The sequence below is a fragment of the Halobacteriovorax sp. RT-2-3 genome, assembly GCF_047085075.1.
GTDB lineage: Bacteria > Bdellovibrionota > Bacteriovoracia > Bacteriovoracales > Bacteriovoracaceae > Halobacteriovorax_A.
On sequence record NZ_JBKIYF010000003.1, the window covers coordinates 839,007 to 896,677 of the forward strand.

At 35.3% G+C, this 57,671-nt stretch carries 59 protein-coding genes and 1 other RNA gene (2 of these 60 cut by a window edge); 40 read left to right on the forward strand and 20 right to left on the reverse strand.

Annotation, left to right across the window (positions count from 1 at the left end; genetic code table 11):
• From ACMAYX_RS14650 to lon (ACMAYX_RS14685), 8 genes are all read left to right on the forward strand, one after another.
• Positions 1–657 carry the 3' end of a translocation/assembly module TamB domain-containing protein gene (locus ACMAYX_RS14650; RefSeq protein ID WP_412472113.1) on the forward strand. Its footprint begins 3,288 nt before the window's first position, so 657 of the gene's 3,945 nt are visible here — the last part of the coding sequence; its start codon lies off the left edge, out of view; the stop codon is at positions 655–657.
• Positions 645–3,497 carry an outer membrane protein assembly factor gene (locus tag ACMAYX_RS14655; RefSeq protein ID WP_412472114.1) on the forward strand — a complete coding sequence of 951 codons (2,853 nt, stop codon included), beginning with the start codon at positions 645–647 and terminating at the stop codon, positions 3,495–3,497. The genes ACMAYX_RS14650 and ACMAYX_RS14655 overlap by 13 nt, the downstream gene beginning before the upstream one ends.
• A 236-nt stretch (positions 3,498–3,733) precedes the next feature.
• Positions 3,734–4,171: a 50S ribosomal protein L13 gene (gene rplM, locus ACMAYX_RS14660; protein WP_103218455.1), complete on the forward strand. Its 438-nt coding sequence runs from the start codon at positions 3,734–3,736 to the stop codon at positions 4,169–4,171.
• 15 nt (positions 4,172–4,186) lie between these two features.
• Positions 4,187–4,588: a 30S ribosomal protein S9 gene (rpsI, locus tag ACMAYX_RS14665; protein WP_103218454.1), complete on the forward strand. Its 402-nt coding sequence runs from the start codon at positions 4,187–4,189 to the stop codon at positions 4,586–4,588.
• Between the two features lie 102 nt (positions 4,589–4,690).
• The gene (locus ACMAYX_RS14670) at positions 4,691–7,240 is read left to right on the forward strand and encodes a hypothetical protein (RefSeq protein WP_412472115.1); all 2,550 of its coding nucleotides are present in this window, start codon (positions 4,691–4,693) and stop codon (positions 7,238–7,240) included.
• Between the two features lie 117 nt (positions 7,241–7,357).
• Entirely contained in the window at positions 7,358–7,960 is a 603-nt protein-coding gene (locus ACMAYX_RS14675; RefSeq protein ID WP_392993765.1) for a hypothetical protein, read from the forward strand.
• Between the two features lie 73 nt (positions 7,961–8,033).
• The gene (locus ACMAYX_RS14680) at positions 8,034–8,516 is read left to right on the forward strand and encodes a hypothetical protein (RefSeq protein WP_103218451.1); all 483 of its coding nucleotides are present in this window, start codon (positions 8,034–8,036) and stop codon (positions 8,514–8,516) included.
• A 12-nt stretch (positions 8,517–8,528) separates the two neighbouring features.
• A complete protein-coding gene (gene lon / locus ACMAYX_RS14685; protein ID WP_412463562.1) occupies positions 8,529–11,015 on the forward strand; it encodes an endopeptidase La in 2,487 nt (828 codons plus the stop codon).
• A gap of 65 nt (positions 11,016–11,080) precedes the next feature.
• Here lon (ACMAYX_RS14685) and rpoZ read toward each other — a convergent pair whose 3' ends face one another.
• The gene (gene rpoZ / locus ACMAYX_RS14690; protein ID WP_103218449.1) at positions 11,081–11,293 is read right to left on the reverse strand and encodes a DNA-directed RNA polymerase subunit omega; all 213 of its coding nucleotides are present in this window, start codon (positions 11,291–11,293) and stop codon (positions 11,081–11,083) included.
• Positions 11,294–11,472: 179 nt separating this feature from the next.
• Here rpoZ and ACMAYX_RS14695 point away from each other — a divergent pair, with 179 nt between their 5' ends.
• Both ACMAYX_RS14695 and ACMAYX_RS14700 read left to right on the forward strand, forming a co-directional pair.
• Complete coding sequence (locus ACMAYX_RS14695) at positions 11,473–11,712, forward strand: hypothetical protein (protein WP_103218448.1); 240 nt, start codon at positions 11,473–11,475, stop codon at positions 11,710–11,712.
• Entirely contained in the window at positions 11,712–11,945 is a 234-nt protein-coding gene (locus ACMAYX_RS14700) for a hypothetical protein (RefSeq protein WP_392993760.1), read from the forward strand. The genes ACMAYX_RS14695 and ACMAYX_RS14700 overlap by 1 nt, the downstream gene beginning before the upstream one ends.
• Here ACMAYX_RS14700 and ACMAYX_RS14705 read toward each other — a convergent pair.
• The 5 genes from ACMAYX_RS14705 to ACMAYX_RS14725 all read right to left on the reverse strand — a co-directional run bounded on the left by ACMAYX_RS14705 (position 11,938) and on the right by ACMAYX_RS14725 (position 16,607).
• Positions 11,938–12,336: a hypothetical protein gene (locus tag ACMAYX_RS14705; protein ID WP_103218446.1), complete on the reverse strand. Its 399-nt coding sequence runs from the start codon at positions 12,334–12,336 to the stop codon at positions 11,938–11,940. The two genes, ACMAYX_RS14700 and ACMAYX_RS14705, sit on opposite strands and share 8 nt — an antisense overlap.
• A 138-nt stretch (positions 12,337–12,474) precedes the next feature.
• On the reverse strand, positions 12,475–14,199 hold the full coding sequence (locus ACMAYX_RS14710) for an ABC transporter substrate-binding protein (RefSeq protein WP_158246905.1): 1,725 nt from the start codon (positions 14,197–14,199) through the stop codon (positions 12,475–12,477).
• Positions 14,177–14,734 carry a regulatory protein RecX gene (locus ACMAYX_RS14715; protein ID WP_103218444.1) on the reverse strand — a complete coding sequence of 186 codons (558 nt, stop codon included), beginning with the start codon at positions 14,732–14,734 and terminating at the stop codon, positions 14,177–14,179. Before ACMAYX_RS14715 ends, ACMAYX_RS14710 begins: the two co-directional genes overlap by 23 nt.
• A 69-nt stretch (positions 14,735–14,803) precedes the next feature.
• Positions 14,804–15,916: a recombinase RecA gene (gene recA, locus ACMAYX_RS14720; protein WP_103218443.1), complete on the reverse strand. Its 1,113-nt coding sequence runs from the start codon at positions 15,914–15,916 to the stop codon at positions 14,804–14,806.
• Between the two features lie 172 nt (positions 15,917–16,088).
• Positions 16,089–16,607 carry a phosphatidylglycerophosphatase A gene (locus ACMAYX_RS14725; RefSeq protein ID WP_412470424.1) on the reverse strand — a complete coding sequence of 173 codons (519 nt, stop codon included), beginning with the start codon at positions 16,605–16,607 and terminating at the stop codon, positions 16,089–16,091.
• A gap of 43 nt (positions 16,608–16,650) precedes the next feature.
• Between ACMAYX_RS14725 and ACMAYX_RS14730 the strand changes: the two genes are divergently transcribed.
• Positions 16,651–17,880: a TIGR04552 family protein gene (locus tag ACMAYX_RS14730; RefSeq protein WP_103218441.1), complete on the forward strand. Its 1,230-nt coding sequence runs from the start codon at positions 16,651–16,653 to the stop codon at positions 17,878–17,880.
• On the opposite strand, the gene ACMAYX_RS14735 is transcribed toward ACMAYX_RS14730, so the two are convergent.
• From ACMAYX_RS14735 to ACMAYX_RS14760, 6 genes are read right to left on the reverse strand one after another with little or no spacing between them, the layout of a single operon-like run.
• Positions 17,866–18,747, reverse strand: coding sequence for an alpha/beta fold hydrolase (locus ACMAYX_RS14735; protein WP_158246904.1), 882 nt, complete (start codon positions 18,745–18,747; stop codon positions 17,866–17,868). The two genes, ACMAYX_RS14730 and ACMAYX_RS14735, sit on opposite strands and share 15 nt — an antisense overlap.
• The gene (locus ACMAYX_RS14740) at positions 18,728–19,165 is read right to left on the reverse strand and encodes a hypothetical protein (RefSeq protein ID WP_392993753.1); all 438 of its coding nucleotides are present in this window, start codon (positions 19,163–19,165) and stop codon (positions 18,728–18,730) included. Before ACMAYX_RS14740 ends, ACMAYX_RS14735 begins: the two co-directional genes overlap by 20 nt.
• Before the next feature lie 37 nt (positions 19,166–19,202).
• Entirely contained in the window at positions 19,203–21,281 is a 2,079-nt protein-coding gene (locus tag ACMAYX_RS14745) for an ATP-dependent DNA helicase RecG (RefSeq protein ID WP_158246903.1), read from the reverse strand.
• Positions 21,268–21,738: a transcription elongation factor GreA gene (gene greA, locus ACMAYX_RS14750; protein WP_392993748.1), complete on the reverse strand. Its 471-nt coding sequence runs from the start codon at positions 21,736–21,738 to the stop codon at positions 21,268–21,270. Before greA ends, ACMAYX_RS14745 begins: the two co-directional genes overlap by 14 nt.
• A gap of 11 nt (positions 21,739–21,749) precedes the next feature.
• Complete coding sequence (locus ACMAYX_RS14755) at positions 21,750–22,046, reverse strand: hypothetical protein (RefSeq protein WP_412463565.1); 297 nt, start codon at positions 22,044–22,046, stop codon at positions 21,750–21,752.
• Positions 22,046–22,537, reverse strand: a complete 492-nt coding sequence (locus ACMAYX_RS14760; RefSeq protein ID WP_103218435.1) for a hypothetical protein — start codon at positions 22,535–22,537, stop codon at positions 22,046–22,048. Before ACMAYX_RS14760 ends, ACMAYX_RS14755 begins: the two co-directional genes overlap by 1 nt.
• Before the next feature lie 90 nt (positions 22,538–22,627).
• Between ACMAYX_RS14760 and ACMAYX_RS14765 the strand changes: the two genes are divergently transcribed.
• Entirely contained in the window at positions 22,628–24,343 is a 1,716-nt protein-coding gene (locus tag ACMAYX_RS14765) for an ABC1 kinase family protein (protein ID WP_103218434.1), read from the forward strand.
• Here ACMAYX_RS14765 and ACMAYX_RS14770 read toward each other — a convergent pair.
• Positions 24,340–25,341 (reverse strand): GNAT family N-acetyltransferase, encoded by a 1,002-nt coding sequence (locus ACMAYX_RS14770; RefSeq protein WP_392993744.1) that lies wholly within the window; start codon positions 25,339–25,341, stop codon positions 24,340–24,342. The two genes, ACMAYX_RS14765 and ACMAYX_RS14770, sit on opposite strands and share 4 nt — an antisense overlap.
• A 243-nt stretch (positions 25,342–25,584) precedes the next feature.
• Between ACMAYX_RS14770 and ACMAYX_RS14775 the strand changes: the two genes are divergently transcribed.
• The 3 genes from ACMAYX_RS14775 (at position 25,585) to ACMAYX_RS14785 (ending at position 28,597) form a co-directional block, all read left to right on the forward strand.
• Positions 25,585–26,433 (forward strand): flagellin, encoded by an 849-nt coding sequence (locus tag ACMAYX_RS14775; RefSeq protein WP_021267425.1) that lies wholly within the window; start codon positions 25,585–25,587, stop codon positions 26,431–26,433.
• Positions 26,434–26,690: 257 nt separating this feature from the next.
• On the forward strand, positions 26,691–27,524 hold the full coding sequence (locus ACMAYX_RS14780) for a flagellin (protein WP_103218432.1): 834 nt from the start codon (positions 26,691–26,693) through the stop codon (positions 27,522–27,524).
• A gap of 92 nt (positions 27,525–27,616) precedes the next feature.
• Positions 27,617–28,597: an SDR family oxidoreductase gene (locus ACMAYX_RS14785; protein WP_103218431.1), complete on the forward strand. Its 981-nt coding sequence runs from the start codon at positions 27,617–27,619 to the stop codon at positions 28,595–28,597.
• A gap of 6 nt (positions 28,598–28,603) precedes the next feature.
• On the opposite strand, the gene ACMAYX_RS14790 is transcribed toward ACMAYX_RS14785, so the two are convergent.
• Together ACMAYX_RS14790 and ssrS are read right to left on the reverse strand one after the other, a co-directional pair.
• Positions 28,604–29,134 (reverse strand): hypothetical protein, encoded by a 531-nt coding sequence (locus ACMAYX_RS14790; protein WP_103218430.1) that lies wholly within the window; start codon positions 29,132–29,134, stop codon positions 28,604–28,606.
• 70 nt (positions 29,135–29,204) lie between these two features.
• A non-coding RNA gene (gene ssrS / locus ACMAYX_RS14795) (6S RNA) lies at positions 29,205–29,377 on the reverse strand.
• 234 nt (positions 29,378–29,611) lie between these two features.
• On the opposite strand from ssrS, the gene ACMAYX_RS14800 reads away from it, so the two are divergent.
• The 17 genes from ACMAYX_RS14800 (at position 29,612) to ACMAYX_RS14880 (ending at position 43,419) form a co-directional block, all read left to right on the forward strand.
• Positions 29,612–29,800, forward strand: a complete 189-nt coding sequence (locus ACMAYX_RS14800; protein WP_021267549.1) for a Flp family type IVb pilin — start codon at positions 29,612–29,614, stop codon at positions 29,798–29,800.
• Between the two features lie 107 nt (positions 29,801–29,907).
• Positions 29,908–30,120 (forward strand): Flp family type IVb pilin, encoded by a 213-nt coding sequence (locus ACMAYX_RS14805; RefSeq protein WP_146037872.1) that lies wholly within the window; start codon positions 29,908–29,910, stop codon positions 30,118–30,120.
• Positions 30,121–30,126: 6 nt separating this feature from the next.
• The gene (locus ACMAYX_RS14810) at positions 30,127–30,633 is read left to right on the forward strand and encodes a prepilin peptidase (RefSeq protein WP_103218429.1); all 507 of its coding nucleotides are present in this window, start codon (positions 30,127–30,129) and stop codon (positions 30,631–30,633) included.
• A complete protein-coding gene (locus ACMAYX_RS14815) occupies positions 30,603–30,917 on the forward strand; it encodes a hypothetical protein (protein ID WP_103218428.1) in 315 nt (104 codons plus the stop codon). Before ACMAYX_RS14810 ends, ACMAYX_RS14815 begins: the two co-directional genes overlap by 31 nt.
• On the forward strand, positions 30,904–31,431 hold the full coding sequence (locus ACMAYX_RS14820; RefSeq protein WP_103218427.1) for a hypothetical protein: 528 nt from the start codon (positions 30,904–30,906) through the stop codon (positions 31,429–31,431). Before ACMAYX_RS14815 ends, ACMAYX_RS14820 begins: the two co-directional genes overlap by 14 nt.
• A 1-nt stretch (position 31,432) precedes the next feature.
• Positions 31,433–31,942, forward strand: a complete 510-nt coding sequence (locus tag ACMAYX_RS14825; protein WP_412472116.1) for a hypothetical protein — start codon at positions 31,433–31,435, stop codon at positions 31,940–31,942.
• Positions 31,943–32,025: 83 nt separating this feature from the next.
• Positions 32,026–32,841, forward strand: coding sequence for a Flp pilus assembly protein CpaB (gene cpaB / locus ACMAYX_RS14830; RefSeq protein ID WP_103218425.1), 816 nt, complete (start codon positions 32,026–32,028; stop codon positions 32,839–32,841).
• Positions 32,841–34,364 (forward strand): pilus assembly protein N-terminal domain-containing protein, encoded by a 1,524-nt coding sequence (locus ACMAYX_RS14835; RefSeq protein ID WP_103218424.1) that lies wholly within the window; start codon positions 32,841–32,843, stop codon positions 34,362–34,364. The genes cpaB and ACMAYX_RS14835 overlap by 1 nt, the downstream gene beginning before the upstream one ends.
• Positions 34,364–36,619: an ATPase, T2SS/T4P/T4SS family gene (locus ACMAYX_RS14840; RefSeq protein ID WP_412472117.1), complete on the forward strand. Its 2,256-nt coding sequence runs from the start codon at positions 34,364–34,366 to the stop codon at positions 36,617–36,619. Before ACMAYX_RS14835 ends, ACMAYX_RS14840 begins: the two co-directional genes overlap by 1 nt.
• A gap of 15 nt (positions 36,620–36,634) precedes the next feature.
• Positions 36,635–37,525, forward strand: coding sequence for a type II secretion system F family protein (locus tag ACMAYX_RS14845; protein ID WP_103218422.1), 891 nt, complete (start codon positions 36,635–36,637; stop codon positions 37,523–37,525).
• 88 nt (positions 37,526–37,613) lie between these two features.
• Entirely contained in the window at positions 37,614–39,245 is a 1,632-nt protein-coding gene (locus tag ACMAYX_RS14850) for an RHS repeat domain-containing protein (protein ID WP_103218421.1), read from the forward strand.
• A gap of 12 nt (positions 39,246–39,257) precedes the next feature.
• Entirely contained in the window at positions 39,258–39,455 is a 198-nt protein-coding gene (locus tag ACMAYX_RS14855; protein WP_103218420.1) for a hypothetical protein, read from the forward strand.
• A 189-nt stretch (positions 39,456–39,644) separates the two neighbouring features.
• On the forward strand, positions 39,645–39,830 hold the full coding sequence (locus tag ACMAYX_RS14860; RefSeq protein WP_103218419.1) for a hypothetical protein: 186 nt from the start codon (positions 39,645–39,647) through the stop codon (positions 39,828–39,830).
• 99 nt (positions 39,831–39,929) lie between these two features.
• On the forward strand, positions 39,930–41,294 hold the full coding sequence (locus tag ACMAYX_RS14865) for an aldehyde dehydrogenase family protein (RefSeq protein ID WP_412471053.1): 1,365 nt from the start codon (positions 39,930–39,932) through the stop codon (positions 41,292–41,294).
• Positions 41,295–41,361: 67 nt separating this feature from the next.
• Positions 41,362–41,979 (forward strand): hypothetical protein, encoded by a 618-nt coding sequence (locus ACMAYX_RS14870; RefSeq protein ID WP_146037870.1) that lies wholly within the window; start codon positions 41,362–41,364, stop codon positions 41,977–41,979.
• Between the two features lie 26 nt (positions 41,980–42,005).
• A complete protein-coding gene (locus ACMAYX_RS14875) occupies positions 42,006–43,070 on the forward strand; it encodes a PQQ-dependent sugar dehydrogenase (protein WP_412470420.1) in 1,065 nt (354 codons plus the stop codon).
• A 136-nt stretch (positions 43,071–43,206) separates the two neighbouring features.
• Complete coding sequence (locus ACMAYX_RS14880) at positions 43,207–43,419, forward strand: hypothetical protein (RefSeq protein WP_103218416.1); 213 nt, start codon at positions 43,207–43,209, stop codon at positions 43,417–43,419.
• A 1-nt stretch (position 43,420) separates the two neighbouring features.
• Here ACMAYX_RS14880 and ACMAYX_RS14885 read toward each other — a convergent pair whose 3' ends face one another.
• The 3 genes from ACMAYX_RS14885 to lon (ACMAYX_RS14895) form a co-directional block, all read right to left on the reverse strand.
• A complete protein-coding gene (locus tag ACMAYX_RS14885) occupies positions 43,421–43,777 on the reverse strand; it encodes a hypothetical protein (RefSeq protein ID WP_103218415.1) in 357 nt (118 codons plus the stop codon).
• Positions 43,778–43,781: 4 nt separating this feature from the next.
• A complete protein-coding gene (locus ACMAYX_RS14890; protein WP_158246902.1) occupies positions 43,782–44,177 on the reverse strand; it encodes a response regulator in 396 nt (131 codons plus the stop codon).
• A gap of 62 nt (positions 44,178–44,239) precedes the next feature.
• The gene (lon, locus tag ACMAYX_RS14895) at positions 44,240–46,663 is read right to left on the reverse strand and encodes an endopeptidase La (RefSeq protein ID WP_103218413.1); all 2,424 of its coding nucleotides are present in this window, start codon (positions 46,661–46,663) and stop codon (positions 44,240–44,242) included.
• A 206-nt stretch (positions 46,664–46,869) separates the two neighbouring features.
• Here lon (ACMAYX_RS14895) and glmU point away from each other — a divergent pair, with 206 nt between their 5' ends.
• The 7 genes from glmU (at position 46,870) to ACMAYX_RS14930 (ending at position 56,376) form a co-directional block, all read left to right on the forward strand.
• The gene (gene glmU / locus ACMAYX_RS14900; RefSeq protein ID WP_412472118.1) at positions 46,870–48,258 is read left to right on the forward strand and encodes a bifunctional UDP-N-acetylglucosamine diphosphorylase/glucosamine-1-phosphate N-acetyltransferase GlmU; all 1,389 of its coding nucleotides are present in this window, start codon (positions 46,870–46,872) and stop codon (positions 48,256–48,258) included.
• Positions 48,259–48,337: 79 nt separating this feature from the next.
• Positions 48,338–50,167, forward strand: coding sequence for a glutamine--fructose-6-phosphate transaminase (isomerizing) (glmS, locus tag ACMAYX_RS14905; RefSeq protein ID WP_412472119.1), 1,830 nt, complete (start codon positions 48,338–48,340; stop codon positions 50,165–50,167).
• A 26-nt stretch (positions 50,168–50,193) separates the two neighbouring features.
• The gene (locus ACMAYX_RS14910; protein ID WP_103218410.1) at positions 50,194–52,425 is read left to right on the forward strand and encodes an ATP-dependent helicase; all 2,232 of its coding nucleotides are present in this window, start codon (positions 50,194–50,196) and stop codon (positions 52,423–52,425) included.
• Positions 52,426–52,443: 18 nt separating this feature from the next.
• A complete protein-coding gene (locus ACMAYX_RS14915) occupies positions 52,444–54,681 on the forward strand; it encodes a hypothetical protein (RefSeq protein ID WP_412471056.1) in 2,238 nt (745 codons plus the stop codon).
• Entirely contained in the window at positions 54,674–55,582 is a 909-nt protein-coding gene (locus ACMAYX_RS14920) for a hypothetical protein (protein ID WP_412472120.1), read from the forward strand. Before ACMAYX_RS14915 ends, ACMAYX_RS14920 begins: the two co-directional genes overlap by 8 nt.
• A complete protein-coding gene (locus tag ACMAYX_RS14925; protein ID WP_158246901.1) occupies positions 55,563–56,006 on the forward strand; it encodes a cyclic nucleotide-binding domain-containing protein in 444 nt (147 codons plus the stop codon). Before ACMAYX_RS14920 ends, ACMAYX_RS14925 begins: the two co-directional genes overlap by 20 nt.
• Positions 55,999–56,376 (forward strand): hypothetical protein, encoded by a 378-nt coding sequence (locus ACMAYX_RS14930; protein ID WP_103218406.1) that lies wholly within the window; start codon positions 55,999–56,001, stop codon positions 56,374–56,376. The genes ACMAYX_RS14925 and ACMAYX_RS14930 overlap by 8 nt, the downstream gene beginning before the upstream one ends.
• Here the strand turns inward: ACMAYX_RS14930 and ACMAYX_RS14935 are convergent.
• Together ACMAYX_RS14935 and ACMAYX_RS14940 are read right to left on the reverse strand one after the other, a co-directional pair.
• Complete coding sequence (locus ACMAYX_RS14935; RefSeq protein ID WP_103218405.1) at positions 56,371–56,802, reverse strand: FliG C-terminal domain-containing protein; 432 nt, start codon at positions 56,800–56,802, stop codon at positions 56,371–56,373. The genes ACMAYX_RS14930 and ACMAYX_RS14935 overlap by 6 nt on opposite strands.
• A gap of 18 nt (positions 56,803–56,820) precedes the next feature.
• Positions 56,821–57,246 carry a hypothetical protein gene (locus ACMAYX_RS14940; RefSeq protein ID WP_103218404.1) on the reverse strand — a complete coding sequence of 142 codons (426 nt, stop codon included), beginning with the start codon at positions 57,244–57,246 and terminating at the stop codon, positions 56,821–56,823.
• A gap of 82 nt (positions 57,247–57,328) precedes the next feature.
• Here ACMAYX_RS14940 and ACMAYX_RS14945 point away from each other — a divergent pair, with 82 nt between their 5' ends.
• On the forward strand, positions 57,329–57,671 hold the 5' end (the start) of the coding sequence (locus ACMAYX_RS14945) for a thiolase family protein (RefSeq protein WP_392993708.1). The gene runs 839 nt beyond the window's last position; only the first 343 of its 1,182 coding nucleotides appear in the window; the start codon lies at positions 57,329–57,331; the stop codon falls past the right edge of the window.

The window sequence follows — 57,671 nt, forward strand, 5'->3', positions numbered from 1 at the left end:
AAGTTTAAATTTAGAGGAAATGATTTTATTCTTTCTGAAGGAGTTGTGTACTTTACTAAAGAAGAGAATATGGATCCAATTACATTAAACCTTTTAGCGAATTCAACAATTGGTCAGTATGACATTGAAATGGGAATAACTGGTTCAGTAGATGATATCTCTATTAATCTAGAATCAACCCCTTCTCTTTCAAGAGATAATATCTTCTCATTATTAACTTTAGGTGTAACTTCAGACTTCTCACAGAACTTAGAAGATAGTCAAAGAACAAACTTAACAACAATTGGGATTGGAACCTTTTTAGTTGATCAACTTAATATCAACGAAGGTTTAGATGCTGCACTCGGGTTGAAATTGAGTGTATTACCTGAATTTACTGAAAGTTCGGATAGTCCTATTGAAGAAGCTACAAAATCTGAGCAATCAGTTAAAACTGCTACTAAACTACAGATAACGAAAAAAGTGAATGACAATATTAATTTAAAGTTTTCCAATACTTTTGATAGTGAAAGTAATAAGCAATCAATTAATGTTGATTACAGCATAAGTGACAAACTTTCGATTGAAGGAATTTTTGAAAGTGAAGATGATACAAACAATAAAGAAGGGACAGATGGCTCTGTAGGAGCCGATATAAAATACAAATGGTCATTCTAAGATTGATAGCCACATTCTTTCTTCTATTCACTCCAGTTTTTGGAGCCGAATCAATTAATATCAAAAATGTTGATATTGATTGTACTGGACGTGAGGAGTGTTTATATATTATCGAAAGCTTCAAAAAGTATGAAGGCAAAGATTTAACTCGTGAGGAGTTAAATAGAGTGATTCAATTTGAACTAGCAAAGCCATACTATAAAACATTCTTTTATGAAGTTAAAAAAGGGCGACTTAATATTGTTGTAGAGACTAAGCCTCGAATTTTATCAGTATATGTTAAGGGAACAGACTCTGTTCTTAATCGTCGTATAAAAAATGATTTTAATTTGAAAGAGGGTGACTATTTTGATGAGACAACTGCACAAGAGGGACTTAAGGCAATCGGTAAGGAATACTTTAAAAAAGGTTCTAAAGTAGGCACCATTACTAAAGAGTTAAATCAAGAAGGGGTGAAGCTTACTTTAAATCTTTTGAAGAATGAAATTAGAAGATTAGAAGAAATTAGGCTTAATGGTTTATTTGGCGTGAAGCTTATAGAGTCAGAAAAGTTCTGGCATCGTATAAGAGGTACTTCTCTAGATTTTACTAATTATAAAAAAATGCTGCAGGAGTATCGTACCCAGCTTATTAGGGATGGCTTTTGGTTATCGCGTGTAAAAGAAGAACTTAAAGTTTTGAACAATGGGAATTATGAGTTAATTTTTAATATCGAACTTGGTTCTAGATTTGGTGTTAATTTTCATAATAATCACCGACTCAATCATAATGATCTACTTTCTCATGTTAAGAAGTATATACAAAATAATAAGGGAAGATTTGATGATATTTCTCTCAATCGACATATTGTAAATTTCTATCGTGAAAATGGTTACTATTATGCAAAGTCTAAACTTACGGAAGCGAAGGGATTTGATTTAAATGGAAATAATATTTTAAATCTATACTTCACGATTAATGAAGGTCGAAAGGTTACAGTTTCACAAGTAAACTTTAACGGAAATCACTATAAAGACAATAAACGACTAAGAAATATTTATTATAAAACAGACTCTGACTTACTCAAAGCAGACTATCTTCATGAAAGAGGACTAGAAAATGCTTCTGAAAAAATAAAAGAGTTATACGTTAAAGATGGATATATTTTTGTAAATATAGAAAAACCTAAAGTTGACTTTATAGATGGTGGCGATGCTGCAGTAGTATCTTTTTCAATCTCGGAAGGTGCACAGTATATTTTAAGTAAGATAAATATCGAGGGCATTGAGGATGAAGAGGCTAAATATTTTATAGAAGATGTTTTAAAAAATAAAATAGGTAAGCCATTCAACGTTGTACATATAGATGAAGATTTGAAAAATGCGCTAATCTCTCTAAAGACAAGAGGTTATTATTTTAGTTCTTATAGTGAAAAGCGACCTAAGAAAATTGTAAATGTTAACTCAGCAACTAATGAAATTGAACTTAATCTCAAGTTTGGCCTAGGTGTAAAAACTTACTTAGGGAATGTCATTGTAACAGGTAATTCAGCAACTAAGGACGTCGTAATTAGACGAGAGCTTCCTCTTGTTCGTGGTGATCTCGTTACACCAAAGGCGATGAATGATTTTATTGCACGATTAAGAGAGTTAGGCTTATTTTCGAACGTAAATATCTCTTCATTTGTTGGAGAGGAAATTTCTCCTACTGAAAAGTATTTGAACTTTGTTATCAAAGTTACTGAAAAGGATTTTGGGCTTGCTGAAATTGCCCCAGGTTTTCGTACTGATCTTGGTCTAAAGTTTTCTTCAACTATTTCGTATAACAACTTTAATGGAATGAACCGTTCTTTTATCTTCAAGGCGCAGACCAACTGGAGAACTGACTTTTCATATCTTGATGACCGTAGAAAACAGGATTCTAGAAAGCTTTTAGAAGGGCTAGTACAGTTTCAATATGTAGAGCCTTATTTATTTTACGATCTATTTAATTCGAAGGTAACTTTTAAGGCCACTGCACGATATGAAAGGAAAAGATATTCTGACTTTGACGCTGATATTATTAGTTTTTCACCTCAACTTATAAAGACATTCTCTGATGTCTTATCGATGAGTCTTACATATGAATTTGATAATATCAGGCAATTTGATGCAACGGATGCTATTGATGAAGATAAGTATATTATTGGTGCAATTAGACCTGAGCTGACTTTAGATTTTAGAGACAATAAAACACTTCCAAAGAAGGGCTCATGGTTTAACTTTTCTTGGGAATTTGCTAATCCTTATTTAGGTTCTCAAGAAAGTGAAGATTTAACGATTGATTACCATAAGGCAGTTGTTAGAAATTTTAACTATATTCCTATGGGTGATATTACTTTAGCGACTTCAATAGCACTTGGATATGAACATAACTTTTCTAGTGACATCGTTAAAGATAGTAGCGGTAATGTAATTATTGATTCAGATGGAAAACCAATGACTACAGGCTATATTCCTCCATTAAAGGTATTTCGTTTAATTGGACGTGATTATTTGCGTGGGTATAGCGATCTAGAGAGTGGAAGACTTAATGACGGTAGTTATATTAATGACACAACAGTTAGAGGTGAGGCATATTTTGTAAACTTCAGACTGGAGCCAAGATATTATATTGGTGACTATTCTGCTATTGCTGTATTTTTTGATGCAGGGCGAGTATTTGTTGATAAAATTGATAATTTTGACTTACTGAAATCTGTTGGTATGAGCTTCAAGTTTTTTACACCAATTGGCTCTCTAGATTTTGACTACGGAGTGAAATTAGATCGCATCGGGGGCGACTCTTTTGGCCGTTTTCACATCACAATTGGCCAATTCTAATAAAAAACGTATTTTCAGTGCCTTATGGCCGAAGAAAATATTACGCATGGCCAAAAAAATAACAATTTCCCATTGTTTTATTGGGACAAATTGTTTAATATCTGCCGAAACCCGTTACCCCACAAACAACGGAATTATGGGCCTTTAGGTCCTTAAGTGTTGTAAACAAATCATTTTATTCTGATGATGCGTTTACGTTTTATTGATTTTTAACATTATTAAAGTGGAAGGTTACTATGTACACTGAGAAATCATTTGTGTTGAAGCCAGCAGACGCTGACAAAAAATGGCACTTAATTGATGCTACTGATATGGTAGTTGGACGTTTAGCAACTGAAATCGCTAATGTATTAAGAGGGAAGAACTCACCAAAGTACACTCCTCATACAGATTCTGGTGATTTTGTTGTTGTTATTAACGCAGAAAAAGTTAGATTTACTGGGAATAAGTGGAACGATAAAGTTTACTACAGACACACAGGGTATGCTGGTGGACTTAAAGAAAGAACTGCTAAAGAACAATTAGAAAGAAAGCCAGAAGCGATTCTTATGAGCGCTGTTAAAGGTATGCTTCCTAAGAATTCTCTAGGTAGAAAACAATTAACAAAACTTAAGGTTTTTGCTGGATCTGAGCATGCACATGAAGCTCAAAAACCAGTAGAATACAAATTCTAGTAAGAGGTTATTATTATGGCTAAAGGAAAAACTTGGGATTCACAGGCAGTTGGTAGAAGAAAATCTTCAGTTGCTAGAGTTTACATGGCTGCAGGGACTGGTAAAGTTGTTGTTAATAATAGAGATATCAAAGAGTACTTCACAAAAGGTACAGATAGATACGTTGTTAACCAACCTCTAAACCTACTTAAGCTTGCAGACAAATATGATCTAAAAATCAACGTAACTGGTGGTGGAACTACTGGTCAAGCGGGTGCTGTTCGTCTTGGTGTTGCAAGAGCAATTCTTAAGATTGATGCTGCACTTAGAGGCGAGCTTAAATCAGCTGGATTCCTTACAAGAGATCCAAGAAAAGTTGAAAGACAAAAAGCTGGTCAGAAAGGTGCAAGAGCAAAGTACCAATTCTCGAAGCGTTAAGATTTATCTTACAATATTTTCGAATATATGCGGGGCCCACTTTTGTGGGCCTTGTTTATTCATGGGCCTACCAAAAACTTTTCTTCTATGCTATAAATCCTTATGGCAAAATCCATTCAGCTTAAAGGCGTAAGAACTAATAATTTAAAAAATATTGATGTTGAATTTCCAATTAATAAGATCACTTGTGTTTCAGGTGTATCCGGTTCAGGAAAGTCATCTTTAGTTTTTAATACATTGGCAAATGAGTCTAAGAGAAGATTTTTAAATTCACTTCCTTCTTCAATGAATTTTTTTGAAAGAGTTCCAACAAGTGCAGAAGTTGATAGTATTTCACCAGTTCTTCCTGTTTGGAGTTTGGCACAAAATAATCCAATAGTTGGTTCGCGATTAAATATGGCCGACCAGTTAGAGATTAGTTACGAATTGGCCCAATTATATTTTGAGCCTTTTTCCACGAAATGCTTGATCCATGGTGATGAGTTTGTTGATGGACTTTCACAAGTTGAGACTGAAATTAATGAATCCGTGAGTGATGACTGTAAAGTCATTCATGTTCTTATTGGCAAAGACCATTATCTTGAGAATATTAATGGTATGCCTGCTAGAAGTTTTGATTCTAAAACTTCAACTATTCGAGAATTTGATAAAGAAGACTCTCAATGGGAAATTTTTAGAATTAAACCGAAGAGTATGAATCAATTTCGTAAAAAGTGGGCTGAGCTTATAAAAAATAATGCTGTATCTCAGTTAAGTGTTTTTCTTGCAGGTCAAGATTTGTTAAAACACTTCAATTTAAACACTAGCGCTTATTGCCCTAAATGTTCGCAAGAAGAATTGAGAAGTGCACGTCAGATTAGTGACTTGCTTCCTTACAATGGTGTTGGTGCTTGCTCTGAGTGTAAGGGTTATGGATCGACACTAAGTTATGACATTAATAAAATTGTTAAATATCCAAAGAAAAAAATATCAGATGGTGCAATAACTTTCTTAGAATACTCAAAATATAATGACCATTATAAATACTTTGTAGCAGAAATTAAAAAAGTAGGCGTCTCTCCTGACAGTCGTTTTTGCGATGTTAAAGAGGAGATCGAAGATATTTTAATGAAAGGAAGTGGACGCTTTTATGGTGTTTTAAACTTTCTTTATGGCCTTGAAGAAAAAAGATACAAGCGTTCTGCTAGAATCTTTTTGAGATCACTTCAGAGTGAAAAGTGTTGTCACTTATGTGAAGGTAAAAGGGTTTCCCCAAGTGCACTTCATCACCGTGGAAATTTACAGAATATAAATTCATATGGAGAATGTTTATCTCTCACTATTGAAGAGCTATATGAAAATATATTCGTGGATAAGAATGAGACGATCGTAAAAAAAATATTGGCCAAGTTAGAAATTGCAATAGAATTAGGTCTAGGGCAATTCCCTTTGATGACAAAACTTAAATCACTAGAAACTAGTGAATATCAAAAATCACTTCTAGTACGCTATTTAAGTTTTCAAGGTAGTGGTTCATTGTTTGTACTTGATGAGCCTAGTCTTGGAATGAATTCTGAAGAGCAGAAAGTTTTATTGAAGTTTCTAAAAAAACTATCTTCAAATAATACTGTTGTAATGGTTGAACATAGTAGAGTCTTACAACAAGGAAGTGACCATAATATTGTTATTGGACCCGGAGCAGGCCATTTAGGTGGTGAAGTTGTTGCTCATAAACTTCCGAAACTAGAAACAGTTAAAAAGAAAGCTTCTAAAAAATCTCTATCTGATGAGGAGATTATCTTTAAAAATATTGAGTTTGAAGGCTTTAGATATAATGAGATCAAATTTCAAGTCGGTACAATTAATCAAGTGAAAACTCAGATGGATTCATTTGATAAGAGACTTGTTATTAATGCACTCTTTAATGAGTTAAATGAAGATATCTTTAATGAAAAATATGACTTTGAAACTTCTTATGAAATAGATGGTTTAAGTTATCCTGAGGGGATTGAAAATATCTTTATTTATGAAACAAGGATTGAAAAATCAACAAGTCGCTCTACTGTTGGAACGGCTCTCGATTTAAGTGGTCATGTCAGAAACTATTTTTCAAAGCTACCTGTCTCTAAATCACTTGGACTAGAAAAAGGTCACTTTTCTAAAAATAGTAAATTAGGACAATGTGCTGTTTGTGAAGGAAAGGGTATTCAAGAAATAGATATGCAATTTCTTGAAGATGTAACATTCGATTGTGATGAGTGTGGTGGAACAGGTTTAAAAAAATTCTACGCAACTATCACTGATGGAAAATATACAATTATTGATGCTTGTAAAACACCCATATCAACTTTGTTTGAGTCAATTCCAACGACGCCGAAAATTAAGAGAACAATTGAATATTTAAAGTTATTAAATCTCGATTACCTAACTCTTGATCGTATCATTCCGTCGCTATCTGGTGGAGAGCGCTTGCGTGTAAAACTTCTTAAGGCCATTGATAAGAAGGTAAAGAATTCTGTTATTGTTCTAACGAATATCTCTTACGGATTATCAATTAATGAACTGAATTCAATCTGTGAATTACTCGAGGGGTTAACAAGGCAGGGGAATACGCTAATTTTACTCGATAACCATGAAATTTTTAGTAATTTCAATACGATAGAGCTTGATTAAAATGCTAAAGTATTAAGAGTATTATCCGATAAGAACAGTATGTTAAAGTTCTTGTTGTGCACTATTTCTTTTCTTTTTTCTGTGAATGTTTCGGCACAAGAGTTATTCCAAATTCCGTTGAGTAAGCAACTCTCAGAATCAAATGCGATTATTATGGGAATTTATCAGGGAAGCTTCCCTAAAAAGTTAAGCAACGGCTCCGTTGTTACGAATGTCTCGTTTAAATTAGAAAAATCTGTAGGTTTAGGAAGTCGACAATTGATGAATAAGAATTCCTTCAGCTTTGTCTACGATGGTGGGACTTGGCAGGGGATTGAGTATCCTAATAAATTACGACCTCGTTTCGTTGAAGGTCGCCGTTATATCGTACTCTTGAGAAAAGGCGAATATGACTTTTATCCTCTAAATGAAAGACTTGGTGTCTATAATGTAATTGGACGAAGTGGTGAAGAAGCAGTCATCTCTCAAGCATTTCCTGATAACCCAAAGTTTGGTTCAAATTCATTCAGTACATTTAATCTGTGGATCAGCAGTATTTATGGCGAAGGATTAAAAGGGATTGGAACTGATAAGGATATTTTTCATAAGAAAAAGGGTGGAAGAAAAATAGCTTCACTCAACGACTCTTCAGAATCAAACGAATATAAAATTCACATCTATTGGTTAGCACTTCTTTTTGGATTACTTGGTGCGGCACAGTTAAGAAAATCAAAAGTCTAATTATCTAAATTTACTATTCATTTTTGACGCGCAATTTAGTAAAATTTAACTAATTATCCCATGGAAGGTAAATATGAATCTATTAAAAGTACTTTTGTTAATCACAGTTTTTTCACTGGGTCACAAGGCCTATTCACAAGATTTATTAAACGAAAGAATTCGCAAAATTCCGGATAAGAAGAGATCAATCTTTTTTAACAAAGGAATCTTTCATTCGACAAATAGTAATACCAATTCTGTCTTGAAATCAATTCGTCATGGAAATGGTAGCTCAAGAGGATTTGAAAGATTGGTATTCGACTTTGAAACAAATGAAGCTCCAAGAGTTTATGGATATAAGTCAGAAAAAGAGAATAAGATCTATGTAGATTTTTTTAAGACAAAACTTAATAAGAAAGTTGGTTCATTTGGAACTTCTAAGCTTGTGAAGAAAGTTGATTTTTATCCTGTAGGAGACGATACACTCTCTGCAGAACTTGTTATCGATGGAAAACATTCAATTGATGTTTTTACATTAAAAAATCCAGGTCGATTAGTAATCGATATTAAAAAGTAGGTGTGATTTATTATGAATGAATACGAAGAGTACAACGTGCAAATTAAAGACTCAGCAGGGGATGAAAAATTTCCTGAAGATGTTGTAATCATACCTATTATGAATAGCCCGATTTTTCCGGGAATGATTGCACCAATTATTTTAACTGAAGACAAGTTTACTGCTGAATTAGATGAGTATCTAATCAAGAGTGGTTACCTTGCACTTAACTTGGTTAAAAATGATCTTAAGAATGAAGAAGGAGAGATTGATCCTACAATTCAAGAAGATCTTGATTCAAGAGAAATAACTTCAAAAGATATCTATAAAGTAGGTGTTCTTTGTAAAGTTGTAAAAAGACTAAAGCTGCCAGATGGGTCAGTTAACGTTTTAGTTCACGGTATTAAGAGATATCGTGCATCTAATATCTATGAACAATCACCATTACTACGTGCAAAGTATGAAGTATTTGATGATATTTTAGAGGAAGATGAAGAACTAGATGCATACACTCGTTCTATCATTAATCAGGTTAAAAAGCTTAGTGAAGTAAACGCATACTTCAACGAAGAGATGAAGCTTGCAATGATTAACTCTTCTTCTCCTGGTGCACTTGCTGACTTAGTTGCCTTTGCATTATCACTTGATATTCCAGAAGCTCAAGACTTTTTAGAAACTCTTGTTGTTAAAAAACGTTTTGGAAAACTACTTGTTTATCTAAAGCGTGAAAAAGATGTTGCAGATATTCAAAAGAAAATCTCAGACGAAGTTAACGATAAAGTAAATAAGTATCAGAGAGAATACTTCTTACGTGAACAGCTTAAGGTAATTAAATCTGAGCTTGGGCTTGAAGAAGATGATAAGGCCCGTGATATTAGCAAGCTTAAAGAGAGAGTTCTTGAAGCAAAGCTTCCTGAAGAAGTTCTTCAGTCTGTAAATGAAGAGTTAGAGAGATTAGAAGTAATTCCAGACTCTTCTCCTGAGTATAACGTAACACGTACATACCTAAATTGGATTGTAGACCTTCCTTGGTCTAAGTCTACTGATGATTATGTAGATATGGATAAGGCGCAAAAGATTCTTGAAAAAGAACACTATGGCCTTGAAAAAGCAAAAGAAAGAATCATGGAGTTCTTAGCTGTTCGTAAGCTTAAGCCACAATTTGATGGAACAATTCTATGTCTTGCAGGTCCTCCAGGTGTTGGTAAGACATCTATGGGGAAATCTATTGCTGAATCTCTAGGACGTAAGTTCTATCGTTTCTCTCTTGGTGGTATGAGAGATGAAGCAGAGATTAAAGGACATAGAAGAACTTATGTTGGAGCGATGCCAGGTCGTTTAATTCAAGCAATGAAACGTGTTGAGGTTAATAACCCAGTAATCATGCTTGATGAGATTGATAAACTTGGACAATCTTTTCAGGGTGATCCAGCTTCAGCATTATTAGAAGTTTTAGATCCAGAACAAAATCATACATTCATCGATCATTATCTAGATGTTCCTTTTGATTTATCAAAAGTACTTTTTATATCTACAGCAAACTACATTGGTGATATTCCAGAACCATTATTAGATCGTATGGAAATCATTGAACTTAGTGGTTATACGATGGAAGAGAAGCTTTCAATTGCCACTAAATGGGTAATTCCAAAGCAAATTAAAAAGCATGGTTTAGAAAAGAAAGACATTAGTCTATCAAAAGCTACTCTTAAGAAGCTTATTGAAGACTACGCTCGTGAGCCTGGTGTTCGTGTTATGGAGCAAATGATTGCCAAAATGTGTCGTCGTGCTGCACTTGAAAAAGTTAAGGCAAAGAGACATAAGGTATTCAATCCTAAACCTACGGAGCTAGAAGATATTCTAGGAACTGCTCGCTACCAAAGTGAAAAGGCCCTAAAGAAGCTTTGTCCTGGTATGACTACTGGTTTAGCTTGGACTGGTTATGGTGGAGATATTCTTTATATCGAAACTCTTTCATTGAATGGTAAAGGGTTTAAGTTAACTGGTCAGCTTGGTGATGTAATGAACGAGTCAGCTAACCTTGCTTATAGTTATGTAAAACAACTTCTTCAAAATGAAATGGATGAGTATTTCAAGATGAAACCAAAGAGAAAGGTTTCTGATGAAAATGAAGAAGATGAGATGGAAGACTTCCTTTCTGAAAGAGAGGTTCACCTTCACCTTCCAGCAGGTGCAACTCCTAAAGATGGTCCTTCAGCAGGTATTACAATGGCATTGGCCCTTTATTCTCTTGCACATAATGTGACAATTAAGAGTAATCTTGCAATGACTGGTGAGTTGTCACTTACAGGTAAGGTACTTCCAGTTGGTGGTATTAAAGAAAAAGTATTAGCAGCTAAGAGAGCTGGTATTACAAATATTATTCTACCAATAGATAATGAGAAGGATTTAAAAGAAGTTCCTGAAAGACATAGAAAGGGAATGAAGTTTTATCCGGTTGCGCATTTTGATGAAGTTCTAAAAATTGCGATTCCAAAATTTAAACCAAAGTTTAAGTAATAAAAAAGGCCCTCATGGAGGGCCTTTCTTATATGAAAAAATTTAAATTCAAATTAGAATTCGACTTAGAATTCGTCTGAGTCGTACTCACTTACTGGAGCATGCTTAACTTTACCAGCTGCAATTTCTCTAAGTGCTGTAACAACATCTTTATTTTTACTTTTAACAAGTTGGTCTGCACCATCTCTTAGTTGCTTAACTCGCTTAGCTGTTAGGTGTACTAACTCATAACGGTTTTCAACTTTTTCTAAACAGTCTTCAATCGTAATTCTTGCCATTTTGTGCACTCCGAAAAATTAAATGTGACTTAAGTTATTTTTATAGGACAAAGCGCTGTTTTTGTCTAGAGATTGGGCCTAAATATTTAAAATATTTAGAAATACAGGAATATGTCTCACGTGATTTAAGTAACTTAGCTTGCAATTGTTGAGCATTTTACTTGCAAATTACATTTTATATGAAGAAGCAATTATTTATATTTATTGAACAACAGGCCGTCTCAAAATCTGTTAAACATTATCAAAGAAAGTTCAGTGGCGTCTGTGCAGGTAATATATTAAGAAAAATTGATTTAATTTTTAAAAATGGTCCATGTGATTTGGCAATTGGTTACTATATTTTTAAGATTGATATTATAAAAATTGAATCAAAAACACTTTTTGGTGAAGTGTTAAGTTATAAATATTTTGGTGAATAATGGATAATTCTACAATAGTCGAACTGGCCTTAGAAGAAAGGAAGTTTCTGCACGAAATGTCTAATAAGCTTGCAATTGCGGATGGAATGGCCGCTAAAGTTTTAAAGCTATTAGAAGAGCAAGGCGGAGATGAAGATATAATAAGAAGACAGAAGAAGGCGACAAAGGCGATTAAAGAGCAGATAGAGCTTCTAAAAGAAAGAAGATTTCTGCTCCATGAGCGTTCTAATTAAGGTTTACGTTAACCTGGTCACCAACCATAAAGGCAGGAATATCTAGAATTGGCTGTCTATCTTTGTCATTAAAGTTCTTAGTAATCGCAATAGAAGTATCTGAGTCGTGATGAATTACTTCGAGCTGGCCAACCTTCATTTTATGACGGTAGCGCTTCTCTCGGTCATATGGATCATTCAAAATAACGACTCGGTATACATCGAGTAACGTTCCATTTTTTATACCTTGTTTTTCTCCAAGGTTCACATAGTAGTTCTTTTGAATTTCTTGTACGTCATTGGTCATAGGTAATTCATGTTCCACAGAATAGATCATGTAGCCATTCGCGATAACTTGCGTTTGAAATAGGATTCCGATGATGACGAGTATGAAATGTGCAAGAGTTTTCATTCATTACTTCCTTTGTTGCAGTAGTACACTTTGCAAGCATACTGATCTACTATTCGGAAAAATGAGGTAAAAAATGATAGGGGCGTTTTTAACGGAAATTGGGGGAAATATATTCCCCCAAAATAATTAGCTTATTAACTACTTTAGTCTTAAGTATTTAACTTTATTAACAACTAGGTCGTTATATCTGAAGTTTTTTAGTCGGTTATGGTAAACAATATAATCACGAGAGTAGTACAGAAGTACCCAAGGAAGGTCCTCTAGAACAATATCCTCTACCTGTGACATAAGTAGATATTTCTCATCGCTATCGTTCATTACTTTAATACTTTCAAATTTTTTATCAAAATCTGAATTAGAGTAATTTGATACGTTTGGTCCAGGAGCTTGGTTCTTCGTTGTTAAAAGTTGTAGAACATTTTCGCTATCTGGATAATCAAGAGTCCAACCATCTAGCCATATTTGTAATTTACCTTCTTTTGATTTCTTCAAGAACGCAGGAAAAGTATTCAATTGGATTTTCATTTTAATCCCAATTTTCTCAAGATCTTGTTTAAGAAGCTCTGCTCGTTGTCTTTGAGTTGTAGAAGATGCTCTCGTATCGTAAACTAGAGTTGGAAGTCCTTTTCCATCTGGATATCCGGCCTTCCTTAGATATTCCTTGGCCTTCTCTACGTTATAAGAATATGGAAGTTTTCTTGATGGATCATATCCAGGAATTCCTGGAGGATAAATTGAGTTAGCCTTTAATCCAATATTATTTGTAAAAGTTTTAATATACTTCTCAACATTTACAGCATGTGCAATAGCAAGCCTTAGATTCTTATTTGTTCCAACGATTGGATCCTTCATATTGAATGAGAACCACCAGTATGTGAAACTTGAAAAAATATCAAGAGTGATATTCTTATCACGAAAGTCTTCTGTAAGTTCACCGCTAGGGGATACAAGTGAGTGATAATTATCTTTTGGAACTCTTAGGAAATCTAATTTCCCAGACATAAATTGTAGCCATCTTGTTTGGGCTTCTTTAATGATATGGAATTCAATTTTATCAATGAATGGAATTCTCTTACCTGCATCAGTAAGTAAGTTCTTACTATGAGCGAAGCGGTCACCTTTTCCTGGATAGAATGATTTATGATACTTATCAAAACGGCTCATAAAGAGTTTTGAACCGCGAAACCACTTATCTAGTTTATATGGGCCTGTACCAATGAGCTCATCAAGAAATGTTTCTTTCTTAATAACTTCTGCCGGCATAGGTGAAGTAAAACTCATTGCCAGAGCGTTTAACATTTGTGGATATGGTGCAATTAATTTGATTTGTAATGTTCTTTTATCAATTGCTTTAAGTCCGTCGACATCAGTAGATAGAAGCTTATCAAAATCACTTCCAACTTCTTTTCTAAACTTATTAAGACCGACAACTCTACCGTCGAAGAGCCACCAACCATTACTTCTATATGGAGTAAAGGCGAGGCGTTTAATTTGGTTGATAAAGTCTTGAGCTTCAACAAAACGTGGCTGACCATTGAAAGCAGGATGGTCATGATACTGCACACCTTCTTTGATTTTAATAGTATATGTAAGTCCATCATCTGAAACTTGTGGCATTTCTTCAGCAAGAAGAGGCACAAGCTTTAATGGTTTTCTTAAATAGTGATATTCGAATAATTGTTCATAACCTTGATAAATAACTGACATAGAAACAGAGTCATAGCCATTTACGGGGTCAATTGTTGAGATCGATTCTGTTAGTGGAAATCGAAGTGTATTCTTATCATCTTTATCAACTCTACAAGATACTAGAGGCAGTAACAGAATAATCAGAATAAAATTAAAAAGGGGAGTTTTGCTCATTACTTTCCTCATCATTTTGGACATTTTTAAGTTCAGTATTAATTTTGTCGTATGAATGTCCTTTTGACAAAAGAAAGCGTATCAACTTTTGCTTAAAATTAAAATCTTCGAGGGCCGAAACGCCTTTAGAACGCAATTTCTTATTAATTAGCTCTCTTAGTTGACCATCTTCAGTATATCGATACTCTTCGTATAATTCATCGATCAGCTCTGTACTAGGTTCGACTCGTTCGGCCCTTAATTTATTGAGAATATTTCTCTTACTTAAGCCTTTATACATAAATGTTTTAATACGTGTACGAATGTATTGTTCTTCTTGAAGATATTTAGATTCTTCTAGAAAATCTAGTAGCTGATCTATGAAAGGAGTGTATTTTTTCTCGTATAATTTTTGAGATAATTTATATCTTGAGTAGTCTCTCTTTGATAGAAGCCAGATGCAGTATTGATAAGCTCTTTTAAACGAGCGAATGTCTTCAGACTTCGTTTCTGAGTCGTCTAGAGGTAGTTTTTCAATGGTTTCTTTGAGAGTCATTAGAAAGGGTGCCCCTTAATATTAATATCTATCATTCGATAGGATAGAAACTTAAGGGGCTATATTTGTTTATTGTACTACTTTTTTAGACTTAGATTTTGCCTTCGTCTTCTTTTCTTCAATTACTGGTTCATCTTCGATAATTTCACCAGTTGTTTGATCAACTACAGTGTTACCTTCGATTAGTCCGTGAAGAGCTAGAATCTTATTTTTGATTTCTAATGCAATCTCTGGATTATCAGCTAAGTATTGTTTTGAGTTCTCACGCCCTTGACCAATTTTTGCATCATTATATGAGAACCATGCACCAGCTTTCCCAACGATATTATTTGCAACAGCAAGATCTAGTAGGTCACCTGTTTGTGAAATACCTTGTCCGTACATAATATCAAATTCTACAACTTTAAATGGAGGAGCTACTTTGTTCTTAACAACTTTAACTTTAGTTCTGTTACCGATTACTTCGTCACCATTTTTAATTGCACCAGTTCTTCTGATATCAAGTCTTACTGAAGAATAGAACTTAAGTGCGTTACCACCTGTTGTTGTCTCTGGGTTTCCAAACATAACACCAATCTTCATACGAAGTTGGTTAATGAAAATTACTGTACAGTTTGAACGATTAATTGATCCAGTAAGTTTTCTTAGTGCCTGTGACATTAGTCTTGCTTGAAGACCCATGTGTGAATCACCCATGTCTCCTTCAAGTTCAGCTCTTGGAGTAAGTGCGGCAACAGAGTCAACGATAAGAAGATCAACAGCACCTGAACGTACAAGCATATCTGTAATTTCAAGGGCCTGCTCACCACTATCTGGTTGTGAAATAAGTGTATTTGGAATATCAACACCTAGTTTTTGAGCATAAACAGTATCAAGTGCGTGCTCAGCATCAATAAATGCTACAGTACCACCTTGCTTTTGCGCTTCTGCTGCAATGTGAAGAGTTAGTGTTGTTTTACCTGATGATTCAGGTCCGTAGATTTCAATGATACGACCTTTTGGAACACCACCTACACCAAGTGCAAGATCTAGTCCTAAACAGCTTGTTGGAATCGCTGGAATTCTTTCTGGACCATTTTCAGTATCCAGTTTCATAATTGCACCTTTTCCGAATTGTTTTTCAATTGTTGAAAGTGCTAGGTCTAATGCTTTTTGCTTGTTCTCGTTAGATGTTGTGGCCATAAGCTCTCCGTGTTTTTTTATAAGTTCTATCAAATTTATCTTCTATCAGCTAATGCAAAAAGCGGTATTTTTAACTTCCCTTTAAGTGCGGGGATTTAATGAACACAACAAAACTGAATTCCAGTTTTTTACTTTTCGCTTATTAATATTTTTAGCGTAAGTTTTGCGTAAGTCAAGAGATAAATTCTAACAATTTAAAAGTAAGGATGTAGCTGATTCCGGCCATAAGACCCGCTGCGATATCGTCAAATGTCGTTCCTAGAGCGTCTTTGCGATCGTCGAAGTATTTAACTGGTCCTATTTTCCAGATATCGAAAAGTCGAAATAGGGCAAAAATAGCTACGTAACTTACGTAACTTTGGTCTTGTAAAAAAAATGACGCAATCCAAATCCCGATTACTTCATCAATTACAATCCAAGAAGGATCGACACAATCATATTCTTTTTCAATAACACCAGTGATAAATACTGCGCCTATTGTAAGTATTAAGAGAAATGGAATGAAGAAGAAGAATGGCGCATTAAGTTTTCCGATAAAATAAAGAAGGATAATTGTAACTAAACTTCCAACAGTTCCAGGAGCCTTAGGAGCTAGTCCTGCTCCAAAAAAAGTAAGAAATAGAATTCTTAAGTCAGTTAGCGACTTTAATGTCAGTTTTTTTGTATTTTTTAGCTGATTTTCTGTCTTCATGGGCTTATGGTAGCATTACTCAACGATAGAACAAAGTAACTTTATGAATCGACCTGATTATTTAAAAAATTATATTTTTGACTGGGATGTAATTGATGTTGTTGTTGGTGGTAAATCAGCACTCGACTCAAACTTCTTTGTAGCTAAATTAGATGACATTACAGAAGTAAATAAATTCTTAAAAGGCTACGGACTTGATACTGAAGATCCAGTCTCAAGGGCGGAGTTATTTGGTAATTTTCAAGAGGCCGTCCAATTTATTAAACGTTACTTTTTAAAAGATGGAACACCGGATGGTCTTGATTTAGAGATACCTAATTCTCTTTATACTGTTACTGATATAAGTGGCCTGTTTTTAATGGCAACTGGTAATTCGGATCACACTGTAGAAGAACAATTGTGGGCAGAAATTGTTTTAAAAGTAATGCACACAATTCTGCACGCGGACAAAGACCTACGTTCTAACTACTTTAATCAAATTCAAACTCAAATATTTGATAAATTTTATCGCTACCTTCACCGCGACCAAGAAAATAATCTTTTCTTAAAGTCTGGAGAGATTTCAATTCCTTTAGTGGACTTTGAAACAAAGTCTAAGAAGTCGCGTGATAGTGTAATTATTAAGCTACTCCACAAGGCCGAAAACGTAGCGGAAGAATTATTTGATAGAGTAGGAGTACGATTAGTTACGAAGAATAAATTAGATATTTTAAAAGTGATTCAATTTTTGATTCGTAATTATATTATTACTCCTCACAATATTAAGCCATCAAGATCTCTAAATACAATCTTTGATATTAGTCATTTTAGAACTAAGTACTCAAGCTTAGTGAAGATGGCCTTAAGAAACAATCTTTCTGAAGAAAGATTTGTGTCAGCAGTCAATAGAGAGATTGATGAATGTAGCTTTGATAATTTAAAGAATGAGAATAATCTCCATTCTTCTACAAAGTATCGTTCTGTTCAATTCACTTGTCGCCAACTTATAAAATATAAGAATCCTTTTTTGGCAGAGTTCTTTAAGTTAAGAAAGTTAGCCAAAGAGGAAGATTCGGCAGTTGCAAAGGAATTACTAGGTTTAGACTTCTCTTCTCTTGCTAGAGATATTAGATTTTTCTATCCTTTTGAAGTTCAAGTTGTTGATGAAACTTCTTATAGAATTAATTCTGAAGGCGAGGCGTCTCACAGTGAATATAAGAAAGCACAACGAATCTATGCAATGAATCGTGTTTTCAAAAAACTTCTAATTCACAAAGGTTTAGTCCAAGAATAGATCGATTCGTTCATTGATGAATTCAGGAAAATCTACTTGTGGAACATGGCTTCCATTCTTGATGATATATAGTTCGGAGTTTTTAAGGCTATCATGTAAGATTTGTTGTAGATAATTTGGAATCACCTTATCTTTATCCCCACCAATAATTAGCGTAGGAATTTTAATTTCTTCAAGTTCTTTAATGATCTTTTGATCTCTCATTTGATCAAGGAGTTGGAAGAAGATATCAGGTGAAAGTTCACCAAGTTTCTTCATATAGTATTCAACAAATTCAATATTTGTTTTCTTTATATTAAATCCGCCATTCCAGACTAATGCACTTGCAAGAGGGTTGCGATAAACATTTTTCCAAATAAATTGAAATTGTGACTTCCATCTATCTTTAAGTTCTTTGATATAAGGCTCAGTCATATCAATTATATTAGAATCAAACATGACATCTTGAGGAGGAAAGATTGTTCCAGAAATTAATACAATTTTTTGTACTTCTTCAGGATATTTATGAGCATAGTCGAGTGTTACATTCACTCCCATTGAGTGGCCAATATGGATACTTGTTTTAATATTTAATGCACGAACTAATGAGTTAATATCATTAATAATATTTTTGAAGGTAATTGATTCAATTCCCTGTGTCGTCTCTGACTTGTAATGTCCTCTGTAGTCATGAAGAAGTATTTTATAGCCAAGCTTTTCGAAGTGATCAATTTGGTAAACAAAGTGTCTTACATTACAAACAAGGCCATAGTTAAAAACAATAACTTGATTATGTTCTTCATCTAAGTTTTCAATATTTGTCCAATATTGAATCTTAGTTGTCTCATCAACTTGGTGATACTTCGCTTTATTTCTCCAAGAGGTCATTGTCATATTTTCCAGTTAAAGTTACGTAATGTTCTTCTAGTGATTGAATAAAGTCGTATTTTGCAGGATCTTCTTCTTTAATACGCTCAAGATATTTATAGTAGTCCTGAAAGTCATTTTCATCACTCTTTTGAAATTCTATTATTTGTATCTGTATACCTTGGCATTCAAGAATATCATTTTTTTCTAATCTTATAATTCCTTCAACTGACTTAGAGTTTACTTTGTAAGCTGAGCTTGTTTCAAAAACTAAGTGATGGCCGATGGACTTTAAAACACCAAGCTCTTTTGATAATGTTTTGTCTTCAATAATTAGATTATTGTGAACCGAGCTTCCAATATAAACTCTTGGTAGTTGAAATTGATATTCTCCAAGAGATAGTAGATCGTTAGTTTTTAATACTTTAAGATGAATCATAGCTTTATTTTATACTCGATCTGAGTTTTTTGCTAAGTTAAATCGTAGTGAAAACTTTTTCATCATGGTTCATAAAATTTATGATGGAATCAAAGTCATTAGGGTATTTTTTGATATCTTCAATCGCTTCATAGAGGATATCTTGGTTGAGTACAATATTGGCCAATCTTTTTTGCGTCACAACTCCGGATTGCTCTTGACCAAATAAGTCTCCCTCTCCACGTATTTTTAAATCTTCTTCCGCAATCTTAAAGCCATCAGTATATTTTTCGATTACTTGTAGTCGTTGCATACTGTCAGGAGTTATTTCTCTATCAGTAACAAGAAAGCAGAAGCCTGGTTTATTTCCTCTTCCAACACGTCCTCTCATTTGATGGAGGCTACTTAGTCCAAATCTTTCAGGGCTTAGAATCGCCATTATAGTGGAGTTGATAATATTGATACCTACTTCAATAACAGAGGTCGCAATTAGAATATCAGTTTTATGTTCTTTGAAGTCTGTTATAGCTGCTTGTTTTTCATCTGGAGACATTCTTCCGTGTAAGTAAGCAATTCTAAATTCAGGAAAGTATTGTTTATATAGCTCGTATGTATGTTCAAGGTTTCTGATATCATCATTTTCTGATTCTTCAATGGCCGGAACAACGATATAAGCTTGCTCTTTCATTTCAAGTCTTGTTTTTACAAAACTCAAATAGTTATTTAAGTTGGCATTTGTAACAATCCTTGTTTTCTGCCCCTTTCTACCTCCTGGCATTGTTTTAATTATCGAGATATCGAGATCGCCATACTTTGTTAAACTTAGAGAGCGTGGAATAGGTGTAGCGGACATAATTAAGCAATGAGGATTTTCACCTTTTTTCATTAGCTTGATTCTCTGCTCAACACCAAATTTATGTTGTTCATCAATAATCGCTAATTCAAGATTTTTAAAATTCACGCTATCTTGAAATAAAGAATGTGTGCCAATGACAATATCGCAATCTCCACTCTCTAGTGATTCGTTAATCTTTTTCTTTTCACTGGCTTTCGTGCTTCCAACTAAAAGTTCCACTTTAAATTCATTTCCAAGAATTTCTTCAATTTCACGAAAGTGTTGTAGTGCTAGTGTTTCTGTTGGGCACATGAGTGCTACTTGTCCACCAGTCTTAAGAATTAAGTATGCTGAGGCGACGGCAACTGTTGTTTTTCCGCAACCAACATCTCCTTGAATTAATCGCATCGCTGGCGTTGTTCCTGAAAAGTCAGATACAATATCATCTAAAGCCTTATCTTGATCAATAGTTAACTGATAGGGGTAGAGCGATTTTGCTTTTTGAATCTGATCTAAACTAATCTTTAGGCTTTTCCTCGATAATTCCGTTCTCTTATTTTTTCGTAATTTGATCTTTAGTTGATCATAGATAAATTCTTCATAAATAATTCGACGTTTTGCTTGATCAAACTTGTCTTGACTCCATTCATTAGATGGAACTCTTCCGTGTAGGTATTTAAAGGCCATACTGCGAGAGAGAAGGCCCTTGTCTTCTAGAATATTACTTGGGATTATTTCTGGAATTTTGTCCCAAAATCCATTTGGTAATTTATCGAAAACCTTTTGAATATGATGAGACTTAACACTTTCAATTGTAGGGTAGGTAATACGTAAACCACTTTCGGAATCTGATTTACCAATTTCAAAAAGCTCTGGATTCACAATTTGTAACGAATCATTAAATACAGAAACGACACCTAAGAATTCAAGATGCTTTAGTTGCTCTAGTTTTTTTTGAATCGATTGATAGGCATTAAACCATTTAAGAGTAATATAGTTATCACTAAGATCATCTTTAACTGTAACAGCAATATTTAAAAGAACCGCTCGTCCTTTTCCTCTTGATTTAAAATTAGGCTTGGCCTGCATGGAAACAATCGTTCCACGTCCTCTAAAAAAGTCACCAATATTTGCATATTGAAAATTTGCAATCTCAGGTAACTTAACGATTCGCCTTGGCATCAGCCAAAGCAAATCATTAATTGTATAAATATTTTTTTTATTAAGCGCTTCTAAAGTTTTGGTAGGCTTTGAGTAGAGATCAGAAATTTGAGTAGATAGGATATCCTTATTTGAACTCAATGTTCTCCACCTCATATTCAATATCACCTTTTGGTGCACGAACAACAACTTCGTCGCCTTCTTCTTTACCAATTAGTGCTTTACCTAGTGGGCTATTGTAAGAGATTAAGCCTTTTTTCATATCTGATTCAGACTCACCAACAATTTTAATCGTTTGTGATTCGTCTGTTTCGATATTTAAAATAGTGACAGTTGCACCAAAAACAATTTTGTCAGATTTAATCGTACTTGGATCAATTACTTCACAATGTGCAAGGATACCTTGAAGTTGAGAGATTCGACCTTCTACAACACCTTGTTTTTCTTTTGCAGCATGGTACTCAGCATTCTCTTTCAAGTCGCCTAGTTCTCTTGCTTCTGCAATCGTTACCTTAAGCTCTTCTCTTTCTACTTTGATCAAGTGGTCAAGCTCAGTTTGAATAATATCGTAACCTTGTTTTGTTATTGGATTTGCCATTAATAATTCCTTTATTTAAATAATGCGTTTGCAGCGGCAAGAAGATCATTCTTGCTATCGTCACCATCTCCAGCTCCCTTAAGGACGAAGTAGTCACAAAAATTAGCTTTTTCTTTTTCTACAATGCGATCAGCACTTGATTCACGGCATTCATTATATGCTGTAATGTCGTAGAACTTGCACATTTTACAACAATGAACACTAGCGTAGCAATATGGACACTCCTCTTTTAATGAGATTTTTTGTCCAGGTTCAAGATCTAGTGCCTTATGACACGCATGGCAAGTGATTTCATTATTGTCCAACATTAGAAGCTCCAGCTTTTCTCTATATAAACTTCGGGCGTATTAATTTGGTCATCAGACTTCAAGTAAATTTTTGGCTCTTGTCTCTTATTGTACTCATCAATACTCTTATAGAGTAACTCTTCATTACTTGTTTGAATTGTTTTCGTTAATAAGTAATTAAGAATTAAAACGACGGTACCAGAAGCAATAAGACTTCTCCTGGTATTTGAACTTGGGTTTGTTAGAAAAGCCGATAGGATAAGGCCTGATCCAACAGTACCCATTATTGCAGGACGCCAAATATCTTCTTGTAGCGATTGATAATCATTTAGATAACTTAGGGCCACTTTATCTTTTTCAAGATGGTAGCGAAGACCTTCACCTTTTAAAGATGAGCTTGGGTCAATAAGAATTTCTTGTTGATTAATTACTGCAATGCGCGAGCAAGTCTCATCATTTGCATGAGTCACTAGAGAAAATAAAAGCGATGTAATTATAATAAATTCTTTCACTCTTTATTTTTACCATTTTTCTGGCAATAGGGCTATGCACCTTTTGATTCTATCGTGATAAAATAATAGATATTTTCTAAAGGATATTATGTGGGCCTAATAACGACTAGTTTTAAAATAACAAAAACAATTAGAAATATTTCTCGTTTAAGGGAAATCGCTACTGTTTTTGCTAAAAATGGCCTAGATGAGTTTGTTTCTCAAAACGTAATTAATATAATTCCTAATTTTGTTTTTCCTAGAAAGAGTGAAGAATCTCAAAAAGTATCTGTCCATGATAATTCATGGGGAGACGTGATGGGTTATCGCTTAAGACTTTGCTTTGAAGAACTTGGTCCTGCATTTGTAAAATTTGGACAACTTTTAAGTACGAGAGAAGATATTTTTGATGAAGACTTCATTAAGCATATGAAAAAGCTAAGAGATGAAGTTAAACCAATCCCTTTTTCTGGAATAAAGAAAAATGTTGAGTCATCACTTGGAAAAAAAATTGAAGATGTTTTTAGAAGTGTTGAAGATCAACCGATTGGAACGGCTTCTATTGGCTTAGTTTACCGAGCAGAGCTTTTAACAGGTGAGAAAGTTGTTTTAAAAGTTAAGAGGCCAGGTATTGATCGCATTATTGAAACAGACCTTTCAATACTTATCTTTTTAGCGACACAAACGGAAAAAGCAGCAGATGATTTTAAGTTCTTAGGCTTTTCTAAAGTTTTAGAGGATTTCTCATTCTCACTTCAAAGTGAATTGAATTTCAATGTAGAAGCACTTAATTGTGAAAAACTTAAGAAAATAATTGCAAAATATGATCACTCTGAAATTTTTCATTTACCTAAAATATATAAAGAGTTTACTTGCCATGATTTATTAGTCATGGAGCTTATTGAGGGAATTCCATTTAGTGATAGTGAAAAAATCAGTGAGCATATAGAAGAGCTTGATTCAAAGTTAGATGAGTGTGTGAAAATTTTTATGCGATGTTTTCTAAATGAAGGTTTTTTCCATGCAGATCTTCATGGTGGGAATTTCTTCTATCTTCCAAATGGAAAGATTGCTCTGATTGATTTTGGACTAGTTGGAAATCTTTCTAAAAATGCTCGTCAAAATTTTATTGCTATTATTTATGCAATTCTAACTCAAAACTTCGAAAACTTAGTTTATGAGTTCTTGGATGTTGCCATCTATGAAACAGTACCGGATGTCGATAAATTAATTATTGATATTAAGAATGCAATTGGTCCGCAAATTGGACTAACAGTTCAACAAACAAATTTCTCTTTAATTATTAGTTCGATCATCACAACCCTAAGAGAACATCATATTTTCTTACCTAGTGAATGGTTTGTTGTCTTTAGAGCTCTAATAACACTCGATGGAGTAGGTCAATCATTAGATCTTGATTTTGATATCTTTAGCCTTTTAGAAGGAGATATCAATGATATTATTAGAGATAGTTTCTCTACTGATAGCTTTATTGAAGATGGAATGTGGATTGCTAAGGATGTCTTAAGTGCGTCTCGAATTGTTCCAAGACATCTTAAATGGTTTCTCAAAGAATTTGCGAAGAATAACTATGCAGTAAAAATTAGACACAAAGGAATTTGGAAACCAATTGCATCTCTTGCCAGTAGCGTGAGATTACTTTCATTTTATGTTCTTGGCGGTGTTTTCTTTTTTGCTGGGAAGTCATTTGTTTCTGAACAAGATCTTTATAAGGGTGCATTACTCGATTACCCAACTCTTACTATAATTTTGTGGGTGCTTTCAATATCAGCAATTGGCTATGGGACTTTGAAGCACAGAAATTAAATACTATCTGCTCCAGTAATATAAATTTGAGGAATCAACTCTTGTAGCTCGATGGCTTGTTCTGGTCCAAAAAGTAGTGGTAAAAGTTCTTCTTTTTTAAATAAAAAAGATTCTTCGTTGATAGTAAGTGTTACCTTATCTAAATCTGGCTTAAAGTCTGAAATAGACACGGCATTTTTAGTGATGGCCTTTAAAAAATTCGAAAATTCACAAGTATTAATAATTTTACCCCAGGCTAGATGAATAAAAAAAGACTCTTCATCAAGTGGAGTAGGGTTTAATAGTTGAAGTCCTTTAAATTTCTCAAGTTCTTGCCTATTATTTGAAAAAGAACACTCGTGAATAATTCCTTTTAAGTCTTGTCCTTTCTCAAAGAATAGATAATCGCCATTATCGTTTGTAAAAGTCTTCATTGAAGATATTTGTTTAATATCGTTCCATTCTTTTAGAGATCTCTGAATTGAGATGGTGTCTTTATAAGATTTATTATATTTTTTTTCTAAATTTTCTTTATCAATTTCTTGAATATTAATCGGCCAGTAACCCCTCTGTCGTATTTTCTCTTCTGTTACTGGAGTATCTCCAATTACAGCAGTTAATCCAAACTGAGTGTAGCCAAGCTTCTTATAGACACTCATATTATCACTCCAAAGAATGACGAGAGAGTAGTTATCTTTATAGATGCTCTTTATGTGATTATAGAGTTCTTTAAAATGACCTTGTCCTTGGAACTCTTCCTTAGTAACAATTCCACCCAGTAATAATGTTTTTAACTCATGCCCTTTATAATGTAGTGTTACTGGTCTAACACCAATATGCGCGACGATATTTTCATTATCATCAAGTAGTAGGTGACAATTGTGATGATTGCTCTCCTTCATTAGTTGATAGAAGTCAGTATTAAAGCTGTTTTCATCTTTATAATGAAAAGCCTTTTCAATTTCTTTATTGAGAGCATTTTTTAAATGAGAATATTGTTCTAGAGTTGTAAATATCATGTCGATTTATTTTACATTTAATTGCAAATAAAATCTTGAATAAAATTATCCAGAATTCAAAAGCCCCATAAACACTGAGGTTAATTCTTAACTAGGCAAAAAGTTTCGTATAAGAAATATACAATTTTTTTCTAAAGAGTTAAGAAATTGGAGCGATAAGGTGGTGTAACAATTGTACAGCTGTATGGATTTCAGCTGACTGACAGGAAGGAATCTTGTCGGTACCCAGTCAAGGAGGATCGAATGGGACTACGAATTAACACGAACGTTGCATCTCTAAACGCACAGAGAAACCTACGTGGAACACGTCTTGGTATGCAACAATCTCTAGAAAAATTATCATCAGGTCAGAGAATTAACAGAGCGGGTGACGATGCCGCAGGTCTAGCAATCTCTGAAAACCTAAAGGCTCAAATTAGAGGTCTTGGACAAGCTGAAAGAAACGCAGAAGACGGTATTTCACTAGTTCAAATCGCTGAAGGTGCTTTAGGGGAAGTTTCAAATATCCTAATTAGACTTAGAGAACTATCAGTACAAGCAGCTTCGGATACTATTGGAGCAACTGAAAGAAAGTTCCTAAACGTAGAATTCGAACAATTAACTTCTGAAGTTGATCGTATCGCTAACTCAACAGAATTCAACAGAGTACCACTACTAAACGGTACAGGTGCAGTATTTGATATCCAAATCGGTACGCGTAATGACCCTATATCAGATCGTTTAACGTTTGATGCATCATCAGCTGACGTAAACGTAGCAGCTCTTGGTCTTAACTTAGCATCAGTTGCTGATAAGATTTCTGCACAGAACTCTCTATCATCAATTGATCAGGCGATTATCTCTGTATCTGGTATTAGAGCGGACTTTGGTGCCCTTCAAAACAGACTTCAGTCAACGGTAAATAATATTGCAACGTCGATTGAAAACTTAAGTGCGGCAAACTCTCGTGTAAGAGACACTGACGTAGCAGCAGAAACTGCAAACTTAACAAAACAAAACATTTTAATGACTGCCGGTACTTCGGTTCTTGCTCAGGCGAACACTAGTACAAACAGTGCACTAAGCTTAATCCAGGCTGCTGCTCAAGGGTAATAATCCCTGACAGCGCCGGATGGCACTAGCATTGTTTAGAAAATTTTAGAGTAAAGAACACGGAGTCAATAATATGCATACTACTGGATAAGTTATGTACGGCAATTAGAGACTGCAACCTTTGATTGCTTGGCAAATATATATAGAGGAATGATTGGTTTATCCGTAGAAGCATTATTTAATTATTAACGAATTTATTGAGCTGGATGCTCAATTATCAAACAGGAGGTTTATATGATGATTAAAGGAGACTAATCATGGGAATCAGAATTAATACAAACGTGGCATCAATCGCAGCACAAAGAGCAATGTCACTTACAAATAAAAGAGTTGGGGACAACTTAAGAAAACTATCTTCAGGTGAACGTATTACAAAGGCTGGAGATGACGCCGCTGGACTGGCAATTAGTGAAAACTTAAAAGCTCAGATCAGAGGTATGAGGCAAGCAAAGAGAAACGCAAACGATGCAATCTCACTTGTCCAGGTAGCAGAAGGTGGATTAAATGAAGTTTCAAATATCATCATTCGTCTTAGAGAGCTTGCAGTACAGACTGCCTCTGACACGATTGGGGATACTGAAAGAGCATTTTCAGACATCGAGTTCCAACAGCTTAAAGAAGAGATTGATAGAATCGCAAAATCTTCTAACTTTAACGGAACACAGCTACTCGATGGAACAGGTGGCAAGCTCGAGTTTCAAGTTGGGATTCACAATGATCCAATGCTTGATCGACTTACTTACGATGCAGCAGGATCAGATGCTACAATCACAGCACTTGGACTTGCCTCAGATAGTGTGTCCACTAAAGAAGGCTCTCAAGCAGTTCTTCAAAAACTTGACGATGCGTTGGTCGCAGTCAACGGTTATCGTGCCAGTATGGGTGCGTTACAGAATCGACTCACATCAACAGTCAATAACTTGGGGATCAGTGATGAGAACTTGAGTGCGGCAAAATCGCGAATTAGAGATGTTGATGTGGCAAAAGAAACTGCCGACATGACTAAAAACAATATCTTAATTCAGGCGGGAGCCTCTGTTCTTGGACAGGCAAACCAAGTGCCAAATGTGGCGTTAAAACTAATCGGATAAACTAATCATATAGGCGACTATGGTCCTGAATAGGACATAGTTGCCTCCTCTTTTTTTTCTCAAAAAACAAATCTTACCTATATAATAGAATCATGACTGAACAAAGAACCAAGACAATTCTAATCTTTGGTATTTCTTCATTTGTGGGCTCATCACTTGCAAGCTTTTTAAAGAAAGACTACAAAATCATTGGTACTTATCATAAGAACCCTGTATCTATTGATGGCATAACAACTGTTCCATGTGATGTTCACAGTAAGCAAGAAGTTCAGTTAATCATGTATACATTTAAACCAGACATTACAATATATGCGGTAGGTTTATCTTCAATTGTGGATTGTGCACTAAGTGAGAGAAGGGCGGATGCTTTAAATACAAGTGGACTCTTTACTGTGGCAGATGTTTGTCAGCGATATAAATCACAAATTATTTATTTATCTTCAAGTTTCGTTTTCTCAGGTGAATCATCTGAAAATTTTGAGTTAGATATTCCTGATCCAACTACTACTTATGGCAAGACTCAGGCGGCTGCGGAATTTTATATTCAAAAATCCTCTCTAAATTACTTAGTTTTTAGAGTTTGTCGATTATATGGAAGAGGCGGTGTACACGTTCGTCGTAATCTCTTTGAGAAAATTCAAGCAAAGCTTCATGCACGAGAAGAGATTGAACTTGATGACTATATTAAAACGGGCTTTCTCGATATTGACTACCTTGGAATGGTTATCAAAATTTGCATCGAAAGAGGTCTTAAGAATCGTTTGTTACAAATTAGTTCAAATGATTTTATGTCGACTTATTCTTTTGGAAAACTGTATTGTCAAAAATTTCAAGAACCACAAAAGTTGATTGCATCGGCCAAATGGCCATATCCAATTATGAGTTCAGCAAAGGTTGGAGATAATAGTTCAGGTGTTCTAAATTTTAATATGAATATCACTAATGCTGAGGGCTATCTGCATTTGCGTCTACCAACTGTAGAAGAGTCTTTAGAATATTCAGCTCAAAAGTTACGGGTAGGCCTTGATGCTAAGGAAGCACATGAGTCTAAGGATACAATTAACTATATCTAAATCTTCTTAGCGCGCAGAAAGCTTGATAAATTCGCTTAAGTAGTGTCTTACAAGTGCATCACAATCAACAACTTCATTTTCAAAACGCCATGTGATTTGATTAAATGGCCCGATGTGTGCGCGGATCTCGTGAAGATGTCCACCGCCATGAACTTGAGATTCATTAGTTCTAGCACTAAAGATGTCTTTCCCATTCGCTAAGAAGCCAATTGAAATAAGATCATCTGATTTTCTTGCAAAAATAAGACGAAGTGAATTGCGATAGATCATAAAGTCATTGATTGTATTAGCAATCTTAAAAATTTTGATCGTATTATTATCACCGCGGTATTCATTGAATTTATGGACATAAATCTCAAAAAGATCTCTGAGCTTATTCATGAAGTTAATTGAAGATTCTTCAAGTTGGAATGCTGGATTTAAGTGGTCGTTAAAACTTACAACACCACTCTCGTCCATATTGATCTCTTCGAGAGCAAGATTTTCGATCCATTTTGTTGATACTTCCGTGTTTCTTTCAAATTTTGTAATATCCATAACTTAAATTCTACTAGATATTGATGATTTGAAAAGAATTTTTTGGATTGCGCAATGGAAAGGGCAGTGTGAATGAGCTAGATGAGCGATGAAAGTTTCCGCCCGTCGTACGACAGGGGGATGTAGTGATAATCACTTTAGGCTTCCCACTGATTCATGGGCCTGCTCACCGTGACCAGTGACCACTTCCTTTCTAAGCTTTGTAGGGCGAAACAACTTTATTTGGTGCCCATCTAGCTCACTCATAAATTATACCCGAAAAACGTAAACGGCAACAATAATAGGCATAATTAAAAGCACTTGACGGTAGTATTTACAGATACTTATGAACAAATACACCTTTTTTTTGAACCAAATGCGCGAAGTGTTAAAATATTATTAAGAAAAGTTAAAGCTTTACTCAGTTATTGCCGAAACTTTCAAGTAGTTATTTAAGTTTCAACCCCGCTGAATGGGGGCGATTGAAAGGAGTATGAAATGAAAACCTTGCTAGCGTTTCTAAAAGACGAAGAAGGTCAAACATCAACAGAGTATATCTTACTTGTTGCTGTTGCAGCGATGCTTGTTATGAAGTTTAAGGAAAAGGCATCAGAGGGTATTACAACTCTTACTGATGGTGTTTTCGGGAACACGGATAACCTACTTCGCGAACTACAAGGAAACTAATTCTTCCGCTCTTTAGTTTGATGCGACTATCAAGCACTCTACTCTAGAGAGCGGAGGAAAAACTTTCTCACCAAAACCTTTTGCATACTTAATGTAGAATATTAAGTATGTCACGTCAGTCTCAAAGCGGTCAGGCTTTAATAGAGTATATTTTTATCTTAGCATTCTTTGCTGGTATTTCCATTGCAATGGCAAGGGGAATAGGGGCTTATACTACAGGCTTTTTTAAAAGTTTTGCATTCCATTTATCGCAGGAGCTTGCAACAGGCTCGTGTCCTAATGGCTGTTGGCATTCACCATATGTAAACCAAGATAGGTAGGTTAGAGTGCCCGTTAGTGTCTATGTTTTTATCTTTATTCAATTACTCTATGTTTCTTATATCGATATTCAATCTCGAAAGATTGCAAACGTATGGTCAATTGGAAACATCTTTTTATTTTTAGTTCTCGTATTGTTCTTCCCGAATAACTACATTATTGGAATTGAAACACTTCTTTACCCTCTAGGGATATTTCTCGCAGGTTTTTTACTTTTTATTTTAAAAATTATGGGCGGTGGTGATTCGAAATATTTAGCTAGTTTATTTCTTTTAATTCCAGTCGCTCATCAAGATCAAGCTTTGATCTCCCTTTCTGTTGTAACAGTGATTGTCGGGCTTTCAGTTTTTATTACGAATATTCTTAAAAATCTTGAGTTTATTATTCAGGCTTTTAAAGAAGGTAATATCGTTCAGATTAAAAAGATTTTTGGGAAGAAATTTGCGTTTGCCCCTGTTATACTTATTTCATGGATATTTCTAGGATGGAAAATAAAAAAGCATATATTCTTTTAAATGAAAGGGGACAATCGACAGTAGAGTATATTTTACTTTTTGTTGTTGTGACATCTTTTGCAATGCTAGTCTTCAAAAGTGAAGGTTTCCAAGGCATGATTGGAGAGGGCATGTTTGGTACATTGGCCCGCTCTATGGAATACTCAGCTCGCTATGGTGATAAAGGTAGTGTCGATTCATATGGAAAAACTTATGGAAATCCAGTTCATCCCCTCTATTATAATAATGATGAAGGAAGGTCTCACTTCTTCTCTCCTGTAGGAATTTATGATGAGCAATTATAAGAAGATAAGAAATCAAAATGGGCAATCGACAATTGAGTTCCTATCAACTTTTACTTTTGTGATCGCTTTCTTTTTTGTTTTTGCAAAGATTGCAATTAATTATACAAATACTTATCTTCTTCAATATGCAAATTTTATGGCATCACGAGCGTATCTCGTTGCAGATAATAAAATTCAAAATGACTCTCTTGCACGTCAAAATGCAACGGAAGTTTTCAACTCATATAATGTTGTTAATTGCGGCACTGATTGTCAGATAAAATTTAATTCAAAAACAACAAACCAGTGGTTCTTAAGTGGAACGTATCTAGATTATAAAACAAAATTCTCTGTCATGAAGGTATTAACAGGTGATATTGACTTAGACTTTCGAATTGAATCGTTTCTAGGAAAAGAGCCTACGATAAGAGAGTGTCTTGCTCAGGTTTGTCGAGCTTTTTCTGAGGTTGCCACTGATCTAGGAAATGGGAATTGTTCAAGTACGAACTCAACGATCTATGATAACGGATGTTAACTTGAGTGCAGATCAAAAAAGAACAATATTTAAAAATGAAGAAGGACAGGCCTTATTTGAGGCGATGATTTTTATTCCAATTCTTCTTTATATGGTTGTAATGCTCATTACAGTAGGCAACTCAATCAATGCATCGATTAATCAGAATAAAGCAACTCGAACATATACATTTTATATTCTTAAAGGAAACTCTGATGGAATTGGTGGAAATGATATCAGAAGCTTAAGTGGGACGTTCACTGAGGTTGGAGGCTTTATGATTGGTTGGAATAAAACACTACAATCTAATAGTACACCGATTTCATCAAGCTTTAAAATTCCAACTCTTCCTTGGGCCGCAGCTGAAGATGAAAATTGCGAAGAAGCAGGTGATCCAGAGGATACAAATTGTATTAAGGTGTTCACTTTGTTTGGAGTCTGTGGTGAGACCTTCACTAAACCAGGTGATGTTTTATTTAGGGCCAATGATGCCACTATCCTTTCACCGGTCACTTCTTGTAGCTATAAGTAGCCAAAAATGCCTCATTGTAACTAAATGCTTGTTTTTTGTTAAAATATTAAGTGATTACTTAACGAAGTAAAACAGGATGTTTTATGAATACTAGAGCTTTTACGCTGGCCCTTATTATTGCAGGTGTTGCCATGTTTATGGTCCACACTTATATCGAAGATCAACAATCTGCTTTGATTAAAAAGTATGGAACAATGAGTTCTGTTCTTGTTGCTAAAGAAGATATTCGCGAGTTCGATCTACTGGATGAAACGAAGGTTTCAATTATTACAGTTCCACAGAAATTCTTAGCTCCTGGAAGTTTTAAAACAGTAAAAGAAATTGAAAATACAATTGCGACAGTTCCAATTCTAAAAGGCGAGCAAATTACGAAACCACGTGTAACATATCCTGGAGAGAGTACAGGTCTTTCAAGAGAAGTTACAGTGGGGATGCGTGCAATTGCTTTCCAAGTTGATGAAAGAAGTTCAGTAGGAAAGCTTATTCGTCCTGGTGATCGTGTCGATGTTCTAGCACCGATTGATTACACAGGTGGAGCGAGAAAAGATCAAGAAAAAATCGTTACAATCCTTCAAGATGTTCGTGTTCTTTCAACAGGGATGAGTGTTTCAAATAATATTCCTCTAATTGGTGTTAAAACAGAGGAAGTTGTAAGAAAAATGAAACTTAACACTTACTCTAATTATACAACGGTAACGTTAGAGCTTAGTCCATTTCAAGCTCAGAAGATTGCGCATCTTTATGTATTCCAACCAAATAAACCAATTCTGACTTTAAGAAATATTAATGATGGTGAGAAGGCAATGATCGAAGGAACTCGACTCTACGATATTCTTTCGGATACTGATAAGAATGAGGCAAGGGCCTTCTTTAACGAAAAATATAAGAAAAAGAATTAATGAGAATATTAACGTACTTAACTCTATTTATATTTGCATTAACGGCCAGCGCTCAGCAGGCCTCTTCTGGTATTGGGGTATCTGAAGAAAAAGTAGAGGTAGTTCTTGGTATTGATAAAGTTTTACCAATTGATTTCACAATAACATCTCGAAGTGTACAAATTGCAAATCAAAGAATTCTTAAAGTACAACCAGTTAATACTGCGGCGGGAACAAGTGAGCTTGTTTTAAAAGGTGAAGCACCTGGTATTACTTCTGTTACTGTTCGAGATCGCTTAGGTGCTATTAAAAAGCGTTATCTTGTAACTGTTACTGCAACAGAGAAGTCAAAGCTTATTGCAGAAATTAAAGAACAATTGGGACCAATTGAAGGTTTAGAAATAAACTTGAAGGGTGGTAAGGTCTTTGTTGAAGGAAAGATTATTGTTCCTGGAGATATTGGGCGAATTGTAAAAGTTTTAGAAGATTACCCAGATGTTAAGAACCTTGTTGAAGTTTCACCACAGACTTATTTAATTATTTCTCGAGAAATGCAAGAAGGTCTAAGAAGAAATAACTTAAAAGATGTAACAGTTAGATTCTTTAATAATTCATATTTATTAGAAGGAATTGTAAACTCAGAAGAAGAAAGTAACCTTGCTGTTAAAATCGCGGCGACATACTTACCTGATAGAATTCAAAGTTTAGCTAGAAGAACAGATTCTGTTCAGCAACTTGATAAGGGTGAGATTATTAGAAACTTTCTGGCTATCAATAGAAAGCCTCAGCCACCTCAAGCCGCAAAACTTATTAAAATAACTGCTCAATTTGTTGAGCTTTCAAAAGATTATAATCGTGTCTTTGGATTTAAATGGAATCCAAGCGTTGGAACAACAGGTGGACAGATCGTTTTTGGACGTACTGAAAATGGTGGAACAGTAACGACTTCATCTGCTGGTAGTTTTGGTGGAACAATCTCACAACTATTTCCTAAACTGAGTTCTGCTAAAGCAGCTGGTTATGCTCGAATTGTTCAATCTGGGATGGTGATCACTAAAGATGGTGAAAAGGCAAAGTTATCTAAGGGTTCTGAGAGGAACGTTGCGGTTGGTACTGGGGAGTTCCAACAAGCAAAAGTTATCGAAGCGGGATTTAACTTAGATGTAACACCTAAGATTCTACAAGAAGAAAAAATTAATCTTGATATTATTCTTGGTGTTTCTTCTTCTCAAGGAACAGATAAACAAACTAATAATCTCGATACGAAAATTATTGTTAAGTCTCGTGAATCAGCGGTTGTTGGTGGTATTTCAATTAATAAAACTGCTACCGAATATGACAAAGACCCACCTGATGGTGTTTCAACAACTGGTAGTGATGGAAGTGAAGAAGGACAAGTTTTTTCTTTGTTCTCATTTGTACGCTCAAAAGATGTTTCAAAATCTAAAGAGCAATTTGTTGTTTTTATCACTCCTGAGATTATTGAGAGTGCCTCAACTGGTACTGAAGATATTAAAAGAAAATTTAGAAAGAGGGGGCCATAGTGGCCGAAGGTCATATTATTACAGTCATTGGTGGTAAAGGCGGCGTAGGGAAATCCCAAGTTGCTACAAACCTAGCTTTTGCTTTCAGTGGTGAAAAGCGATCTAAGACATTACTTCTTGATTTCGATCAAAGAGCTAGTGGTGACTTGAATTTGTTAACTGGAATTAAAACAAATAAGAACTTAAAAGATCTTTTTAATTTTAATGGAAATATTGATCCACGAACTTTTCAGCCATTCGTAAATATGCACCCAAGTGGTGTTCATTATATTGGTTTACCAAATGATCCTGTAGCAACTGAAGGGATGAGTGTTGATGGAGCTGGTAAGGTACTTAAAGCCGTAAAAAGCATGTATCCACTCACTGTTATTGACGTTGGAACGGAAATCACTGATCTCACTGCAAAGGCTTTAGAGCATTCAACGATGATTTTAGTTGTGATAACTCCAGACCTTCTTGCTCTAAATCAGACTAAGCGCCTTGTTTCAGAATTAATAACAATGATGTTTCCTAAAGAAATGATTCATTTTGTTTTTAATCAGGCGCAAAAAGGTCATCCTGTAACTGCTGATGTGGCCGGGAAATCTGTTGGTCGCCCTGTTTTAGCTCAAATTCAAAAAGATGAACAAACTTGTGCAATGGCCATTAATCAGAAGAAACCAGTTATGCTGGCGGCTAAAAATAGTGCTTTTGCTAAAGGTGTCACAGAGTTAGTTCGTACAATCAATGGAAAGGGAATTCTTAGTCAATTGGCTAAGCTTAATAAACCTAATGATGTTGGTACAAAACAAGAGCGTCCAACTGGTGCTGCTGCAAATGGATGGCGAGATCTAAAACTTAGAATTCATAAAGGTCTTGTTGAAGAAATGGATCTATCTAAAGATGATGATAACGATCCGAAAGCGAAAATTATTCTTAAAGAAAAGACTAAGAAAGTCGTTATTGATTTACTTGGTAAAGAAGATACAAAAGGCATTTTAAACAATCGCGATGATATGAATAGCATTGTTAAAGAAATTCTAGATGAAGCCTTAGGACTAGGGCCTCTAGAGGACTTGCTTGCTGATTCGTCAATCTCTGAAATTATGGTTGTTGGACCTAATAAGATTTACTATGAAGAAGATGGAAAGGTTAAGCTTTCAAAAGTAACTTTTTCAAACGATAGACAGGTTCTTAATGTTATTGAAAGAATTGTTGCTCCAATTGGTCGTCGTATTGATGAAAAGACTCCATACGTTGATGCCCGCTTGCATGATGGTTCTAGGGTTCATGCAATTATTCCTCCTTCTGCAATTGACGGATGCTGTATTACAATTCGTAAATTCCCTGAAGAGAGACTTACTTATAAACACCTTGTTCAATTCGGTTCTTTCACTCAGAATATGGCGGACTTCTTACGTATCGCTGTTGAAGGACATAAGAATATAATTGTTTCTGGTGGTACTGGTTCCGGGAAAACAACACTGGTAAATATTTTGGGAAGTTTTATTCAGGCCAATGAACGTATTATTACTTGTGAAGACTCTGCTGAACTTAGTTTTCCTCAAGAGCACGTTGTTCGTTTAGAAACACGCCCTCCTTCACTTGAAGGCGATGGAGAAATTGATATTCGTTGTCTAGTAAAGCAATGTCTAAGAATGCGTCCTGAGCGTATTGTTGTTGGTGAGTGTCGTGGTGGTGAAACACTGGATATGCTCCAAGCTATGGGGACAGGGCACGATGGTTCTCTAACGACAGTTCACTCAAACAATCCAAGAGAGTGTATTGGACGTATTGAAACTCTTGTACAGTATGCAGGAGCTGGTCTTACTCCAAAAGCAATTCGTGAAATGATTGCCAACGCAGTTCATTTGATCATTCAAGCTTCACGTCTGGATGATGGTTCTCGTAAGATTACACATATTACTGAAATTGGTGGTATTCAGGGAGAGGTTGTTACTCTTCAAGATATTTTCCTCTTTCAACAAAAAGATATCGATAAGAACGGGAAAATTATTGGCTCCCATCAGGCGACTGGTTTTATTCCAAAGTTTATCGAAACCCTTGAAAGACAAGGTTACAATATTCCTCGTGGTTTATTTTCAAATGCTCCTGGTGCTAGTGGTGGGGCCACACCTGCTAACGCTGATAAGAAAGCACCACCACCTCCAAATAAGAGACCTCCACAGCAGGGACAACAAAGGCCACGACCGGGTCAGCCTCAAGCTAGACCAAGACCAGGCAATAGTGCACCACCTGTGAAGAAGAAGGCTTAGGATATAGAGGTATAAATGAGTTTTTTTATTGAACAAATAGGACGAAGTGGATTAATTGGACTTATTGGTTTAATCTTCTTTCTATTTTGTTATCGCTATTCAGTTGGTATTTTTGATTTAATTGAAAAACAAACATTTGGTACTCGAACATATATTTTAGAAAAGTTTGAATTACTTTTTATCGACGTCAAGCCAGATCATGTTACGTATGCACTCCTAGCATTGTCATTTGGACTTGGAACTCTAACTCTTATTACTTTTGGTTTATTTGGAAGTTGGGGTGGTGGAGCGTTTCTTGGCCTAATCGTTGGTTTTGTAGGATTTAAGGCGCCTAAACCTGTTGTTGATTACCTCGTTAATCGTCGTATTTTAGCTTATCAAAACCAGATGGTAGATGGTCTAACTCTGCTTTCAAATGGTCTTAGAGCAGGTCTATCAGTACCTCAAGCTCTTGGTATGGTTGTTGATGAGATGCCTCCTCCTATCTCTGAAGAGTTTAATATTATCCTGCAGCAGAACAGAGTTGGGGTAACTTTAGAGGAGTGCTTCGAAAACTTGGCAGAAAGAATTCCTACTCAAGACAATGATATGTTCGTTTCAAGTGTTAATATTTTACGCGAAACCGGTGGTAATCTTGCTGAAGTTTTTGACACTATTGTCACTGTTATTCGTGAACGCATTAGATTGAAGCAAAAAATCGATACCGCCACGGCCCAGGGAAAGTTTCAGGGCTTCACAATTGCGGCCATGCCCTTTGTAATTCTAGCTATTTTCTCTGCAAATGATCCAACTCTGCTACCAAAGATGTTTTCTTCGGCCATTGGGATTGTCTTATTTGTAGTCGCCTGTGTTTTAGACGGTGTTGGAACCTTCTTCATTCTTAAAATAGTGAAAATTAAAGAATAAAGTTATTATATGTTTAAGTTTTAGTTAAAGGCCTCCGATATGCCTATGGAGAGAATGAAGATTCTTTAACTAAATAAGGATACAAGTCATGAGGATCAGTTTAAAACTATTAGTACTATGTTTGTTTTCACTGGCATCGATTGCTGGTGTAAATCTGAAAAACGGAAATTTCTACATTACGTACACGGATATTATCGTACCTGGTGGTGGGAATGACCTAGTTGTTGAAAGAACGTACAACTCTAAATCTCCTGGAAAGGGGTGGTTTGGTTATGGTTGGGGTTCTGATTATGAAACTTTCTTAGTTGTTTCAGCAGATGGTTCTGTAACAGTTCACGAGAATGGTTCAGGTGCTAAGACTCGTTTCACTCCAAGACAGGCTGTAGATCCTAAAGCAGCGGCAGAGAAAATCGTTGATGTGATGAGAAAGAAAACTTCTCTTTCGACGACAGTTGCAAAGACTCTTGTTACGAAGCTTACAAATGATGCTGAACTTAGACAAGCATATGCTAAGAAGTTCAATGTATCTTCAAACCTTGCAGTGGGAACTGAACTATACTCAAATGTTCGCGGGCTGCAAAAAGTCGTAAAGACAGCGAAAGGTTATATTAGAAAGTATAATGATGGAAAAGAGAACCACTTTGATAAAGAAGGTAAGCTTATTCAAGTAAAAGATAAGAACGGATATGTTGTTAATCTTGATTACACGAAAGAAGGTTCACTAAAGTCAATCAAGGACTCAATGGCCAAGCAAATCTTTTTTAAGTGGTATCCAAATGGTCTTGTGAAATCAGTAGAATCTGGTGCTGGTAAAAAGACGACTTATACTTATGACACAAATTATAACTTAGTAGATGCAAAAGATATTTCAGGGAATCATTTCAAGTATGATTACGATGCTAATCATAATATGACTCTTATTACTTATAAAGATGGATCAACTCAAAAGATTGCTTATGAAAAGAAAACTCAATTTGTAAAAGAACTTACAAAGAGAAGTGGTGAAGTAATTAAGTACTCATATGAGAGTAATCCTAAAAACCCTGATTTCCACTACTGGACTTTAGTAGCAAAGAAATCACCAACTAAGAAAGAAGTTGTAAATCGTTATGAGTACGAGATCAAGAAGAAACCAGACGGATCTCACTATACTTACAGAATCCTTACTGTAATTAATGGGCTTAAAACAGAGACGATTTATACAGAGTGTTGTTCTCTTCCAAAGCAGATTAAGAGAGGAAATCACGTAACTAATTTTGAATATAATAAAGATGGACTACTTGTTAAAAAGGCTTCTTCAAGAGGTGACTTTGTAGAGCTTGAGTATCACAAGCAATTTAAGAAGATTACTAAAGTAGTTAACCCACGTGGTTGGACAGAGTTTGACTATGATAAGAAGGGTAACCTTAAGAAAGCTAATAACTCTAAAGGTATGTCTGTTGTTTTACTTTACGATTCTAAAGGTCGTATTTCAAAAATGATGGATTTAAATAAAAAGACTAAGCAGAAAAGAGCTCTTGAGTTTCAATACAATGCTCAAGGTAAGCCAGTTGAGATTACTATGAATAAAGTAGGAAAGATCAACGTTAAATACGATAACTACGGTGAGATTCTAAAAGTAGAATCGAAAGCAGGACATAAGATGGCCTTACAAGTTACTCAGGCCTTCCAATCACTCTTAGCAATTGTTAAGCCTGCTGGTGTAAACCTAAATATGTAATTGGAGGGATATATGAAGAAACTACTAACGCTTTTATTGGTTCTTGGATCATTTAGTATTTTTGCTGCAGAAAGTGCGGCTACTGGTGAAAAAGATGGTGAGTGTCCAAAAGTTAACTTAGATAACAGAGATACATCACCTACAACTGCTATACCATCTTCATCTGAAGTGCCGGCAACACCAGGTGGAACTACATCTGATCAACAATAAGATTATTTTAAATTTATTATCTTATACTAAAGGGCCCGTTATGAAACGGGCCTTTTTTTGTTAAAAATCTAAACACTGTACAAAATATTACACCCTCTATTGCTCTAACTACTTAAAAAGACATCCGAAAAGTTGGCATTTTCCTTGCTTTATAAATAGCAAAGAAACAAAACCATAATGGGGGAAATTATGAAAAAGTTAGCATTAGTATTTTTATTTCTATTAAGTGTAACAAACGTATTTGCATTAGATGAGTCAGGAACTAGCTGTGATGATATGTATGCAAGCTCTGATAGTGTAGCAAGTGTAGAAGCGGAAGCTCCAGCAGCAGCACCAACATCATCAAGTTCATCAACTCAATCGATTGGACAATAAAATTTAACTCAAACAATTATATTCAACTCCTTAAAAAGCCTGGCCACGTAGTCAGGCTTTTTTTTGCCTGAACTCCTCAAATACAGCTATAATACATTTATGGACAATAATATAACGACTGCATATTGTGCTCAGAAAGGGCGTGAAAATTTAAACTACTATGACCGTATCAGTGCCCTTGAAGCTTTAGAAGCTGAAATAAAGGCCCGTGAGAGGGATATTTTAGCTGCACTAAAAGCTGACTTAAGCAAGAGTGCATTTGAGTCTTATCTTTCTGAAATTGATTTTTGTTTACATGAAATTAAGCTCATAAAGAAAAAGTTGAAAAAGTGGATGAAGCCTAAGAAGGTTTTCTCTCCGCTTCCTTTCATGCCTGCTCGAAGTGCTATACATAGTGAACCGTATGGACAAGTTTTAGTCATTGCTCCTTGGAATTACCCATTTCAATTGGCCATGGTTCCTCTAATTGGAGCAATTGCGGCAGGCAATAAAGTTATTGTTAAACCTTCAGAGTTAGCGCCGGCCACTTCTAAAATAATTAATACAATTATAACTAACGCTTTAGATAGTGAGATAGCTGCAGTTATTGAAGGTGGTGTCGCGGAGACCACAGAGCTATTGAGTTTAAAATTTGATTATATCTTCTATACTGGAAATGGTCATGTCGGTCGAATTGTGATGGCGGCAGCGGCCAAGTTTCTAACACCCTTAACTCTCGAATTAGGTGGTAAATCACCAGCGATAGTTGGAACGAAGAATATCGATTTAGCTGCTAAGAGAATTGTATGGGGGAAATTTTTTAATGCCGGTCAAACTTGCGTTGCTCCAGATTATATTCTTATAAAAAAATCAGATGAAGAAGCTTTTCTCAAAGCGACCCAAAAATATTTAAGAAAATTCTATAGTGATGAAATTAAACAAAGTGGTGACTATGGTAGAATTATTAATGAGAGGCATTTTGATAGACTCTCATCTCTGATCAATCAAGACGACATTGTTATTGGTGGAGATGTTGATAAGGGACAATTATATATTTCTCCAACTTATGTAAGGGCCAACAAAGATAGTGCAATTATGAAGGATGAAATATTTGGCCCTATTATGCCTATTATCAACTCTGAAAGTTTAGATGAGTCAATTGAGTTTGTTAAAAGCTATGATAAGCCGCTTGCTTGTTATGCTTTTCTTGATTCTAATAGCGATAAGAAAAAGGTTATTGAAAGCATTAGCAGTGGTGGAATGGTCATTAATGATACGATTGTACACTTATCAAATGAAAAGCTGCCATTTGGTGGCGTAGGTGAGTCAGGAATGGGGGCATATCACGGTGAGTTCTCATTTAAGCTTTTCTCTCATGAAAAAGCCGTTATGAAGAGAAGCTTTTGTTTAGAAAATGATCTACGTTACCCTCCTTATGAAAAGAAGGTTTCATTTGTCCGTAAAATTATGAATCTACTGTCTTAATAATTTACGGTCATTGAAAGCTTTTCAATACTCAAAAACTTATATTAATTATTAGTATAATAGGGTCATGAAAATGGCCCATTTTTATATTCTTTTATTAAGCTCACTTATATTTGCTAATTCTTCTTTAGCACTAACTATTTTAGATCGTGCTGATATCCCTGAGGTTTTTCAAAGAGAATATATCTATACATCTTCGCAGAGGCATTCATTTGTACAGACATATGGAGTTACAACTTGTGTTGCTGTCGTTATGAGTAATGCAGATGGAAAATCGATATTGGCCCATCTTGATAGTGGGACTAAGTTGAATGGCGCGATTTCAGATTTTGTGAAGATCTTGGGTGATGTTAATTCTATTCGTTTATATGGAGGACAGCCTCCTTATCGTTTAGAAGAAAATATTATTTCTGAATTATCAAAACATAGTTTATACCCAGAGCTCATTATACGAAATGAAAATAATGAATCACTAAATCTTATTCTAGACCTTAGGACTGGAGATGTTGTTGAATATGACGAAATGCATTCATCCACAGACTATAGAGTTGCTAACGAAAAAGTTAAAAGATTGAAGTTCTCTTCCCGTATAAGTCGCCATGAAGAATCCATAGGTGGAGGAGATATAATCGAAGTTGATCAGTCTAGTAATCAATTTGACTTTAATATGTTTTTACTTCCGTAATCTTTCTAACATGCTAGACTTTTTCTATGAAAAGTCTCAAAACAATTATTTTAATCTTAAGCTGTTTTTTATCAATTACTACCCTAGCTAAAGTAGCTGCAAAAGAAGTCTTTAAAACAAATGACATTATTTGGGGACTTACCTTTATCAATGAAAATGAAATTCTTTTCACTGAAAGAGGTGGAAAGATCAAGTATCATAACTTTGAAACTAAACAAACAAAAGACTTACTTGCTCCTAGTGTGAAGGCCCGTGGCCAAGGTGGAATGCTAGATATTGTCTATAAAAAAATAGGTGATAAGTCCTATGCATATTTCACATACTCTTCTGAAGTTAAAGGGGTCGTTGTTACAACTTTAGCTCGTGCGCAATACTCTAAGGCTCAACTGAAAAAGTCTGAAGTTCTTTTAGAAACCAAGATTATAAGTGATACAACTCGCCACTTCGGTTCACGTTTATTATTTAAAGGTAACTTTTTATTTATGACTGTAGGAGATCGAGGAGAAAGAAAATATGCTCAAGATCTCTCTTATCATAATGGTAAAATTCTTCGTTTAAATTTTGATGGTAGTGCTGCAAAAGGAAACCCGTTTGAGAATAAAAGTGGTGCCCTAAAAGAAATTTGGAGTTATGGACATCGCAATCCACAGGGCATTGGGATGAACCAGAAAGGAGATGTCTTTAGCTGTGAGTTTGGGCCGCGTGGTGGCGATGAACTCAATCTAGTAAAACCTGGGCTTAATTATGGATGGCCAGTAATCACATATGGAAAAGAATATTGGGGCCCAAGCATTGGTGAAGAGAAGAAGAAGGGAATGGAGCAGCCCCTTGTGCACTGGACACCAAGTATCTCGCCATCTGGTATGGTTGTATATGAAGGAAATAAATATAAGGACTGGCAAGGAGATATCTTTTTAGCGGCCTTGGGAAGTGAGCATCTCAGAAGGCTTAAAATGGATGGTAATAAGGTTATTGCACAAGAAAGCTATCTTGAGGAGCTTGAAGAAAGGATGCGCCAGATAGCTATTTCACCGGCCGGAGAGCTCTATTTAACGACTGATTCGGGTAAGATACTAAAGGTTGTAAGGTAAGTGTTAAAAATCTAGACAGCAACGAAAAATCGTATACATCTTAAACATTTACTAGTGTTTAAGTTGTTGAAAACACAAGTCCTTTTGTTGGCATACATCATGCATTGAATATAGTGACTACAAAAGGAGAAGTATTATGAAAAAGTTATTTTTATTATCTGTACTAACACTACTATCAGCTCAGGTGTTTGCCGGAGTAAAAGAAGCATCGACTAATACATCTGATGATTCTATTTGTGAAACGAGGGGACTAAACCTCAAACAAAAAATGCAAGAAATTGATGAGTTAATTGCGAGTTCTGGTGGGACAGTTGAAAGAGAGACTGAGTCAAAGTCGATCAATCAATAATCTATTCACTTTCTCGTAATACTTTTAAAAGGGCCTCACGTTCTTCAACAGTGTACTCACCATGTTGATAGTCATCGAGAGCGTCGAGGTCCTGAGCTTTCTTTGCGACAGGCTTCGCAAACCCAGAAGATTCTCGTTTAACATAATCCACTTTTTTTGCAGTATTATTGAATAGCTTTACAGTTATTTCTTTACCTTCACTAAGGCTAGTACTTAGGTAAAAAGCTATCGTTGAGTAAACTTTTTGAGTATAAGGCTTCAAAGGTTTATTTACACTATCAAATACTGTTGAACTTTTAGAAACTGGAAAAGCTAAAATAAGAAAACTAATTGTGAAATAAATTAAAAACCTAAACATTAAATTAACTCGCTTTTTCTGATGCTATATCGTGAGTCAACTTGTCAACTGCTCTAAGTAGATCTTCACGCTTAAATGGCTTTACTAAGAAGTCTTGCGCTCCAGATGAAATCGCTTCAATACAAACAGATTCAATATCAAGTGAAGACATCATCATAATTTTTGCATTAGGGAAGTTATTTGCTACTGATTCAGCTAGTTCTAGGCCACTAATTTCAGGCATAATAACATCAATGATAAATAGAGTTGGCGAAACGTCAAAAGATAGTTTTAGCGCTTCCTGTGCATTTCCAACACAGCCAACGACCTCATATCCTTCTTGCTCTAAAATATCTTTAACAGAAGTTCTAGAGATCTCAGAGTCATCAACAATCATTACTTTCATTTCTTCTTTTCCCATATACATTCCATTTTAAGTTAATGTTGGATAAAAAAAAAGAGGGCCTTGTTGGCCCTCATTATTTAAGCGGCAACGCCTGCTTTTCTTTTTTCTTGATGTTTTTCGTCCACTTTTTTCATTTGAACTTCTTTCTTGTAACCTGCCCAATCTACTAGAGCGATATCAAGAACTTCATCAATTGTTTTAACAGGAACAAAATTAATCTGTTCTCTTAGGTTTTCAGGGATATCAACAAGATCTTTCTTGTTGCCCCATGGGATAACAACTGTTGAGATACCCATTCTAAGAGCAGCTAATGCTTTTTCTTTTAGTCCACCAATTGGAAGAACTTTACCTGTTAAAGTAATCTCACCAGTCATTGCAACATCACGACTTACTGGAACGCCTGTACAATTTGATACTAGGGCAGTTGCTAGCGTGATACCTGCAGAAGGTCCATCTTTTGGAGTGGCACCAGCTGGTAAGTGTACGTGAAACTCGTGGTTTTCAAAAATATCTTCATCGATTCCCATGTAAAGTGCACGTGATCTGATGTAGTTAATTGCTGTTTTTGCAGACTCTTTCATTACGTCACCAAGTTGACCTGTAAGAGTTAGTCCTTGTCCTTTCATCTTTGTAGTTTCGATGTATAGAACTTCACCACCATGAGATGTCCAAGCTAGACCTGTTGATACTCCAACTTCATCTTCATCTTTGTGATCTTCTTTTACAAAGATTGGTGGCCCTAGGTACTTAACAACAGTATCTTTAACGATATGTGTTTTACCCATGTCACCTTTAGCAATCTTCATTGCTACTTTACGACATAGAGTACCGATTCTTCTTTCTAGATTACGAAGACCCGCTTCTGAAGTGTAGTGCTCGATAACACTCTCAACACCTTCGTCAGTGAATACTACGTGCTCATCGTTGATACCATTTTCATCCATTTGCTTAGGAATGATATATCTTTTTGAGATTTCAACTTTCTCTTCTCTTGTGTAACCAGATAGGTTGATTACTTCCATACGGTCTCTTAGAGGACCTGGAATGTTTTCAAGCATATTTGAAGTTGCAATAAACATACAGTTTGAAAGATCAAATGGTACATTAAGGTAGTGATCTCTAAACTCAACATTTTGTTCTGGATCAAGTACTTCAAGTAGTGCTGCTGATGGATCACCTTTGTAGTCACCAGATAGCTTGTCGATTTCGTCAAGTAGAACAACTGGGTTGTTTGTTTTTGCTTGCTTCATCGCTTGGATAAAACGACCTGGCATTGCTCCAACATATGTTCTTCTATGACCTCTAATCTCTGCTTCATCTTTAACACCACCAAGAGAAATTCTTACAAACTCTCTTCCCGTAGCACGAGCAATTGACTTCCCAAGTGAAGTTTTACCAACACCAGGAGGACCTTGGAAACATAGGATTGGTCCTTTCATATCATCACCCTTAAGTTGTCTAACTGCTAGGTGCTCAAGAATTCTTTCTTTGATTTGAGTAAGTTCAAAGTGATCTTCATCAAGAATCTCAAGAGCTGAGTCAAGATCAATATGCTCTTCAGATTTTTTACTCCATGGAAGGTCACACATCCACTCAATATAATTTCTCATGATGCTTGCTTCAGATGAATCTGGGTGCATCTTCTCTAGACGTGCAAGTTGCTTTGTCGTTTCTTTAAGAACTTCTTCTGGCATACCTGCTTCTTCAACTCTTTTCTTGAATTCTGCGAATTCATCTTGCTCTGAAGAACCATCACCAAGTTCTGATTTAATTGCCTTGATCTGTTCCTTAAGGAATACATCTCTTTGATTTGCACTTTCAGTTGAAGAGTTTGTCTTCATCTTCTGTTGCATCATTAGGATTTCTAATTCACGATTTAGAATATCATTGATTGCGTGTAGGCGATCAACTGGATCTAATGTTTCAAGAATTGTTTGTGCTTCAGAAACGTGTAGATTTAAGTTTGATGCAATTAAATCCGCTAGTCTTGAGGCATCTGTAATATCTTCTAGAACCATTAAGATATCTGGAGAAAGAACTTTTCCGAGTTGAATAACTTTTTCAAGTTGTTCTTTAATAGTTCTCATAAGTGCAGTCGTTGCAATATTAGAGCTATCAGTCGTAATATCTTCAACCTTTTCAACTTTAGTAATATAGAAAGGTGATTGTTGTTCAAATGAAGTAATTCTAGCTTTTGATAAACCTTGAACTAGAATTTTGATTCTTCCATCAGGAAGTTTTCTCATTCTCATGATCATGGCAACAGTACCAAGTTCATAAATCTCTTCTGGTGCAGGATGTTCCGCAACAATATCTTTCTGACTCGAAAGTAGAATCAGACGATCTGAATGATTAATAGCGTGGTCAATAGCTTTGATTGATGCTTCTCTACCAACAAATAGAGGTAAAATCATAAATGGATAAATAACTAAGTCTCGGATTGGTAAGAGGGCCAATTCTTCCTTAAACTCAATGTTCTCACCCTCGTAATTTGTAACCATAAATCTTTCCTCCAACAGGTCGGCGCAATATAGGCAATTTGTTCTTAATTAACATCGGGCAATAAAAAAAACTCTTTAATAAAAAGAGCGAAAATGCGTGATTTTTTTGAGTTTTTTAACTGATTTTTTTGCTATGATTTAGTTAATGTGTTGTAATCGCATAGAGTGAAAAGAGACCGATATAGTCGGTTATTAGGAGTTTTTATATGTCACAGAAGACAACGAAGAAAGTTGCGGTAGTTGTATTAGCTGCAGGTAAGGGAACAAGACTTAAAATGGATATTCCAAAACCTCTTGCACCTTTACACCAAAATACTTTAGTCGATTATGTCATCGAAACATTTAAAGATTTTGGAGATATCACTTTAGTTACTGGTCATCAACGTGAACTTGTTGAAGAACATGTTAATGAACGCTTTACAGGTATAAATTACGTTTATCAAAAAGAGCAATTAGGGACAGGGCATGCCGTTCAGACTTATTTGAACGATTTTGAAAACTCTCGTGGCTATGATTATACAATTGTGACATGTGCAGATACACCATTAATTACAAAAGAAACAATTAACGCTCTTATTGAAGAGATTGAGAAAGGCTCAAATGCAGTTTGTGCAACTTTTTCAGCAAGTAATCCTACAGGTTACGGAAGAATTATTCGTAAGGGGACAGGCTTTCAGATTGTTGAAGAAAAAGATGCAACTGAAGAGCAAAGACTTGTGACAGAAGTTAACTCGGGTCTTTATATTTTTAAAACACTTTATTTAATGGATCATGTATTCAATCTTTCTGATAATAATAAGTCAGGTGAGTTTTACCTTACAGATACCTTTAACCCCGAAGCCAATGTAACTCCACTTCTTTTTGAAGATGCTCGTGAGTTTTTAGGTGTAAATAACCTTATTCAACTTTCAGATGCAGATATTTATCTAAGGCGCTCAATTGCTCGTTTCCTGATGTTAGAAGCGGGAGTGCGCTTTTCAGATCCTTCGCATACTTATTGTTATTCTAAAAATATTGGACAAGGAACACACCTTTATCAAAATGCATTCATCGATGACAAAACAGTGATTGGAAAAAATGTAGTGATTGAGCAAGGTGTAACAATTAAGAATTCAATTATTGAAGATGGAGCCATTATTAAGGCCAATTCATATATTACAGATTCAAAAGTGTCTAAAGGTGCTTCAATTGGACCGATGGCGCAGCTTCGTCCAGGAAGTGATATTGGTGAAGGTGCAAAAATTGGAAACTTTGTCGAAATAAAAAAATCTAAGATTGGTAAAAAGTCAGCTGTTTCACACTTAAGCTATGCAGGAGATGCTGAAATTGGCGACAATGTAAATATTGGTTGTGGCTTCATTACTTGTAATTACGACGGGGCCAATAAGCACAAAACAATTATTGGTGATGGATCTTTTATTGGATCAGATTCACAAATGATTGCACCTATTGAGATTGGTAAAGAATGCTATGTAGCATCAGGTTCAACAATTAGCAAAAGTATGCCAGATGGATCATTTGCAATTGCCAGAGGGCGTCAAGAGACGAAAGAAGGCATGGCAAGGCGTTTCATTAGGAAAAAAAGCGACAAATAAGCCTGCAAAAATTTTATTTTCGCCCGCATAATGGTATCTTTCTTTAATTAGTATTTTTTAAACATATAAGGAAGTGACTATGTGCGGAATTGTTGGGCATCTTGGGCCATCAAATTCAGTTGACGTTGTTCTAGAAGGACTTAGAAGATTAGAGTACCGTGGGTACGATTCAGCTGGAGTTAGTTTCATCAGCAAAAATGATGAGCTTCTCGTTTATAAAAAAGAAGGAAAAATTGGAAACCTTGAAGCTGAGCTTGAAGGTAAAGATATTCATGCAAGATCTTGTATTGGGCACACTCGTTGGGCCACTCACGGTGGTGTAACAGATTACAATGCGCACCCACACGTTTCGACTAAAGATGGAATTGCAATGGTTCACAATGGAATCATTGAAAATGCCAATGAAATTAGAAATGAGTTAAAAGGGCATGGAATTTACTTTGAATCAGAAACTGACTCGGAAACATTTCTTGGGCTTTTAATTTTTCATAAGCGCCAAGGTACTCCAATCAAAGAAGCCGTAATTAAATCATTTGAAAGAATTGAAGGTTTCTCTGCATTTGTAGTATTAAATCGTGAAACAGATGAAATCTTTGCCATTAAAAAAGGTGCTCCATTAGTATGTGGAAGTAATGAAGTAAATTCTGAAGTATTTGTTTCAAGTGATCCATACGCACTTGCTGGTATGGCCACTAGAATTTTCTTTCCTGAAGATAATGTTCTCTGTCACCTGAGTGTGAAAAATAATCAGCTTCTAAATTTCTATGAGCTAGATGGATCTAAGACTCATCGTTATATGTCTAAAGAGCAAACGATCGATCACGATCCTGCTTCAAAGGGTGATTTTGAGCACTATATGCTTAAAGAAATTCACGAGCAGCCAGAGCTAATCCGTTCTCTAACTCAATACTACTTCCAAGGTGAAGGTAAAGAGAGTTTAGAAGCGGCAACAAAGCTTCCAATGGATGCAATTAGTATTACAGCTTGTGGTACTGCTTACTATGCTGGTCTTGTAATTAAAGATTACTTCGAATCAAATAATCGCATTAGATGTTTTACAGAAGTTGCAAGTGAGTTCCGCTACCGCAATCCAATTCTTAGTCAAAATGAACTAGCAATGTTCATCTCTCAGTCTGGTGAAACAGCAGATACTTTAGCTGCGCAAACGATGTGTAAAGAGAAAGGAATGAAATCACTTTCAATTGTAAACACTGAAGGATCTACTCTTTATCGTGACTGTGATGTGAATCTTATGATTCGCGCAGGTGTTGAGATTGGTGTTGCTTCAACAAAGGCATTTACTCAACAAGTATTAACTGGAAAGACTCTTTCAGAAGTTATTTCTAATGGTGGTATGTCTGATGATTTAAGAAACTCTCTTTCTTCACGCTATAGTCTTCTTGCTGAAAGAGTTGAGCAACTTTTAGATAATACAAAACCAATTAAAGATGTTGCTGATGCAATTTATAAGTATAAAGGTTTCTTCTATACTGGTCGTGGAGCATATTTTCCAATTGCCCTAGAAGGAGCACTAAAGCTTAAAGAAATCGCTTACGTTCACGCCGAAGGTTATGCTTCAGGTGAGTTAAAGCATGGTCCAATTGCTCTTATTGATGAAGAGAAAGTTAACGTTGCCCTAGTCGGTGAAGATTTATTTGAAAAAACAGTTTCGAATATTCAAGAAATTAAGGCACGTAAAGGTCTTATTGTTTCAATTGGTCCAAAAGGTAAGGAAGATTTAAGAGAGATCTCTGATCACTATATTGAATTAGACTTTGACGGGCTTGGAGACTTGGCACCACTTTACGTAAACGTAGTAAACCAACTTCTTGCTTATTATATTGCGAAGAATTTAGGGACAGATATTGATAAGCCAAGAAACCTGGCAAAGTCAGTTACTGTTGAATAAAAAGAAAAGAGTAAATAGGAATTTTAATGAAGTTAGACCACCTCAATATTCAACAACGTCAAGCCGTTAAAGAGATTGATGGACCAATGATGATCCTTGCTGGTGCAGGATCTGGAAAAACGAGAACTCTTGTTACAAAGATTGCGTATCTTTTAGAAGAGAAGAATATTTCTCCATTTCAACTATTGGCACTTACTTTCTCAAATAAAGCCGCTAAAGAAATGCGAGATCGTGTCGGACGTGATGTAAGTTGTGATGTTGGTGCTCTTCAAGTTACTACTTTCCACTCTTTTTGTGCAAAGATGCTAAGGTCTGAGGCAAATTACTTAGGCCTTAGTAGAAATTTTACGATTTATGATACTAGTGAGCAAAAAAGTGTTGTTAAAGCGATCTTAAATCGACGTGGAATTTCACAAAAAGAAACTTCTCCATTTGAAGTTTTATATTTTATTGAAGACCTAAAAAATCACGGTCATTATCCTGATCGTGATATTTCAGATAAAGATTATGAAGTAGAAAGTGATGATATCTTCTACGATATGTATCTCGAGTACGAAAAAGAGCTGCACAAAGCTAACGCCACTGACTTCGGTGGCCTTATTTCTGGTGTTATTCAATTATTTGAAAAATTTCCAGAAGTACTCGAAAGATATCAAGAGCGTTTTCGTTATATTCTTGTCGACGAGTATCAGGATACGAACCGTGCCCAATTCGACCTAGTCACAAAACTAGCAAAGAAAAGAAGAAATATTTGTGTTGTTGGGGATGAGGATCAATCGATCTATTCTTGGCGTGGAGCGGATATTCGAAATATCTTAGACTTTGAAGAAGTTTATAGTGATGCTCAAATTTTAAAGTTGGAACAAAATTACCGTTCTTCTAAAAATATTATTGAAGCAGCAGGAGCTGTAATTGCACGAAATACTCAGCGTAAAGGCAAGAGTATGTGGACTGATAATCCAGAAGGTGAATCAATTGAGATCGTTGAGTGCTCTAGTGATAGAGAAGAATCTGACTTTGTCGCAGAACAATTAATCCATCATCATAGTGAAGATGGTGTCAATTACGATGAAATGGCCGTCTTCTATCGTACGAATTCTCAGTCGAGACAAATTGAAGATGCACTTAGAAAATCAAATATCCCATATCGAGTTGTTGGTGGGATTAAGTTTTACGAAAGAAAAGAAATTAAAGATCTAATTGCTTATATTAGACTTCTTGTTAATGACAAGGACTCGCTAGCATTAAGTCGAATAATCAATGTACCAACTCGTGGAATTGGTGCCACAACTTTAAGAAAGATTGAAGAGGAGGCGATTAAGTCAGATAGTTCTCTTTGGGAAGTTGTGAATAGAGTTGTGGATAACCCAGAAGATTTTAAACATATAAGGCTTTCGTCTCGAGTTAAGTCTTCACTGTCTCAATTTGTACATCTCATTACTGAAGCTAAAGTAGCTCATGATGAGGGGGAAGCATTAGAGACCGTTTATGAAAAGCTCCTTTATGAATCTGGTTATTGGGAAATGCTTCGAGCTGCAAAGGACTATGAGTCTCAAGCTCGAATGGAAAACCTTGAAGAGCTTGGAAGTGCATTTACACAATTTGAAGATCAGAACCCCAACGGACGTTTCGGAGCATTTCTAGAAACGATAACTCTTGATAACTCAGCAATTGGACAAGAAGAAGAGAATCAAGGCGAAGTTTCTTTAATGACGATTCACGGAGCAAAAGGGCTTGAGTTTGAATATGTCTTTGTGACAGGAGTTGAAGAGACTGTTTTTCCAAGTTATCAATCGATTGAAAATGGAGAAACAGCAATAGAGGAGGAGCGTCGACTTTTCTACGTTGCGATGACAAGAGCGATGAAGAGACTTTATATTACATTTGCCCAAGGTCGAATGTTATTTGGTCAGCTACGCTTTAATGGCTTTAGTCGATTTATCCAAGAAATACCGAATAAATTTTATATATGGAAAAAGCTAGGTGGTGGACGCCAACAATCAATGGATGATGATTGGGACGATCTATGCGATCCAGTTTACGATGATGAACCAGTTTACCGAGTTGAAAAATCGCCAAGTATAAGTGCAAAAAAAGTAACTTATCCTAAGGGTTCAAGGATTGTTCACTCTCTTTATGGAGAAGGAACGGTTTTAGAATGTATCGGACCTTCAGGAGATGAAAAGGTAACGATTAAATTTAATGACGGTGCACAAAAGAAATTTATGGCAAAGTTTGCGCCACTGACTTTAATCTAAAATACCATTGGAGGGTATGTGAAAACTAAGTCACCATTAAAAATAATTTTTTTATTTTTAGCGTTTCTAATTGTTTTTTCTGCAATTATTTTAATTGTTGCTAAACGAAACTTAAAACCAGATGCAATTAGACAAGCCTTTACAACACAGCTGCAAAAAACATTACCTAATGCGGAAGTTTTAACGCAGTCTCTAGACTATTCCCTAGGCCTTAACTCTAAAGTGAATATTAGAGGAGTTGATATTCTCTATCCTCATGGTGGAAGAAAACTACCTCTATGCTCATTTGAAAATCTTCAAATAGAGATTCCATTTTGGACGATGTTAATGGGTTACGGAACAATTTCTGTTAATATTGATAATCCTAAAGTTAGCTATATAGAATTTAAGAAGGGATCAAATTGGGAAAACTCTTTTGCCTCAAAAGCAGTTGTAAGCTTTGAGCAGGAAGATAAAAAATCAATCAAGAAAAAAGAAGAAAGTGAAAATAATGGCCCTGGTCTGGCCGTCTTAAGTTTTTTCTCTGACGCCTCACTAAACTTTAACGTAACAAATATTAATGCAAATTATGCATTAAGAGATAGTGGTTTTGGTGAAGTAAAAATTGAAAAACTTGCTTTAAGAGATATTGGTTTTAATACAACTTCTGTTTTTGAACTTAAGTCTCACTTCATTCTTTCTAAAGGAAAAACAAATGAAACATCATTTGACCTTCTCATTATTGGAGAGACGGTACTAGATAGATGGTTAGAAGAGAAAAAACTGAACTTTAATGCCGAAGTTGATATTAATAATATAAAGTCGAATTTAATTGTTAAGCCATTAAAAAAATTCTCTGTAAAAATGGACGGTGATGTTGAAAAGAAATTGATGTCTTCAAAGGTTGTGGTTGCTCTGGAAGAACATCAGTTCATGAAATCGAAATTAGACTACGACTTAGAAAAGGGAATATTAAAGTTACATAATATAAATTTAGAAAGTAATCTTGAAAATATTGTTTCTTATTTTGTAAACGTTGCAGATTATGGCGTTAAAATTAAAGATGGAAATCTGAGAGTTGAGGGAAGTATCACTTCGAAAAATGAGAAGCTATTCCCAAGTCTTACAACAACAGTTGATAGTAATCTCGTTGCACTTGGAATTCCTGTAAATGTTAATGTGAAAAATAATCTCAATAGCAAGCAAATCAGATCTGCAATTGAATTGAAGTTATTGGAAGGTATTGTAAAAGTAGGTCAGTCTACACCTTTTGTTTTAGGAGTTGACCGTTTCGATTATTTAAAAACTTCTACAGTGAATTTACATTTACAAGATATTCAAATTCCGACAGAAATTAAAGAAAAGATGCCGGAACATAAAACGGTTCGAGATGTCGAAGTAAAAGATGAGAATACTGATATTGATATTTCTAGTACAAGTGGTGAGGTATTTTCAAACTATCCTGTAAAATCAAAGATTAAATTCTCGAATGTTATTTTAGGTGAATCACCGATTAATGGTCAGTTAGGTATAAGTGTAAATAGAAAGAAATTAAGTATTTCTACAAATAGGCTTAAACTTGGAACTGCTCCTTTGAATCTGAACCTTGAGTCTGAGATTCATAAAAAGGGAAAAACGACTGAGCTAAAAGCTTCATTCACTGACGTTGATATTGTAAGCGCTGCTCTTTTTATTCCAAAAGGTATTGTTAAATCGGTTGAAGGTAAAGCGTCGGGTAATTTAGATGGTAAAATGATTGGTAAAGAGTATGACTTCAATGTCGCTTTAAATATCAAAGAAGCTAAGCTGCATAAAATAAACTTAGGTAAGGTCGTTGGAAACTTATTTCAGAAGCTTGATAAGTTAGCGAGTAAAGATATTACAATTAACGGTGACATTAATGAGGTATCTTTCAATGGACGCCTAGACGATCGCTATCATCAATTTAAAAGTTATAAGGTTATTTTAGATGAAGGAAAATATGCTTTAGAAGGCAATGGGAAAATTGATTTCAAGGCTCCAGGTGAATTACTTGGAGCGGTTGTTGTTAATGAAGAAGAATTAAAGCATGATCTGAATAGAGACTATGGAACAGCTAAAATTCCTTTCCGATTAGAAGGTATTGGGTATGCGCTAAATACTGACTATAAATATACTCTCGAAGAGTTAGCAAAGAGTGCCGCAAAAAATTTATTAAAGAAAGAATCAGATAAAGTCCTTCAAAAAAATAAAGGCAAAATTAAAAAATTATTTAAGGGTATTTTTAAAAATGACTAAAAACTTAATTGCTTCGGTCGATATCGGATCGAACTCTACACTTTTGCTCGTTATTGATCGCGATACAAAGGAAATTGTTCAAGAGTTTTCTACAATTACAGGACTTGGACGAGGTTTAGATAAAGAAGGTGTTTTTCAAGAAAAATCAATGGAAGATACTTTTAAAGCTTTAAAAGAGTATAAAGAGGAATGTCTAAGATTAGGTTGCAAAAATATTATTATTACTGCAACAGAAGCTTCTCGTGTTGCTAAGAATGCACCTGAATTTTTCTCTAGAATTAAGTCTGAACTTGATTTGGATATTGAAATTATATCTGGAGAAGGAGAGGCTTTCTATACTGCTTTTGGTATTAATGAAATGATGAAGAAGAAATCCAAAAAACAACTTATTTTAGATGTTGGTGGAGCTTCTAGTGAATTAATTTTAATAAAGACAAAGCCGTTTGAAATAATTGAAACGGTTTCTTTACCAATTGGTTCAGTTCGAGTTGATGACTGGATTAGAGATGGCCAACTAAGAAATAAAATAGATGAAATTTTTGAAAGCTTTAACCTAGAATCTTATCTTGGACAGGATGTTATTGGTGTTGCTGGAACTCTTACTAGTTTAGCATTAATGTTTTCTGGTGAAGCTTCTTATAATGCGGAAGCTATTAATGAATATTCAATTTCATTAGCTGATTTTAATGAAAGTACTGATCGAATACAATTAGTAGATTCGAAAGCTCTTGGAAAACAATTTGCTTTTCTTGGAAAAAGATCAAAAACAATACAGTCTGGAGCGATTTGTGCACAGACTATTCTAAATAAGATTGAAGCGAAGAATATCCATTTTTCAACTTATGGACTTCGTTATGGTACGGCACTTAGAGGAGAGATCGATGACGTTTACCGCGTATGAAACGAGTAAGGTTGAGATTGAAAGCCTACTTTTTAAAGAAAGTGCAAGTGCTGAATTTGTCTTCCTTGTGAAGTCAGGAACGCTTTTAACTGTAAAAGAACAAAGTGGAAGACTTGTACCAACTGGTACTCATAAGAAAGGTGATTTCTTAGGTGTTTCGGGGGGAATCAATCGTAAGGTTTATGATGAGTCTTGTTTTACAATTGAGGATGTTGAAGTCGTCCCAATTCCAATTACAGAAATTTCAAAAATTATCGACTCAAATGAACTGTGGCTTAAAAAAATTGTTAACACAACAATTGATCGTCTTGATAGTGCTATTAATATTTTAGCAGAACATAAAATATTCGATACAACTAAAAGTAGCGACTTTGTTTTTACTGATGAAGTAGAAGCTAAATTTAGGAAGTTAATCAATGAATAGACTATCGTTATTCTTTCTTTGTGCGTTCTTAATAGGATGTAGTGGCAATAATAATGATTGGCATGGTGGAGCTGATGCTAACTCAAATGGAGTTCGCGATGATATTGATAGCTGGATAGAGAAGAAGGCCAATGGAAATGAGAGACTAAAAAATGCTCTTGTTAATCTTGCTAAGATAAACCCTGCCAAGTGTGAATATTCTATTAAGGCAAAATGTCTTGATCAGTTGAGTGAGGATGGAATACTTCTTCAGATAGAGCTATTAGATCTTCAGTTAAATACAAAAGAGTTGAGGGCAGAATTTGAGGGCAACATTAAGAACTGCCCCCAAATCGATGATCGTAAAATTAATTATAAATGTGATTTATAGACTTAGTCGTCCTCTGTTGTTGAGGGCGACAATAGTATCTGTGACACGCTTTCTTGCTCTTTGAATATCGCGTGCTTCATTTGCACCAAGATTTTTAACTAGGTAAGAGTAGGCTTCTTCTGCCGCTTCTCTAGGTAAAATTGTAAGAACTTTCTTTTGAAAAGATTTCTCACATTCTTTAAGTGCAACACCAATCACTGGTGCCTTAATAAATTTAACTACTTGATTTAAGTCGATCTCATCTAGTGCATAGATCGTATCGAAAGTAATACTTTCAGCGTAAAGTTCTTTAGCAAGTGTAGGATTTCTCATTTGAATATTTTTCAAAAGAGTCGCCCTTTCATCCGCATTCATAAACTTCAGCATCTCAATAATTTGAGCCTTTCCATTTATAAATACACCACCATTTTGCTTATTAGCTTCCATTTACTTTCCTTTGGGAGATTAAGCCTCTTCCCATTTCATTTTTTCTTTCATGTATTTCTCTCGTGCTTGCTCAAGCGTGTCCTTGTGGGACTCATTCATTTGCGAGATCTGATTATCATGAGTTTCTTTAAGTTCTGCAACTCTGGCCTGATGAGACTTTTTCATATTTTCAAGCTCAAGCTCCATGCGACCATGTTCTTCTTTAACAAGTTCAGTTTGCTTGTCTCTAATTTGCTTTAACTTAAGTTCTGTACTGTTTTCAACACTTTTAATTTCTGTTTCATAGTGTTTGTTGAGTCTTTTTAGGTCTGCAAGATGCTTTTTCTCAGTCTTCTGATACTCCTGAGAGTTCTCAAGCTTTGCCTTCTTTAGTTGATAGGAGTGTCGCTTGTACTCTTGCTGTTTGAATCTCTCTAGCTGTTGGCGATTGATTTCTGTTGACATAAATTACTCTTCTTTGACTAGGACATAAAAGCGTCCTAATATATTTTAGTAAGTATTTAACTGTAAGTGAATGGAGGCAAATATGTCCTTAAATAAAGGCCGTCGCGTATTTTTAGTAGGTGGAAAACGAACACCATTTGGTAAATTTGGTGGTTCTTTAATGGATATTAAGCCAGTTGACTTAGCTGTTGCTGCCACAAATTCACTACTTAGTGAAACAGGTGTTAAGGCCGAGCTAATTGATCAGGTAATCCTGGGCAATGTTGTTCCTTCATCAACAGATACTATGTATGGGGGAAGGCATCTCGCTTTAAAAGCCGGTTGCGCTGAAAATACTCCTGGAATTACTATTAATCGACTATGTGGATCGGGTATTCAGGCAATTCTCGATGCTGTTCGTCTAATTAAATTAGAAGAAGCAAGTT

Coding starts and splice junctions, on each gene's coding strand:
- ACMAYX_RS14655 (WP_412472114.1), top strand. CDS start 645: ATGGTCATTCTAAGATTGATAGCCACATTCTTTCTTCTATTCACTCCA.
- rplM (WP_103218455.1), top strand. CDS start 3,734: ATGTACACTGAGAAATCATTTGTGTTGAAGCCAGCAGACGCTGACAAA.
- rpsI (WP_103218454.1), top strand. CDS start 4,187: ATGGCTAAAGGAAAAACTTGGGATTCACAGGCAGTTGGTAGAAGAAAA.
- ACMAYX_RS14670 (WP_412472115.1), top strand. CDS start 4,691: ATGGCAAAATCCATTCAGCTTAAAGGCGTAAGAACTAATAATTTAAAA.
- ACMAYX_RS14680 (WP_103218451.1), top strand. CDS start 8,034: ATGAATCTATTAAAAGTACTTTTGTTAATCACAGTTTTTTCACTGGGT.
- lon (WP_412463562.1), top strand. CDS start 8,529: ATGAATGAATACGAAGAGTACAACGTGCAAATTAAAGACTCAGCAGGG.
- rpoZ (WP_103218449.1), bottom strand. CDS start 11,293: ATGGCAAGAATTACGATTGAAGACTGTTTAGAAAAAGTTGAAAACCGT.
- ACMAYX_RS14695 (WP_103218448.1), top strand. CDS start 11,473: ATGAAGAAGCAATTATTTATATTTATTGAACAACAGGCCGTCTCAAAA.
- ACMAYX_RS14700 (WP_392993760.1), top strand. CDS start 11,712: ATGGATAATTCTACAATAGTCGAACTGGCCTTAGAAGAAAGGAAGTTT.
- ACMAYX_RS14705 (WP_103218446.1), bottom strand. CDS start 12,336: ATGAAAACTCTTGCACATTTCATACTCGTCATCATCGGAATCCTATTT.
- ACMAYX_RS14710 (WP_158246905.1), bottom strand. CDS start 14,199: ATGAGCAAAACTCCCCTTTTTAATTTTATTCTGATTATTCTGTTACTG.
- ACMAYX_RS14715 (WP_103218444.1), bottom strand. CDS start 14,734: ATGACTCTCAAAGAAACCATTGAAAAACTACCTCTAGACGACTCAGAA.
- recA (WP_103218443.1), bottom strand. CDS start 15,916: ATGGCCACAACATCTAACGAGAACAAGCAAAAAGCATTAGACCTAGCA.
- ACMAYX_RS14725 (WP_412470424.1), bottom strand. CDS start 16,607: ATGAAGACAGAAAATCAGCTAAAAAATACAAAAAAACTGACATTAAAG.
- ACMAYX_RS14730 (WP_103218441.1), top strand. CDS start 16,651: ATGAATCGACCTGATTATTTAAAAAATTATATTTTTGACTGGGATGTA.
- ACMAYX_RS14735 (WP_158246904.1), bottom strand. CDS start 18,747: ATGACCTCTTGGAGAAATAAAGCGAAGTATCACCAAGTTGATGAGACA.
- ACMAYX_RS14740 (WP_392993753.1), bottom strand. CDS start 19,165: ATGATTCATCTTAAAGTATTAAAAACTAACGATCTACTATCTCTTGGA.
- greA (WP_392993748.1), bottom strand. CDS start 21,738: ATGGCAAATCCAATAACAAAACAAGGTTACGATATTATTCAAACTGAG.
- ACMAYX_RS14755 (WP_412463565.1), bottom strand. CDS start 22,046: ATGTTGGACAATAATGAAATCACTTGCCATGCGTGTCATAAGGCACTA.
- ACMAYX_RS14770 (WP_392993744.1), bottom strand. CDS start 25,341: ATGATATTTACAACTCTAGAACAATATTCTCATTTAAAAAATGCTCTC.
- ACMAYX_RS14775 (WP_021267425.1), top strand. CDS start 25,585: ATGGGACTACGAATTAACACGAACGTTGCATCTCTAAACGCACAGAGA.
- ACMAYX_RS14780 (WP_103218432.1), top strand. CDS start 26,691: ATGGGAATCAGAATTAATACAAACGTGGCATCAATCGCAGCACAAAGA.
- ACMAYX_RS14785 (WP_103218431.1), top strand. CDS start 27,617: ATGACTGAACAAAGAACCAAGACAATTCTAATCTTTGGTATTTCTTCA.
- ACMAYX_RS14790 (WP_103218430.1), bottom strand. CDS start 29,134: ATGGATATTACAAAATTTGAAAGAAACACGGAAGTATCAACAAAATGG.
- ACMAYX_RS14800 (WP_021267549.1), top strand. CDS start 29,612: ATGAAAACCTTGCTAGCGTTTCTAAAAGACGAAGAAGGTCAAACATCA.
- ACMAYX_RS14805 (WP_146037872.1), top strand. CDS start 29,908: ATGTCACGTCAGTCTCAAAGCGGTCAGGCTTTAATAGAGTATATTTTT.
- ACMAYX_RS14815 (WP_103218428.1), top strand. CDS start 30,603: ATGGAAAATAAAAAAGCATATATTCTTTTAAATGAAAGGGGACAATCG.
- ACMAYX_RS14820 (WP_103218427.1), top strand. CDS start 30,904: ATGAGCAATTATAAGAAGATAAGAAATCAAAATGGGCAATCGACAATT.
- cpaB (WP_103218425.1), top strand. CDS start 32,026: ATGAATACTAGAGCTTTTACGCTGGCCCTTATTATTGCAGGTGTTGCC.
- ACMAYX_RS14835 (WP_103218424.1), top strand. CDS start 32,841: ATGAGAATATTAACGTACTTAACTCTATTTATATTTGCATTAACGGCC.
- ACMAYX_RS14845 (WP_103218422.1), top strand. CDS start 36,635: ATGAGTTTTTTTATTGAACAAATAGGACGAAGTGGATTAATTGGACTT.
- ACMAYX_RS14850 (WP_103218421.1), top strand. CDS start 37,614: ATGAGGATCAGTTTAAAACTATTAGTACTATGTTTGTTTTCACTGGCA.
- ACMAYX_RS14855 (WP_103218420.1), top strand. CDS start 39,258: ATGAAGAAACTACTAACGCTTTTATTGGTTCTTGGATCATTTAGTATT.
- ACMAYX_RS14860 (WP_103218419.1), top strand. CDS start 39,645: ATGAAAAAGTTAGCATTAGTATTTTTATTTCTATTAAGTGTAACAAAC.
- ACMAYX_RS14865 (WP_412471053.1), top strand. CDS start 39,930: ATGGACAATAATATAACGACTGCATATTGTGCTCAGAAAGGGCGTGAA.
- ACMAYX_RS14870 (WP_146037870.1), top strand. CDS start 41,362: ATGAAAATGGCCCATTTTTATATTCTTTTATTAAGCTCACTTATATTT.
- ACMAYX_RS14875 (WP_412470420.1), top strand. CDS start 42,006: ATGAAAAGTCTCAAAACAATTATTTTAATCTTAAGCTGTTTTTTATCA.
- ACMAYX_RS14880 (WP_103218416.1), top strand. CDS start 43,207: ATGAAAAAGTTATTTTTATTATCTGTACTAACACTACTATCAGCTCAG.
- ACMAYX_RS14885 (WP_103218415.1), bottom strand. CDS start 43,777: ATGTTTAGGTTTTTAATTTATTTCACAATTAGTTTTCTTATTTTAGCT.
- ACMAYX_RS14890 (WP_158246902.1), bottom strand. CDS start 44,177: ATGGGAAAAGAAGAAATGAAAGTAATGATTGTTGATGACTCTGAGATC.
- lon (WP_103218413.1), bottom strand. CDS start 46,663: ATGGTTACAAATTACGAGGGTGAGAACATTGAGTTTAAGGAAGAATTG.
- glmU (WP_412472118.1), top strand. CDS start 46,870: ATGTCACAGAAGACAACGAAGAAAGTTGCGGTAGTTGTATTAGCTGCA.
- glmS (WP_412472119.1), top strand. CDS start 48,338: ATGTGCGGAATTGTTGGGCATCTTGGGCCATCAAATTCAGTTGACGTT.
- ACMAYX_RS14910 (WP_103218410.1), top strand. CDS start 50,194: ATGAAGTTAGACCACCTCAATATTCAACAACGTCAAGCCGTTAAAGAG.
- ACMAYX_RS14920 (WP_412472120.1), top strand. CDS start 54,674: ATGACTAAAAACTTAATTGCTTCGGTCGATATCGGATCGAACTCTACA.
- ACMAYX_RS14925 (WP_158246901.1), top strand. CDS start 55,563: ATGACGTTTACCGCGTATGAAACGAGTAAGGTTGAGATTGAAAGCCTA.
- ACMAYX_RS14930 (WP_103218406.1), top strand. CDS start 55,999: ATGAATAGACTATCGTTATTCTTTCTTTGTGCGTTCTTAATAGGATGT.
- ACMAYX_RS14935 (WP_103218405.1), bottom strand. CDS start 56,802: ATGGAAGCTAATAAGCAAAATGGTGGTGTATTTATAAATGGAAAGGCT.
- ACMAYX_RS14940 (WP_103218404.1), bottom strand. CDS start 57,246: ATGTCAACAGAAATCAATCGCCAACAGCTAGAGAGATTCAAACAGCAA.